This window comes from Stutzerimonas stutzeri (assembly GCF_002890915.1).
GTDB classification, from domain to species: domain Bacteria; phylum Pseudomonadota; class Gammaproteobacteria; order Pseudomonadales; family Pseudomonadaceae; genus Stutzerimonas; species Stutzerimonas stutzeri_AF.
This window is the reverse complement of record NZ_POUT01000009.1, coordinates 1-54,853: the sequence shown is the minus strand read 5'-3', so window position 1 is coordinate 54,853 and position 54,853 is coordinate 1. Positions and strand designations below refer to the sequence as shown.

The 54,853-nt window shown below is 65.6% G+C and carries 54 protein-coding genes and 1 tRNA gene (1 of these 55 cut by a window edge); 33 read left to right on the top strand and 22 right to left on the bottom strand.

Annotated features, from left to right (window positions below; genetic code table 11):
- Together CXK94_RS15950 and mads1 are read right to left on the bottom strand one after the other, a co-directional pair.
- A protein-coding gene (locus CXK94_RS15950) for a DNA cytosine methyltransferase (protein ID WP_102895079.1) crosses the window boundary here: on the bottom strand, window positions 1-947 show its 5' portion. The gene continues 673 nt to the left of window position 1, outside the view; only the first 947 of its 1,620 coding nucleotides appear in the window; its start codon is at window positions 945-947; its stop codon lies beyond the left edge, outside the window.
- A 61-nt stretch (window positions 948-1,008) separates the two neighbouring features.
- Window positions 1,009-1,209: a methylation-associated defense system helix-turn-helix domain-containing protein MAD1 gene (mads1, locus tag CXK94_RS15945; RefSeq protein WP_009397209.1), complete on the bottom strand. Its 201-nt coding sequence runs from the start codon at window positions 1,207-1,209 to the stop codon at window positions 1,009-1,011.
- 224 nt (window positions 1,210-1,433) lie between these two features.
- Between mads1 and CXK94_RS15940 the strand changes: the two genes are divergently transcribed.
- The 19 genes from CXK94_RS15940 to CXK94_RS15850 all read left to right on the top strand — a co-directional run bounded on the left by CXK94_RS15940 (window position 1,434) and on the right by CXK94_RS15850 (window position 19,752).
- Window positions 1,434-1,799, top strand: a complete 366-nt coding sequence (locus tag CXK94_RS15940) for an RAQPRD family integrative conjugative element protein (protein WP_058198323.1) — start codon at window positions 1,434-1,436, stop codon at window positions 1,797-1,799.
- The gene (locus tag CXK94_RS15935; RefSeq protein ID WP_010792128.1) at window positions 1,796-2,035 is read left to right on the top strand and encodes a TIGR03758 family integrating conjugative element protein; all 240 of its coding nucleotides are present in this window, start codon (window positions 1,796-1,798) and stop codon (window positions 2,033-2,035) included. Before CXK94_RS15940 ends, CXK94_RS15935 begins: the two co-directional genes overlap by 4 nt.
- Window positions 2,036-2,057: 22 nt before the next feature.
- Window positions 2,058-2,426, top strand: a complete 369-nt coding sequence (locus CXK94_RS15930; protein WP_031754986.1) for a TIGR03745 family integrating conjugative element membrane protein — start codon at window positions 2,058-2,060, stop codon at window positions 2,424-2,426.
- A gap of 12 nt (window positions 2,427-2,438) precedes the next feature.
- The gene (locus CXK94_RS15925; RefSeq protein ID WP_023109301.1) at window positions 2,439-2,849 is read left to right on the top strand and encodes a TIGR03750 family conjugal transfer protein; all 411 of its coding nucleotides are present in this window, start codon (window positions 2,439-2,441) and stop codon (window positions 2,847-2,849) included.
- The gene (locus CXK94_RS15920; RefSeq protein ID WP_013721889.1) at window positions 2,846-3,538 is read left to right on the top strand and encodes a PFL_4703 family integrating conjugative element protein; all 693 of its coding nucleotides are present in this window, start codon (window positions 2,846-2,848) and stop codon (window positions 3,536-3,538) included. The genes CXK94_RS15925 and CXK94_RS15920 overlap by 4 nt, the downstream gene beginning before the upstream one ends.
- Entirely contained in the window at window positions 3,535-4,449 is a 915-nt protein-coding gene (locus CXK94_RS15915; RefSeq protein ID WP_102895078.1) for a TIGR03749 family integrating conjugative element protein, read from the top strand. Before CXK94_RS15920 ends, CXK94_RS15915 begins: the two co-directional genes overlap by 4 nt.
- Entirely contained in the window at window positions 4,439-5,872 is a 1,434-nt protein-coding gene (locus tag CXK94_RS15910) for a TIGR03752 family integrating conjugative element protein (protein WP_025513343.1), read from the top strand. Before CXK94_RS15915 ends, CXK94_RS15910 begins: the two co-directional genes overlap by 11 nt.
- Window positions 5,853-6,287, top strand: a complete 435-nt coding sequence (locus CXK94_RS15905; RefSeq protein WP_102895077.1) for a TIGR03751 family conjugal transfer lipoprotein — start codon at window positions 5,853-5,855, stop codon at window positions 6,285-6,287. The genes CXK94_RS15910 and CXK94_RS15905 overlap by 20 nt, the downstream gene beginning before the upstream one ends.
- Window positions 6,287-9,175, top strand: a complete 2,889-nt coding sequence (locus CXK94_RS15900) for a conjugative transfer ATPase (RefSeq protein WP_102895076.1) — start codon at window positions 6,287-6,289, stop codon at window positions 9,173-9,175. Before CXK94_RS15905 ends, CXK94_RS15900 begins: the two co-directional genes overlap by 1 nt.
- Before the next feature lie 13 nt (window positions 9,176-9,188).
- A complete protein-coding gene (locus tag CXK94_RS15895) occupies window positions 9,189-9,932 on the top strand; it encodes a thioredoxin domain-containing protein (RefSeq protein ID WP_102895075.1) in 744 nt (247 codons plus the stop codon).
- Window positions 9,933-10,128: 196 nt separating this feature from the next.
- Window positions 10,129-10,623 (top strand): RadC family protein, encoded by a 495-nt coding sequence (radC, locus tag CXK94_RS15890; RefSeq protein WP_102895074.1) that lies wholly within the window; start codon window positions 10,129-10,131, stop codon window positions 10,621-10,623.
- 190 nt (window positions 10,624-10,813) lie between these two features.
- A complete protein-coding gene (locus CXK94_RS15885; protein ID WP_016446149.1) occupies window positions 10,814-11,290 on the top strand; it encodes a MerR family transcriptional regulator in 477 nt (158 codons plus the stop codon).
- Entirely contained in the window at window positions 11,287-14,250 is a 2,964-nt protein-coding gene (locus CXK94_RS15880) for an HsdM family class I SAM-dependent methyltransferase (RefSeq protein WP_102895073.1), read from the top strand. The genes CXK94_RS15885 and CXK94_RS15880 overlap by 4 nt, the downstream gene beginning before the upstream one ends.
- A gap of 149 nt (window positions 14,251-14,399) precedes the next feature.
- On the top strand, window positions 14,400-14,918 hold the full coding sequence (locus CXK94_RS15875) for a hypothetical protein (RefSeq protein WP_017462901.1): 519 nt from the start codon (window positions 14,400-14,402) through the stop codon (window positions 14,916-14,918).
- 143 nt (window positions 14,919-15,061) lie between these two features.
- Window positions 15,062-15,505 (top strand): TIGR03757 family integrating conjugative element protein, encoded by a 444-nt coding sequence (locus CXK94_RS15870; RefSeq protein WP_102895072.1) that lies wholly within the window; start codon window positions 15,062-15,064, stop codon window positions 15,503-15,505.
- Window positions 15,502-16,446 carry a TIGR03756 family integrating conjugative element protein gene (locus CXK94_RS15865; protein WP_102895071.1) on the top strand — a complete coding sequence of 315 codons (945 nt, stop codon included), beginning with the start codon at window positions 15,502-15,504 and terminating at the stop codon, window positions 16,444-16,446. The genes CXK94_RS15870 and CXK94_RS15865 overlap by 4 nt, the downstream gene beginning before the upstream one ends.
- A 10-nt stretch (window positions 16,447-16,456) precedes the next feature.
- Window positions 16,457-17,863: an integrating conjugative element protein gene (locus tag CXK94_RS15860; protein ID WP_102895070.1), complete on the top strand. Its 1,407-nt coding sequence runs from the start codon at window positions 16,457-16,459 to the stop codon at window positions 17,861-17,863.
- Window positions 17,860-18,213, top strand: a complete 354-nt coding sequence (locus tag CXK94_RS15855; RefSeq protein ID WP_102895069.1) for a hypothetical protein — start codon at window positions 17,860-17,862, stop codon at window positions 18,211-18,213. The genes CXK94_RS15860 and CXK94_RS15855 overlap by 4 nt, the downstream gene beginning before the upstream one ends.
- A gap of 15 nt (window positions 18,214-18,228) precedes the next feature.
- Entirely contained in the window at window positions 18,229-19,752 is a 1,524-nt protein-coding gene (locus CXK94_RS15850; protein WP_102895068.1) for a conjugal transfer protein TraG N-terminal domain-containing protein, read from the top strand.
- Between the two features lie 19 nt (window positions 19,753-19,771).
- Here the strand turns inward: CXK94_RS15850 and CXK94_RS15845 are convergent, their stop codons facing one another.
- Complete coding sequence (locus CXK94_RS15845; protein WP_102895067.1) at window positions 19,772-20,146, bottom strand: DUF3742 family protein; 375 nt, start codon at window positions 20,144-20,146, stop codon at window positions 19,772-19,774.
- A gap of 222 nt (window positions 20,147-20,368) precedes the next feature.
- Between CXK94_RS15845 and CXK94_RS15840 the strand changes: the two genes are divergently transcribed.
- The 3 genes from CXK94_RS15840 (at window position 20,369) to mobH (ending at window position 24,087) form a co-directional block, all read left to right on the top strand.
- The gene (locus tag CXK94_RS15840; RefSeq protein WP_102895066.1) at window positions 20,369-21,127 is read left to right on the top strand and encodes a type IV toxin-antitoxin system AbiEi family antitoxin domain-containing protein; all 759 of its coding nucleotides are present in this window, start codon (window positions 20,369-20,371) and stop codon (window positions 21,125-21,127) included.
- The gene (locus CXK94_RS15835) at window positions 21,120-22,040 is read left to right on the top strand and encodes a nucleotidyl transferase AbiEii/AbiGii toxin family protein (RefSeq protein ID WP_003282189.1); all 921 of its coding nucleotides are present in this window, start codon (window positions 21,120-21,122) and stop codon (window positions 22,038-22,040) included. The genes CXK94_RS15840 and CXK94_RS15835 overlap by 8 nt, the downstream gene beginning before the upstream one ends.
- 202 nt (window positions 22,041-22,242) lie before the next feature.
- Complete coding sequence (gene mobH, locus CXK94_RS15830; protein WP_102895065.1) at window positions 22,243-24,087, top strand: MobH family relaxase; 1,845 nt, start codon at window positions 22,243-22,245, stop codon at window positions 24,085-24,087.
- Between the two features lie 26 nt (window positions 24,088-24,113).
- Here the strand turns inward: mobH and CXK94_RS15825 are convergent, their stop codons facing one another.
- A complete protein-coding gene (locus CXK94_RS15825; protein WP_003282197.1) occupies window positions 24,114-24,413 on the bottom strand; it encodes a helix-turn-helix domain-containing protein in 300 nt (99 codons plus the stop codon).
- Between the two features lie 105 nt (window positions 24,414-24,518).
- Between CXK94_RS15825 and CXK94_RS15820 the strand changes: the two genes are divergently transcribed.
- Entirely contained in the window at window positions 24,519-25,145 is a 627-nt protein-coding gene (locus CXK94_RS15820; RefSeq protein WP_102895064.1) for a LysR substrate-binding domain-containing protein, read from the top strand.
- A 47-nt stretch (window positions 25,146-25,192) separates the two neighbouring features.
- Here CXK94_RS15820 and CXK94_RS15815 read toward each other — a convergent pair whose 3' ends face one another.
- The 5 genes from CXK94_RS15815 to metG all read right to left on the bottom strand — a co-directional run bounded on the left by CXK94_RS15815 (window position 25,193) and on the right by metG (window position 30,433).
- Complete coding sequence (locus CXK94_RS15815; protein ID WP_102895063.1) at window positions 25,193-27,046, bottom strand: tyrosine-type recombinase/integrase; 1,854 nt, start codon at window positions 27,044-27,046, stop codon at window positions 25,193-25,195.
- Window positions 27,047-27,284: 238 nt separating this feature from the next.
- Window positions 27,285-27,358: transfer RNA gene (locus CXK94_RS15810), tRNA-Gly, on the bottom strand.
- An 80-nt stretch (window positions 27,359-27,438) separates the two neighbouring features.
- Window positions 27,439-28,131 (bottom strand): pseudouridine synthase, encoded by a 693-nt coding sequence (locus tag CXK94_RS15805; protein ID WP_102895062.1) that lies wholly within the window; start codon window positions 28,129-28,131, stop codon window positions 27,439-27,441.
- On the bottom strand, window positions 28,131-28,337 hold the full coding sequence (locus tag CXK94_RS15800; protein ID WP_102895061.1) for a cysteine-rich CWC family protein: 207 nt from the start codon (window positions 28,335-28,337) through the stop codon (window positions 28,131-28,133). The genes CXK94_RS15805 and CXK94_RS15800 overlap by 1 nt, the downstream gene beginning before the upstream one ends.
- 56 nt (window positions 28,338-28,393) lie before the next feature.
- Window positions 28,394-30,433 carry a methionine--tRNA ligase gene (metG, locus tag CXK94_RS15795; protein WP_102895060.1) on the bottom strand — a complete coding sequence of 680 codons (2,040 nt, stop codon included), beginning with the start codon at window positions 30,431-30,433 and terminating at the stop codon, window positions 28,394-28,396.
- A 171-nt stretch (window positions 30,434-30,604) separates the two neighbouring features.
- Between metG and apbC the strand changes: the two genes are divergently transcribed.
- On the top strand, window positions 30,605-31,699 hold the full coding sequence (apbC, locus tag CXK94_RS15790) for an iron-sulfur cluster carrier protein ApbC (RefSeq protein ID WP_102895059.1): 1,095 nt from the start codon (window positions 30,605-30,607) through the stop codon (window positions 31,697-31,699).
- 279 nt (window positions 31,700-31,978) lie between these two features.
- On the opposite strand, the gene CXK94_RS15785 is transcribed toward apbC, so the two are convergent.
- Window positions 31,979-32,188: a cold-shock protein gene (locus CXK94_RS15785; protein ID WP_037040365.1), complete on the bottom strand. Its 210-nt coding sequence runs from the start codon at window positions 32,186-32,188 to the stop codon at window positions 31,979-31,981.
- 304 nt (window positions 32,189-32,492) lie between these two features.
- On the opposite strand from CXK94_RS15785, the gene dcd reads away from it, so the two are divergent.
- Window positions 32,493-33,059: a dCTP deaminase gene (gene dcd, locus CXK94_RS15780; protein WP_037040367.1), complete on the top strand. Its 567-nt coding sequence runs from the start codon at window positions 32,493-32,495 to the stop codon at window positions 33,057-33,059.
- A 75-nt stretch (window positions 33,060-33,134) separates the two neighbouring features.
- Here the strand turns inward: dcd and CXK94_RS15775 are convergent, their stop codons facing one another.
- From CXK94_RS15775 to CXK94_RS15755, 5 genes are all read right to left on the bottom strand, one after another.
- A complete protein-coding gene (locus CXK94_RS15775) occupies window positions 33,135-33,836 on the bottom strand; it encodes an ABC transporter ATP-binding protein (RefSeq protein WP_102895058.1) in 702 nt (233 codons plus the stop codon).
- Window positions 33,837-33,838: 2 nt separating this feature from the next.
- A complete protein-coding gene (gene livG / locus CXK94_RS15770; protein WP_037040371.1) occupies window positions 33,839-34,606 on the bottom strand; it encodes a high-affinity branched-chain amino acid ABC transporter ATP-binding protein LivG in 768 nt (255 codons plus the stop codon).
- Window positions 34,603-35,859 (bottom strand): high-affinity branched-chain amino acid ABC transporter permease LivM, encoded by a 1,257-nt coding sequence (locus CXK94_RS15765; RefSeq protein WP_102895057.1) that lies wholly within the window; start codon window positions 35,857-35,859, stop codon window positions 34,603-34,605. The genes livG and CXK94_RS15765 overlap by 4 nt, the downstream gene beginning before the upstream one ends.
- Window positions 35,856-36,779, bottom strand: coding sequence for a high-affinity branched-chain amino acid ABC transporter permease LivH (gene livH, locus CXK94_RS15760; protein WP_102895056.1), 924 nt, complete (start codon window positions 36,777-36,779; stop codon window positions 35,856-35,858). The genes CXK94_RS15765 and livH overlap by 4 nt, the downstream gene beginning before the upstream one ends.
- 255 nt (window positions 36,780-37,034) lie before the next feature.
- A complete protein-coding gene (locus CXK94_RS15755) occupies window positions 37,035-38,153 on the bottom strand; it encodes a branched-chain amino acid ABC transporter substrate-binding protein (protein ID WP_102895055.1) in 1,119 nt (372 codons plus the stop codon).
- 198 nt (window positions 38,154-38,351) lie between these two features.
- On the opposite strand from CXK94_RS15755, the gene CXK94_RS15750 reads away from it, so the two are divergent.
- Window positions 38,352-38,669, top strand: coding sequence for a DUF2288 domain-containing protein (locus CXK94_RS15750; RefSeq protein WP_102895054.1), 318 nt, complete (start codon window positions 38,352-38,354; stop codon window positions 38,667-38,669).
- A 42-nt stretch (window positions 38,670-38,711) separates the two neighbouring features.
- On the opposite strand, the gene CXK94_RS15745 is transcribed toward CXK94_RS15750, so the two are convergent.
- The 7 genes from CXK94_RS15745 to CXK94_RS15715 all read right to left on the bottom strand — a co-directional run bounded on the left by CXK94_RS15745 (window position 38,712) and on the right by CXK94_RS15715 (window position 45,589).
- Window positions 38,712-40,256 (bottom strand): M48 family metallopeptidase, encoded by a 1,545-nt coding sequence (locus CXK94_RS15745; RefSeq protein WP_256046058.1) that lies wholly within the window; start codon window positions 40,254-40,256, stop codon window positions 38,712-38,714.
- Window positions 40,257-40,269: 13 nt separating this feature from the next.
- Window positions 40,270-40,635, bottom strand: a complete 366-nt coding sequence (locus CXK94_RS15740; RefSeq protein ID WP_102895194.1) for a hypothetical protein — start codon at window positions 40,633-40,635, stop codon at window positions 40,270-40,272.
- Complete coding sequence (locus CXK94_RS15735) at window positions 40,628-41,938, bottom strand: CHASE2 domain-containing protein (RefSeq protein ID WP_102895052.1); 1,311 nt, start codon at window positions 41,936-41,938, stop codon at window positions 40,628-40,630. The genes CXK94_RS15740 and CXK94_RS15735 overlap by 8 nt, the downstream gene beginning before the upstream one ends.
- 328 nt (window positions 41,939-42,266) lie before the next feature.
- Complete coding sequence (phnE, locus tag CXK94_RS15730; RefSeq protein ID WP_102895051.1) at window positions 42,267-43,037, bottom strand: phosphonate ABC transporter, permease protein PhnE; 771 nt, start codon at window positions 43,035-43,037, stop codon at window positions 42,267-42,269.
- Complete coding sequence (locus tag CXK94_RS15725; protein WP_102895050.1) at window positions 43,034-43,867, bottom strand: PhnE/PtxC family ABC transporter permease; 834 nt, start codon at window positions 43,865-43,867, stop codon at window positions 43,034-43,036. Before CXK94_RS15725 ends, phnE begins: the two co-directional genes overlap by 4 nt.
- On the bottom strand, window positions 43,861-44,718 hold the full coding sequence (locus CXK94_RS15720; RefSeq protein WP_102895049.1) for a phosphonate ABC transporter ATP-binding protein: 858 nt from the start codon (window positions 44,716-44,718) through the stop codon (window positions 43,861-43,863). The genes CXK94_RS15725 and CXK94_RS15720 overlap by 7 nt, the downstream gene beginning before the upstream one ends.
- Window positions 44,719-44,737: 19 nt before the next feature.
- The gene (locus tag CXK94_RS15715) at window positions 44,738-45,589 is read right to left on the bottom strand and encodes a putative selenate ABC transporter substrate-binding protein (RefSeq protein ID WP_102895048.1); all 852 of its coding nucleotides are present in this window, start codon (window positions 45,587-45,589) and stop codon (window positions 44,738-44,740) included.
- 273 nt (window positions 45,590-45,862) lie between these two features.
- Here CXK94_RS15715 and CXK94_RS15710 point away from each other — a divergent pair, with 273 nt between their 5' ends.
- From CXK94_RS15710 to CXK94_RS15680, 7 genes are all read left to right on the top strand, one after another.
- Entirely contained in the window at window positions 45,863-46,063 is a 201-nt protein-coding gene (locus CXK94_RS15710) for a hypothetical protein (protein ID WP_256046057.1), read from the top strand.
- Window positions 46,064-46,149: 86 nt separating this feature from the next.
- Window positions 46,150-47,037, top strand: coding sequence for an NAD(P)-dependent oxidoreductase (locus CXK94_RS15705; RefSeq protein WP_102895046.1), 888 nt, complete (start codon window positions 46,150-46,152; stop codon window positions 47,035-47,037).
- The gene (locus CXK94_RS15700; RefSeq protein ID WP_102895045.1) at window positions 47,034-47,816 is read left to right on the top strand and encodes a hydroxypyruvate isomerase family protein; all 783 of its coding nucleotides are present in this window, start codon (window positions 47,034-47,036) and stop codon (window positions 47,814-47,816) included. The genes CXK94_RS15705 and CXK94_RS15700 overlap by 4 nt, the downstream gene beginning before the upstream one ends.
- A gap of 121 nt (window positions 47,817-47,937) precedes the next feature.
- Entirely contained in the window at window positions 47,938-49,284 is a 1,347-nt protein-coding gene (locus tag CXK94_RS15695) for a spinster family MFS transporter (RefSeq protein ID WP_102895044.1), read from the top strand.
- 337 nt (window positions 49,285-49,621) lie between these two features.
- Window positions 49,622-50,140 carry an Hcp family type VI secretion system effector gene (locus CXK94_RS15690; protein WP_102895043.1) on the top strand — a complete coding sequence of 173 codons (519 nt, stop codon included), beginning with the start codon at window positions 49,622-49,624 and terminating at the stop codon, window positions 50,138-50,140.
- Between the two features lie 191 nt (window positions 50,141-50,331).
- Entirely contained in the window at window positions 50,332-52,518 is a 2,187-nt protein-coding gene (gene tssI, locus CXK94_RS15685; RefSeq protein ID WP_102895042.1) for a type VI secretion system tip protein TssI/VgrG, read from the top strand.
- On the top strand, window positions 52,515-54,737 hold the full coding sequence (locus CXK94_RS15680) for a hypothetical protein (RefSeq protein WP_102895041.1): 2,223 nt from the start codon (window positions 52,515-52,517) through the stop codon (window positions 54,735-54,737). The genes tssI and CXK94_RS15680 overlap by 4 nt, the downstream gene beginning before the upstream one ends.
- The last annotated feature ends 116 nt before the right edge of the window (window positions 54,738-54,853 follow it).

Sequence of the window (54,853 nt, the reverse complement as noted above, 5' to 3'; positions counted from 1 at the left end):
ATTGTCCCGATCATGACGGACTCGTTTTCTGTTCTCCATCCCTTGACGTAAGAGGGGGCAGCCTGAACAGCCTTGCGCCATGCCTCCACTGAATCGCCACGCGACAGCTTGCTGCGGATTCGGGGAAGATCGTCAATGGCCTGTTTGACCGTGACAGGCCTTGCTACTGGTGCCAGCAACTGGTGTTGAGGCATGTCCAGCCCCTTCCTCACTCCGAGCAGAATCACGCGATGCCTGCTTTGCGGGATCCCATGGCGCTCAGAATGGATAAGGTAGTCGGTGGGTTCCAGCGAACTGCCGTCGCCCTTCTTGGTAAAGGATCGGATCTCATATTCGAGCCCATCGGTCGGCATCGAAAGATCCGCAATGATCTTCTCGAACATCGGGTCGCCGGAGTGCTTCGAGGAAAGCAGACCCTTGACATTCTCCATCACGAAGATGGTGGGCGTGTGCACCTGGATGATTCTCAGGTACTCCCTGTAGAGGAAGTGTTTTTCATCCTTGTGAAAGTCCTTGTCGTTGGCGCGTCTGGAGCGCCCCGCCAGCGAATACGCCTGGCAGGGCGGGCCGCCGATCAGCACCCAGGTTTCCTGCCCCTTCAGTGCAGCACGAATTTCCCTGTCGATACTGGCTTCGTCGGACTTGCCAAGCTCCAGGCACCTCGCCTCGGTGGCAGCATGCTCGAAGGCGCTGGCCACGGCAGGGATCCTGCGGAATGCGGCCTCATCGATCTCGCCCCGTATGTAGCTGTAGTAGTGCTTGACGTCCTTGGTGCCACGCAAACGCCTGAACACTGCCCTGAGCGTCAGCGTGCGATGTGCGACAGCATCCTTTTCAATGGAAAGGGCAATCTCGAAGAATGGCTGCCGCTTGTGGCCCTGCAGGGAAGCAAATCCTTCCCCGAGCCCTCCTGGGCCAGCAAAAAGATCAATTATGGGAACTGGCACGCCAGCAATCCTCCCCTTGGTTCCTTCCCGAATGTGATTCGGTTGCCGATTTGGTGCACGCTCACTCTGCCTCCGGCTTCTTCTTGCTGATGCTTTCGGCGATCCACCGATCCAGCTCCGAGCGGCGAAAGCGCCAGGTTCCCCCAAGCTTGAACGCCGGAATCTCTCCTTTCTGGGCAAGGCGATAAACCGTCCGTTTTCCGGCTTTGAGGTAGGCCGCGACCTCCTCAAGTGTGAGGATCTCGCTCTCGACTTCAGTCATCCGGAAACCATCCGATCTGGCCTTTCGTAGATTTCGGTTGCCAAGTTTAGCCAATTCTACCAAGCTGCGGTAGGCGCTGGCCAACTCCGCAATCCCGGGAGCATTGCACGGTTGATCGCCAGCTCGCCCCGGGAATCCGGTCATGCCGTAGTTCCCATTCCCTGCGGCGCAAAGCGAGCGCGCGCCACAGCATCTGGCCATCCGCTTCAACGGGGAATGGCACGATGGGACAGACCAACCGCCGCACATCCGCATGGCCTGCGCTTGCCGTGGTGTTGGCCGTGTCGTTCTCGGCGCTGCAGCCTGCCGCCGCTGCCGACAGCCTCGCCTCGGAGCGTGAGCAGCTCGCCGCGCTCGCCCGCCAACTCGACCTGATCGACCGCCTCGCCGAGCACGCCGCCAGTACCGCTCCGCAGGAACGCGCCCGCTACCACTTCGACCACGCCCGACTGCGCGCGGACCTGAAGCGCGTTCGCGCCGGCCTGCAGGACTACCTCGTGCCCCAGCGCGCCCAGCCGCGCGATCCCGTCCCGCTGGCCGGCGACTACGTCCGCCGCGACCGCACCGACGACGAGGAGCCGTCGCCATGACGCCCTCTGCCGATCAGGTCGCCGCCTTCCAGGCCAACGGCGGCTTTGCGCCTTCGGCCGTCTCTGCCGTGGTGCTGGGCTTCGTGTTCGCCGTGTTGCTGCTGTGGGGCGTGTGGGCCATGCGCACCGCCTACGTCGGCTGGGCCGAGCACCGCATCACTGAACGTCAGTTCCTCGCCGTCGTCGTGCGCTTCGTGGCGATGTACCTGGTGCTGACCTTCTTCCTCCTCTCCTGACCGTCACGAAAGGCCATACACCATGAACACGCCCCCGACATCCCATCGCATTCCGTCCCGCATCGCCGCTCCGCTGCTGCCGCTGGCGCTCGCGGGTCTGCCGCTGTCGGCCTTCGCGCAGGGCCTGCCGACCATGGAAGACCCATCGCGCGGCCAGGGCAGCGGCATCCTGCAGACCTTGCAGAACTACGGCTACGACATCGTGCTGCTGATCGCGCTGCTCGTGGTCGCCTCGATGTTCGTCGGTGTCTGCTATCACGCCTACACACGCTACTCGGAGATCCACACCGGCCGCGCCACCTGGGGCCAGTTCGGCCTGACGGTCGCCGTGGGCGCGATCCTGCTGGTGGTCGGCATCTGGCTGCTCACCAAGGCCACCGGCGTGCTGTGAGGGCGGCAAGCGATGGCCGTCCCCTCGGAGACCCCGCAAGACACGCTGGTGAGCTTCCTGCCGCACCGGCTGAATCGCCAGCCGGTGGTCGTGCGCGGGCTGACCGCCGACGAGTTGTGGATCTGCGCCGGCCTGTCGGCCGCAGCCGGATTCGCACTCGGCCTGCCGCTGGCCTGGCTCACGCACAGCATCGCCATGGTGCCGACGCTGATCGTCGCCGGCATCGCGCTGGGCGTCTTCGTCGGCGGTGGTTTTCTGCGCGCACAGAAGCGCGGCCGGCCCGACACCTGGCTCTACCGACAGCTCCAGTGGCGGCTGGCCCTGCGGCACCCGGCGCTGGCAGCGCTCCTGGGCGGGCAGCGCCTCATCACCCGCTCGGGCTACTGGACGACCCGGCGCAACGCCGATCGAGGTGCGCCATGAGCCGTTTCAAGAACGAGGTTGCGCACCTGCAGGCGCACGTGATGACGTTGCGTCTGGGGGCCGGCGCGTTGTTCGTGGTGGCGCTGCTGCTCGGCTTCGGTTGGTGGAGTGCGCCGAAGAGTCTGACCATCCATGTGCCGCCGGACCTGCGCTCGGGCAGCACGCGCAAGTGGTGGGACGTGCCGCCCGAGAGCGTGTATGCCTTCTCGTTCTACATCTGGCAGCAGGTGCAGCGCTGGCCCACGAACGGCGAAGAAGACTATCCGCGCAACCTGCGCGCGCTGTCGGCCTACCTGACGCCGAGCTGCCGGGCCTTCCTGCAGCAGGACTACGAGTACCGGCGCGCCAGTGGCGAGCTGCGTCAGCGCGTGCGCGGCATCTACGAGATTCCCGGCCGCGGCTACGGCGATGATCCGGCCACGCGCGTCAAGGTGGTCTCCGACCGCGACTGGATCGTCACGCTCGACGTGAGCGCGGACGAATACTACGGCTCCGAGCAGGTCAAGCGCGCCCTGGTGCGCTACCCCATCAAGGTCGTCCGGCTGGACATCGACCCCGAGCGCAACCCCTTCGGCCTGGCGCTGGACTGCTACGCCAGCGCACCCCAGCGCATCGAACCGCCGCCGACGCCGACCCAGGCCGGCGTGCCCGCCAACGCCCCCGGCCACCTGCAGGGAGACTCCCCATGAAGCCCGTTGCCTTGTCGGCCCTGGCCGGCGTCCTGCTGATCCTCGGTGTCGTGCCGGCCAGCCAGGCCGTGGAAATCCTGCGCTGGGAGCGGCTGCCCCTGCCGGTGCCGCTGGTGGTCGGCCAGGAGCGCGTGGTCTTCATCGACCGCAATGTGCGCGTCGGCGTACCGGCCAGCGTCGGCGACCATCTGCGCGTGCAGAGTGCCGGCGGCGCGATCTACCTGCGGGCGAGCGACCCGATTCCGCCCACGCGGCTGCAACTGCAGGACGTGGAATCCGGCGCGCTGATCCTGCTCGACATCGCCGCCGAGCCGGCGAAGGACAGCCAGGCGCCGCTGGAGCCGGTGCGCATCGTGGAAGCGGAAGCCCCCGCGAAGCGCTACGGCGGTAGTGCAGCAAGCGGTGCGGACGAGCGGGCCGATGCTCCCGCAGACAAACCCGTTCCCCGGCGCGAAACGCCGGTACCGGTCGTGCTGACGCGCCATGCCGCACAGAACCTGTACGCGCCGCTGCGCACCGTCGAGCCGGTCGCCGGCATCGGGCGCGTGAACCTGCGCCGCGGCCTCGCGCTGAGCACCTTGCTGCCGACGCTGCCGGTGCACGCGCGGGCACTGGCCGCGTGGCGCCTGGAAGACCAGTGGGTGACGGCCGTGCGACTCACCAATACCTCGGCGCGCTGGCTCGACCTCGACCCGCGCGCCCTGCAGGGGAACTTCGTGGCGGCGACCTTCCAGCATCCGAACCTGGGGCCGGCCGGCACCGCGTCCGACACCACGGTGCTCTACCTGGTCACGCGCGGCCACGGCCTGGCCGAGTCGCTGCTGCCGGCGCTGAGCCCGATCGACGCCAGCGTGAACCTGCCGCCGGCCGCCGCGGCCGGCTCGACCGGAGGAGCGCGCGATGAAGAGTAATCCGCTGCTCAAGTGGCTGCTGATCCCGATGGCGCTGCTGCTGGTGTTCGTCGGCATCAAGCTGTTCTCCGGCGCGCCCGGCGGCCAGCCCGCTCCCAAGGGCGCGGCCAGTACGCTCACGCCCGAGGAGATGAAAGCCCTGGGCATCGCTGGCGACACGCCGCGCGATACCGTCGCCACGCTGGTGGCCCAGGTGAAGCAGTTGCGCACCGAGCTGCAGAGCGCGCTCGGCGACAACAAGCAGCACAAGGCCGAGAACGAGCGCCTGCGTGCCCGGGAAAGCGCGATCGACCAGCGCATCCAGAGCGCGCTGGAAGGCGAGCGCAACCGCCTGGAGCAGGAGCGCACCCAGGTGGCCAGCGACAGGCAGCAGACCCAGGGGCTGCTGCAGGATCTGCAGCGGCAACTGGACGGCCTTTCCGGCAAGGGTGGCCCGTCCGACCTGCCCGTCGGACTGGGGCTCGAAGAGGGTGACGGCCAGCGCTTCAACCGCGGCGCCGGTGGCACGCAGTGGGTCGAGCCCGACGACGCCAAGGTCGACGCCAAGAGCGGCAGCAAGGCGCCGAGCTTTCCTCTGAGCTTCGGGCCGGCCCAGAAAAGCCTGTCGGCCGCAGTGGAATCCGTCGCCGACGTCGGCAGCCGCGCGGTGGGCGCATCCACGAAGGCGGTCTACACCGTGCCGTCGAACTCGACGCTCATGGGGTCGATTGCCATGACGGCGCTGATCGGGCGCGTGCCGATCGATGGAACCGTCAACGACCCGTACCCGTTCAAGGTGCTGATCGGCCCGGACAACCTCACGGCCAACGGCATCGACATTCCTGACGTGGCCGGTGCCGTGGTCAGCGGCACGGCCTCGGGCGACTGGACGCTCTCGTGCGTGCGCGGGCAAATCCGCTCGGTCACGTTCGTGTTCCATGACGGCACCATCCGCACGGTGCCTGAGGACAGTAGCAAGGGTGGCAGCAGCGGCGGCAACTCGGGGCACAACGGCGCCAGCATCCAGGGCGGCCTGGGCTGGATCAGCGACCCTTACGGCATTCCCTGCGTCAGCGGCGAGCGGCGCAGTAACGCCCAGCAGTACCTGGGCAGCCAGGCACTCATCACCGCAGCCGGCGCCGGCGCGGCCTCGCTCATCAAGTCCGACAACGGCAGCGTGGCCGTGGTCGCCAACAGCAACGGTTCGCTGGGCACCGTCGGCATCAGCGGAAACGAAGCGATGGGCCGCATCCTCGCGGGCGGCGTGCGCGACATGGCCGATTGGGTCAACAAGCTCTACGGCCAGGCCTTCGCGGCGGTCTACGTGCAGCCCGGCGCCAAGGTGGCCGTGCATCTGGAGCAACCGCTCGACATCGACTACGACGCCAAGGGGCGTCGGGTCCACCACCGCACCGGAGAAGCCCATGCCTCGGATCTGGATTGACGCGGCCGCCGTGCTGCTGGCGGCCACCCTGCTCGGCGGCTGCGCCACCAGCAAGGAGAAGCTGCTGCCGCACGGCGACAGCACCATGCTCGACATCTGGCATCGGGAGACCGGCGGCAGCGCGGGCGGCGGCCAGGCCGCGCGGCAACTGATCGATGCGCGCCAGGGCCTGCGCCGGCCGCTGGTCGAGGCCGATGTGCAGGCGGCGCCCGGCGTGCAGGCGCGCTACACCCGTACCGCGCAGAACGAGATCTACCGCCAGTTCCACCGCCTGCCGAACCCCGACCTGGTGATGTACGTGTTCCCGCACCTGGCGGGCACCGACCCGGTGCCGGTGCCCGGCTACAGCACGGTGTTCCCGCTCTACCAGCGCGTGCAGTACGCGATGCCGGGCGAGCGCGTGGAGGACTACTGATGGCCTGGGCGCTGTCGTGGTCACGCAAGGGCGACGCATCGCCTGCTGACGCCGTGGATGCGACCGATGATGCCTGGGCACGGCACGTGGCGGCCTTGGCGGCACAGGGTGTCGCCGAGCCGGGCAGCGCGCTCGGCCGGGGCCGGCGCAGGCCGGCCACCCAGGCCGACCACGATGCGCTCTATGGCGTCGCGCCGTCGTTCGCGGACTTGCTGCCCTGGGTCGAGTACCTGCCCGGCAGCAAGTGCATGTTGCTGGAAGATGGCCAGTCGGTGGCGGCCTTCTTCGAGCTGGCGCCGGTCGGCACCGAGGGCCGCGAGATGGCCTGGCTATGGCAGGCGCGCGATGCGCTGGAGAACGCCCTGCAGGACTCCTTCGACGAGTTGGACGACAACCCCTGGGTGGTGCAGCTCTACGCCCAGGACGAGGCCGACTGGGACAACTATCTGCGCTCCCTGGCGAACTATCTGCAGCCGCGTGCGCAGGGCAGTGCGTTCAGCGACTTCTACCTGCGCTTCTTCGCCCATCATCTGCGGGCCATCGCCAAACCGGGGGGCCTGTTCGAAGACACCACGGTGACGCGCCTGCCGTGGCGCGGCCAGGTGCGACGCGTGCGCATGGTGGTCTACCGCCGCACGTCCGCGGCCCCGACCCCACGGCGCGGCCAGTCGCCCGAGCAGGCGCTGACCACGATCTGCGACCGCCTCGTCGGCGGGCTGGCCAATGCCGGCGTGAAGGCTCGACGTCTCGGCGCGACGGACATTCACGCCTGGCTGCTGCGCTGGTTCAACCCGAATCCGACCGTGCTCGGCGCCACTGCCGAAGACCGCGAACGCTTCTACGCGCTGACCCGCTACCCGGAAGAGCGGGAGGAGGGCGAGATCGAACTCGCCAGCGGCACCGACTTCGCGCAGCGCCTGTTCTTCGGCCAGCCCCGTTCGGACGTGCCCAACGGCCTGTGGTTCTTCGACGGCATGCCGCATCGGGTGATCGTGATGGATCGCCTGCGCACGCCACCCGTGACGGGCCATCTGACGGGCGAGACGCGCAAAGGCGGCGATGCCATGAACGCACTGTTCGACCAGATGCCCGAGGACACGGTGATGTGCCTGACGCTGGTCGCCACGCCCCAGGACGTGCTGGAGGCGCACCTCAACCACCTCGCCAGGAAGGCCGTCGGCGAGACCCTGGCCTCGGAGCAGACCCGGCAGGACGTGCAGCAGGCGCGCGGCCTGGTCGGCAGCGCGCACAAGCTCTACCGCGGCGCGCTGGCGTTCTACCTGCGCGGCGGCGACCTGGCCCAGCTCGATGCGCGCGGCCTGCAGCTCGTCAACGTGATGCTCAATGCCGGTCTGCAACCGGTACGCGAAGAGGACGAGGTGGCGCCGCTGAACAGCTATCTGCGCTGGCTGCCGTGCGTGTTCGATCCGGCTGCCGACAAGCGCCAGTGGTACACCCAACTCATGTTCGCGCAACATGCGGCGAACCTGGCGCCGATCTGGGGCCGCAGCCAGGGCACGGGGCATCCGGGCATCACGTTCTTCAACCGCGGCGGCGGCCCGATCACCTTCGATCCGTTGAACCGCCTCGACCGGCAGATGAACGCGCATCTGTTCCTGTTCGGCCCGACGGGTTCGGGCAAGAGCGCGACGCTCAACAACATCCTGAACCAGGTGACGGCGATCTATCGGCCGCGCCTGTTCATCGTCGAGGCCGGCAACAGCTTCGGCTTGTTCGGCGACTTCGCGACACGGTTGGGCCTCACCGTGCATCGGGTGAAGCTCGCGCCCGGCGCGGGCGTCAGCCTGGCTCCGTTCGCCGACGCCTGGCGCCTGGTCGATACGCCGAGCCAGGTACAGACGCTGGACGCCGATGCGCTCGACGAAGACCAGACCGATGCCGGCATGGCCGTGGAAGGCGATGAGCAGCGCGACGTGCTCGGCGAGCTGGAGATCACCGCACGGCTGATGATCACCGGCGGCGAGGACAAGGAAGAAGCGCGCATGACGCGCGCCGACCGCAGCCTGATCCGCCAGTGCATTCTCGATGCGGCCCAGCATTGCGTGGCGGGCAGACGCACGGTGCTCACGCGCGATGTGCGCGACGCGCTGCGCGAGCGCGCCCGCGACGCCACGCTGCCGGAGATGCGGCGCGCACGGCTGCTGGAGATGGCCGACGCGATGGACATGTTCTGCCAAGGCGTGGACGGCGAGATGTTCGACCGGTCCGGCACGCCGTGGCCCGAGGCGGACATCACCATCGTGGACCTCGCCACCTTCGCGCGCGAGGGCTACAACGCCCAACTCTCGATTGCCTACATCTCGCTCATCAACACGGTCAACAATATCGCCGAGCGCGACCAGTTCCTGGGCCGACCGATCATCAACGTGACGGACGAAGGCCACATCATCACCAAGAACCCGCTGCTCGCGCCCTACGTGGTCAAGATCACCAAGATGTGGCGCAAGCTCGGCGCCTGGTTCTGGCTCGCCACGCAGAACCTGGATGACCTGCCGAAGGCGGCCGAGCCCATGCTCAACATGATCGAGTGGTGGATCTGCCTGTCGATGCCGCCCGATGAAGTCGAGAAGATCGCGCGCTTCCGCGAACTCAACGCTTCGCAGAAGGCGCTGATGCTCTCGGCACGCAAGGAGGCCGGCAAGTTCAGCGAGGGCGTCATCCTGTCCAAGTCGATGGAAGTGCTGTTCCGCGCCGTGCCGCCCAGCCTCTACCTGGCGATGGCGATGACCGAGCCCGAGGAGAAGGCCGAACGCTTTCAGTTGATGCAGCAGCACGGCATCAGCGAGCTGGATGCCGCCTTCCGCGTGGCCGAGAAGATCGACCGTGCGCGGGGCATCGAACCCCTGGCGCTGGACACGCTGGCCTGACGGGAGCGACACGATGCGCATGCCTTCATTCGCCCGCCGTCATCCCCGGATCGGTCTGCTGATCGTGGTGACCGTTGCGGTTGCCTCGTGGATGCTGCTGCGCGTGACGCATCCGGCAACCGAGTCCATGCCCCTGGCCGCCGCCGGGTCCGAAGCGCCGAAACCGGCCGGCGCGCCCTGGCTGTATGGCCGTGCCGATGCGCGCTTCACGGTGGTCGGGTACGCCGACCTGGAGTGTCCGTACTGCCGGGCCTACTTCCCCACGCTCAAGCGCTGGATCGACGCCCATCCCGAGGTGAACTGGCAGTGGCACCACCTGCCGCTGTCCATGCACGAGCCCGCTGCGACTGCCGGGGCGCGCCTGGCCGAGTGCGCGGGCGAGACCGGCGGACATGCCACGTTCTGGCAAGCCGTGGCGTGGCTCTACGCGCACACCCGTGGCGACGGCCAGGGCCTGCCGGAGGGCCTGCGCTATCCCGACCTCACGCCAGCCATGCAGGGTTGTCTCGACAGCGATCGCCCCGATGCGGTCATCCGTGCCCAGGCGGCGGAAGCCGCACAGCAGGGCATCGCGGCCACGCCGGCCCTGCAACTGCGCGACCGCGAGTCCGGCAAGACCCTCCTGCTGCACGGTCCCGTCGAAGGCGATGCCTTGCTGTCGGCCATCGACCTGCTCGCCGCCGGCAGCACGACCGTAGCCGAACCCGCCCATTCCCCAGACATGCCCGCCGGCGTTGCCGGTGACATGCCCAGGTAGCCATCGATCTTCAAGGCTGCGGCGCGGCTCGTCCGCGTTGATCGAAACCCGTTCGCATCGCATCCCTTGACGCGAACAGCCACCGCATCCGCGGTGGTGGATGCCCGCTCGTCACCTGTTCCATCCCCATCGTCCCCAGGAGGGTTTGCCCTCCAGGGGGCAGGCGCCCTCCGATCTCATCCATTGGAGGTTCGCCATGTCTCTCGTCATCGCCGACTCCCGCCCGGAGTCGCTCACCCTGATCGCCGCCCAGCACGAAGACTGGATCATCCGGCAGGCCATCACCCTGCTGGAGAACCGCGTGTTCAAGGCCGGTCCAGCGCTGGGCAGTCCCGCCGCCGTGCGCGACTACCTGCGCCTAAAACTGGTCGCGGAGCCGAACGAAATCTTCGCCATCGTGTTTCTCGACAGCCAGCACCAGGTGCTCGCCTTTGAGCCGCTGTTCAAGGGCACGGTCGACCAGACTTCGGTGTATCCGAGGGTGGTGGTCCAACGTGCGCTGGCGCTCAACGCTTCGGCGCTGATCCTGGCGCATCAGCACCCCTCGGGGAACACCGAGCCATCGGCCGCTGATCGTGCGATCACCGAGCGGCTGAAGAGCGCCCTGGCCACCGTCGATGTCCGAGTGCTGGACCACTTCATCGTCGGCAAGGGCAGCCCGTACTCGTTCGCCGAAGCCGGCTTGTTGTAGTCCGCAGGCGCCCCTTCCGGGGGCGCCTTGCGTCTTGCCCCTATCCACACGTTCGCGATGCGCTCTGATGGTCGCGACTTTCGGAAGCTTGGAAGGCTTGTGGGATAGGCGGCTGAACCGGCCTTTACCTGTTGAGAAGCACACCTTTACATGGCAGAATCTGCATATTTTCTAGTTGCCTGCAACGCGAATGTCTGCCGTCACCGCCATCCAGTACACTCAGGACCAGATGCGCACGCTAACCGGCGTGTCCGTCGAAACGGTGCGGCATTGGCGCAAGACCGTGCCCTACTTGGCGTCCAAGACCGGGAAGGCTGCCCGATTCACCTTCGCGGATCTCCTAGGCTTGGCCGTTACCAATGAGTTGGTCAGCTCGTTGGGAGTGCACATCGCCACCGTCAGCGTCGGCGTTGACGCGCTCTTTCGGTTGCTGGGCACGAGTAGCGCATTGGCGCTGAATGGGTCCGTGGCGTTCGTGACGGCCACTTCGGCGACCCTGTGCGATATCGGCCCCGAGGGGATTGGACCGGCGCCGACGCAACCGACTCTCGTCATCCCGCTCGATCCGTTGATCATGCGGCTTCAGCAGCACATGCTGCCGATCGTCCCGACGCCGAGCCAGGCAGCGTTGCCGTTTCCACCCGAAGCTATCCGGAGTAGGGCGTGAACACTGCCACGCTGGAACAGGTGCTCGCCGCAACCGGCTACCTGCCGGACGGGCAACCCGCGCCCGGTCTTCGGTTGGGGGCCGAGGCGCAGTCCTCGCGCCACGGCCGCGTTTTTGTTCCGGACGCATTGTGGCGCAGCGCGTCGTCGTTGACCGTCTACTTCAAGTTTGAGCAAAGCGCGCCTGCAGACGATCTGGTCAGCCAGTGGCGACGAGAGGTCTGGAACGAGGGGTTCGCGCCGTTGCTGTGGGTGATCTCGCCGCAGCGTATCGACCTGTACAACGGTTTCGGCACACCCGCGAAAGAAGGCGATGCCCAGAGACATTTGATTCGGCGTTTCGAGAACATCGAAGCTTCGCTTCATGAACTGGACGAGTTGGCCGGCCGACTGGCGATCGAGACGGGCCAATTCTGGGCCCAGGTGCCGGCCATCGATCGCAAGACCAGCGTCGATCAGAAGCTCCTGTCTGACCTTGGATGTCTCGAACGCGATTTGGTCGCAGGCAATCTCGCGCGCGATGCGGCGCAGGCCTTGATTGGGCGCGTGATCTTCACCCAGTACCTGATTGACCGCGAGATCGTCAGTGCGGCGCGGTTGAAGCGGGTATGCGGCCGCACGGCGTTGCCGGCGATCCTGCGCGACCGGCCAGCGACCAGCAAGCTGTTCGCATGGCTGGCCCAGACCTTCAACGGCGATATGTTTCCGCCCTCGTCGGTGAAAACGACACCAGCAGCTCACCATTTGACGCGGGTTGCGGAGTTCCTGGAGGCTGTCGATCCTGAAAGCGGGCAACTCAGCTTCTTCCCCTACCAGTTCGACGTGATTCCGGTCGAGCTCATCAGCTCGATCTACGAGCAGTTTGCACATGCTGAGCCGCAGACTGGAGGAAAGCGCACAGAAGCGTTGCGAAACGGCGTGCACTACACGCGACTGTCCGTCGTCTCGCTGGTCCTCGATGAGGTCATGGATGGTCTATCTGGACGGGAGTCGGTGCTGGATTTGACGTGCGGCTCCGGTGTCTTCCTGGTCGAAGCGCTGCGGCGCTTGGTTCATCTTCGCTCGCAAGGTCAGCCGCCCACGAGGGAGCTGATCCGCTCGACGCTCTACGGGCAGGTGTATGGCGTAGACATTAGCGAAGCCGCGATTCGCGTCGCTGCGTTCAGCCTGTACCTGGCTGCGCTTGAGCTGGACCCTGACCCGCAACCACCGCAGTCCCTGAAGTTCCAGCCATTGATCGGCAGGACATTGCTCGTCGGTGACGCTCGTACTGTCGAACGTGATGGAGATGGCAAGGCCGTGCTGGCGACGCCGACAGGGCTGAAGCAGTTCGACCTTATCGTGGGCAATCCCCCTTGGAGCTTTAGGGGGCAGACAGGAACCGAAGCGCGGCGCAAGACCAGGGTTGCGGGCGTACCTGCGCAACCGCGCGGTGAAGGCTTGGATTTCGTGTTGCGAGCGGCGGAGTTCTCACATGAGAAGACCCGTTTCGGCATCATTCTTAGCGCGATGCCGTTCTTCAGCCGCAGCGGCACCGGCATGGCAGCAGCTCAGCATGTGATGCGAGCCGTGGCTCCGATCACCTTGGTAAATCTGTCCAATTTGTGCAGTTGGCTCTTCGCGACAGCGGCCATGCCCGCAGTGGTTCTCTTTGCCCGTCATCGACCGAAGCAGCGAACGGATCAGGTCACGGTCGTTCAGATCCCGTGGACGCCCAGCGGTGCAAGGACTCATTCGTTCGAGGTGGCGCCGAGTGACGTCATCACTTTGACACTCGACGAAATCCAAGAACAGCCGTTGAAGCTCAAGGCAGCAGCCGTTGGCCGGCGCCGTGACCTCCTATTGCTGGATGACTTGACTTCGGCCCACAGAAATCTGGGCGAGCAACTCTCATTACTCGACACTACCTTCCAGGTTGGATTGATTCGCGGGGCCCCAGAGAATCAGACGCGCGATGCTCGCCCGCTAAAAGGATTGGATGTACTGCAAGTCAAAGACATGCAGCACTTCAACATTCCCGATGATTTGCCGACTTTCAGCCAATCGAAGGCACAATGGCCACGATCGCGGGAGATATATCAAGCCCCGCTTCTCATCGTGAAGGAAATGCTTCTGGGGAGTCCACGCGTCTTGGCGGCCGTCTCCGAGCGGGATCTCGTCTTCACGAACTCATACTTCGCAGTGTCTCTTCCGAGAGGGCACACGCGGACGGCACATTTGCTTGCCACCGTGTTGAGTTCTGCTTTTGCGACATGGTTCTTCTATCTGACCGCTGCAGAGTTTGGAATCTACAAGAGGAAGCTGCTGGCTCGCGACCTCAGCTTCCTACCGGTGCCTAATTTCACGAGCGCAGTGAAATCTGAGGCTGGCCAGCGCCTGCTGCAGATTGAGAAGAATCTGCGCGCCAACGGCACCGACGAGAGGGGATGGGCTGAACTGGACGAAGCTGTCTTCGATCTGTACGAACTGAACGATGCCGACCGAACTGTCATTCGAGACGGCCTCCTTCGCGCCGGGTGGCAATGGGAAACCGGCCGCGAATCATCCGTGGAGCCATCGGACAGTCGTACTGAGGTCACGGCGTATGCCAAGACGTTCCTGTCCGTTATCGAGGATTGGCTTTCCGTTCGCAATAAGCGGCACATGCGCGCCGAAGTGCTCGACTTGCCAAGCAGTTCGGCCTTGCGCGTCGTGCGCTTTGTCTTGGAAGAGGGGCCGGGTAATGCGAGCGTGAGCGTCGTGGCACCACAAGGCGAATTGGGTGAAGTACTGGCACGTATCGGCAGGCGCCTGAAAGTCAAGATTGCGACCGCGCTCAGTGCAGAGCGGGAATTGCGAGTACACGGACGCAACGAAGTCGTGATCATCAAGCCAGCAGCGCGGCGCTACTGGATGGGCATAGCGGCACTGGAAGATGCCGATGCAGTGGTCGCGGAGAGCTTTTCAGGGGGCAAAGTTTGAGGATCCCCTATGAGGCACCTCCTGCACTGGGCAGAGAGTTCATTGAACTTGAGCCCGAGGTTGTGGCGGTCATTCTGCTGACACTGGCCGCAGGTTGGCAGCGAGCATGCGCAGCCGAGGACGTGAATGCCAACGCTGGAGAGGTAATCATGACCGAGCGCCTGCGGGACGGGATGCGCATTGCGCTGAAGAACTCCCCGTGGAAGCAGATCATGGTGCTGCCTGGCACGGAATCGCGATCCAAAAGCAACGTGATGCTGCCAGACGGACGTACCGACATCCCGCTGGCGTTCGTCGAAATTTTCTTGCGCACGCAGGAGCATGATCCGCACGCGATCATCGAATGCAAACGAATCGCCGGGTCGGACACTCACTTGTGTCGAGAGTACGTCGTCGAGGGCATGGATCGATTCATCCAGGAGAAGTACGGCGAGAACCATGCTATCGGCTTCATGGTGGGGTACGTTCTTGCCGGCGCTCCTTCGGAATCCGCGGATGGCGTCAACGCTTACTTGAGAAGAGTTTCGCGCTCGGTAGATCGCCTCGCCCCGAGCGACATCAGTGACGGGACTTGGCAGAGCCTACATGCACGCTCCAAGCCGTCGATGCCGATTCGCTTACAGCATGCGTTTCTTGGGTTCGCGGGCACCTCAGCGTCCCGCACCTGATCTCCGCCTCCGACAGGAGGCAATCACAACGCTCACAACGGCATAGGGTATGAAACCGGCAGGGGCCGGATGCGGTTTCTTTGTCGCGCTAGATCGGCACTTGAAGTCGACTGTGACTTTGATCGACTCCAAGGACGCCCGATATGCCGGCCCCCGTCTTCAAGGCTTCGCCCCGGCTGCCGACCATCAGCATTGCGCCCGGACTGTGGGCAGTGCTGTTCATGTTTACCCAGACTGCAGCAGCCGACGTGCTCGTCGTCACCGACAGCCGTCATCCGGTGCAGGCTCCAGCCGGCGTGCGGATCATCGAGCTGGACCAGGCCACGCGCATCGAGGTCGAACTCGCCGCGCCCCTACCGGCCGACCCGCAACAGGCTGCAGCCCTGGTGCGGCAGCGGTTGCATGACGGTGGCGAGGCCCTTCAACGCCGCATCGGCCACGCCTACCAAGGTGTCGCGGATGCCTGGGGGCTGGGCATCGCCAAGATTCCCGCCGTGGTGGTCGATCGACGCTACGTGGTCTACGGCGAGCCCGACGTGCCCCGCGCCGTCGCGCGCATCAACGCCTACCGGAGCACGCAGCCATGAGCCTCCTGCTGGCACGCCGGCGCCTGCGCGCCACCGCCGCCTCGCTGCTGTTGGGCACGGCCACGTCGACGTTCGCCCTGGACACCGCCACCATCGTCTCGTCGGCGTTGTCCCCCGACTGCCTCGAATACCGCGTGGTCGGAATCTGCTACTGGCTGTACTGCACGCCCTTCGGCTGCTCGGTGCGCACTTCCGTCAAGGTGCGCCACTACGTCCCCGATGCGGTGGTGTCGAGCTACTCGAACACCGGCGAAAACCCGTGGCTGGAAGTCAGGGCGATGAGCATGCCCAACCCGACCGCCAAGGCTGGCGGTGACGGCACGACCAATCACGACAACGAGAACAACCTCGCCAAGTTCAAGAACGCCGATGTCATCGGCCATCCGGCCGGGATGGTGTTCAGCCAGTTCGCCAGCGCCTCCGGCTACACCTGCGAAGGCGCTGGCACGGCCTTCATGCCGTATCTGCTGAGCACGCTCGACACGATCGCCTGGCGCTACAACATCCCGGAAGCGTTCTACCCCGAAGCGCTCATCCCCGGCCGGCGCGAAATCGGTACGCGCACCGGCCTGAACCTCTGGGGCAACGTGTATCCCCGCGGTGGCTTCCTGCACCAGACCGACGACCACAAGAGCGGCGCCGTGGTCGCGCAGCGCGCGGGCGACATCGTGACGCGCCGCAACCAGATTCATGTGTACCAGCCCCTGCTGGCCAACGCCCGCGACGGCTACTGGCCGGCCGGCGCGCTGATCGAGACCGACGCCTCGACGGGCAAGTGGCAGGAGCTGACGCCCACGCTCTCGAACAGTTGCGTGGTCTTCCCGCACAGCCGCACCCGCGTGCAGGCCCAGCAGGGCGACTACGCCTGGGCCTTGTGGCGGCCGTACTCCTGCTGCCGGCGCCGTGGCCAGGTCTTCCTCGGCAGCGTCGATTTCATGTGAGGAACCCACGATGAACGCCTCCCTCCCTGACTTCCTGCACCGCGCGAAGTCGCCCCTGCGGGCCACGCTGCTCGTGGCGGCCATCACGCTGGTCGTCGGCGTCGCCTGGGCGCAGACCCGCATCGACCCCAATGGCGTGAACGTCAGCGGCAGCGTGATCGGCGACGACGTGCTCTACAGCATCGGCGGCGGCCGGGCGGTGTCGATGGGTGGTGCCGGCAACATGCAGAGCATCGGCGTGGGCGTCGGCTGGAACAGCAACCTGATCTGCGGCGACATGAGCATCACCACGACGCTGCAGAACCAGCTCAACGGCATCACCAACGGCTTCCAGACGATCATGAGCAACGTGATCCAGAACGCCACCAGCGCCGTGGCCTCGCTGCCGGCCCTGATCATCCAGCGCGCCGACCCGGGGCTCTACAACCTGCTGACCAACGGCATCCTCCAGGCACGCATGGACTTCGACCGCTCGAAGATGACCTGCCGGGCCATCGCCAATCGGATGGCGGACATGGCCGGCGGCCAAGCCGGCTGGGACCAGCTCGCCGAGGGGATGGCGCTGCGGGATGCGGTCAGCAGCACCGATGCCGTCTCCGCCATCGAGCAAGCCGAGTCCAACAAAGGGAACAACGGCGTGCCCTGGGTCGGCGGCGGCAACGCGGGCGGCTCCGGCCAGAGTTCGATCAAGGTGGTCGGCGATGTGACGCGAGCGGGCTACAACCTGCTCAACGGGCGCAACGCCACCGATACCTCGTCGATCGCGCGCAGCGCCTGCGGCAACCGCCTGACCTGCCAAACCTGGTCCTCGCCCCAGGCGGCCGCCGACTGGGCGACCCGCGTGTTGGGCGAACGCGAGCAACGCACCTGCGAAAACTGCACGAAGACCCAGACCACGCCTGGCGTCGGGCTGACGCCAGTGATCCAAGAAGAGTACGAGACCAAGCTGCAGGTGCTGCAGGAGCTGGTGACGGGCACCCGGCCGACGACGCCCACCAATCTCGACGCGGCCGGCAGCAGCTCGCTGCCGATCACCCGCGGAGTGATCGAGGCCCTGCGTGACGAACCCGACCAGGACGTGCTGGGCAAGCGCCTGGCGTCGGAGGCGGCGCTGTCCAGCGTGCTGGAGAAGGCCCTGCTGCTGCAACGCACGTTGCTGACCGGCAAGAAGGAGCCGAACGTCGCCGCCAACGAACTGGCCGTGCAGGCGGTCGACCAGGAGAACGGTGCGCTGGAGCAGGAGATCAACAACCTCAAGACCGAGCTGGAGCTGCGCCGCACGCTGGCCGGCAACTCGGCGATGGCGATCATCCAGCGCCACAGCACCCGCGCTGCCGGCTCGCGTGGCGTCTTCGAGGGCGACACCACGCGCGACCGTCTGCGGGAAGTCCAAAAGCCGCGGAGCGGTACGCCATGAGCCGGCTGGCCTGGCTGCGGCTGCCATGGCTGTTGAACCGCCGCGTCGGCGTGGCGCTGCTGTGGACCTTGCTGGTGGTCGCCGCCGCGGTGGCGGTGAACATCGCCGGCATCCACGTGGTCGGCGGCGTCGAGGGCTGGCAGCACTGGCTGCAGGCGCACGCCGGCCACTTCTTCGCGTGGCGGCTGTGCCTCTACGGGGCGACGGCTTACGGCTGGTGGTGGATGCGCCGGCGCCTGTTGCGGCGGGAGCCGTCCCGCGAGACGCATCAGCGCCTGCTGCGCACGGAGATCGCGGCCGTGATCGCCGTGGTCGCGCTGGAAGCCAGCCAACTGTTGCGGCACGGCTGAGACCGGGAGGCAGGCATGACGCTCTACACCACGGACTACCTGGAGTATTACCTGACCCTGGTGGCTTGGGTGGTCAATAACGGCATCTGGAGCATTCTCGTGGCCAGCGGCGTGTTCGCGCTGCCGTTCGTGGCCATCGTGATCCAGGAATGGCTCAAGGCCCGCAGCGAAGGTGCGGACGAAGGCAACAAGGGCGTGCTGTCGTCGATGCGCATCGAGAACCGGGTGTGGGTGGCGATCGTGGTCATCATGTTCGCCGGCATCCCGTTCATCCCGGTGGATCTCGCCACGATCAGGTTCGACACCACGCGCTCCGCGCAATGCCAGGTCAACGTCCCGCTGCCCAACGACACGGGCTGGTCCAACGTCTACACGGCGCTCAACAACCAGAGTGCGCTGGTGCCGGTGTGGTGGTTCTTCATGCACGCCATCTCAAAGGCGGTCACCGGCGCCGCGGTGGCGGCGATTCCCTGCGGCACGGACCTGCGTCAGATTCGTATGGATGTCGATGCCACGCGCATCGACGATCCGGTGCTGGCACAGGAGGTCGCCGACTTCACGCACGACTGCTATGGGCCGTCGCGCGCCAAGCTGTTCATGAACCGGCCGACGCTCTCCGACGAGCAGATGAACGACGTGACCTGGATCGGGTCGAGTTACTTCCTCGACACGCCCGGCTTCTATGACACCTATCGCGCCAAGGCCCCACGCACGGCCTGGCCCTACGACGCGACCCGCGATGCAGGGCTGGCACAGGTGGACAGCGGCGGCGGCTATCCATCCTGCCGGCAGTGGTGGGCCGATGGCGGCCAGGGACTGCGCAGCCGGCTGCTGGCACAGGTCGACCCGGACCTGCTGACCCGCATCGGGCGCTGGGTGGGCTTCCTGTCGCAGAGCGAGGTCAATGACTCGGTGATCCGCGCCGTCGTCTCACCGCGGCAGCAGAAGATGAACCAGGGCGCCGTCTACACCGACTACGGCGGCCAGATCGACAAGACGCTGCCGAACATCGTCACGCGCGGCGCGAGCGATCTGGGGCTGACCGTCGGCTCGCTGGGCTTCTTTCCGGCGATGGACGTGGTGCGCCAGGCGCTGCCGATGGTGCTGACGATGCTCAAGATGGCGCTCGTCATCTGCATCCCGCTGGTGCTGCTGATCGGCACCTACGACCTGAAGACGGTGGTGACGGTGAGCTGCGTCCAGTTCGCGCTGTTCTTCGTGGACTTCTGGTTCCAACTCGCGCGCTGGATCGACAGCACGATCCTGGATGCGCTCTACGGCTGGGGGTTTGGCGCGGACAGGCCGCACGCCAACTTCGATCCGCTGATCGGCTTGAACAACGCCTTTGGCGACATGCTGCTCAACTTCGTCATGGCGATGATGTTCATCGTGCTGCCGGCATTTTGGGTAGCTGCGCTCGCCTGGGTTGGTGTCCGCGTAGGCAACATTTCGCAGATGCTCTCAGCAGCCACCGATGGCGCCAAGTCTGCGGGAGGCAAAGGCGCTGACCTTGCAATCAAAGCAGCGAAGGCAAAGTAGCGCCGAGAGTGGCGATTCGCTACTCGTCGTCCGCGCTGCCGCCGTCGATGCGTACCTCTCCCCGGTAGAGACCGTATCCGTCCACGCCGTTTCGCCACTGAGGCTCGTCATCGTCACTGCTTTCGTCGGCATCAGCGTTGCGTACCACCCAGGCAGCGATCGCCGCAAAGACCAGCAGCAAGCCCAGCCAGAACGCGGAATAGAGCAGCACACCGAGCACGGCGAGCTTGATGATCCAGAGCACCGCCGTCGCCGCGCCCGCGGGCACCCCGCGCGTCACCAGCCAGCCGGCGACACGCTGCTCGCGGCGGAGGTATCCACGCCAGGCACGGCCAGCCCCCCGGCCCAGCCGGTGGCTCCAGCGCCCGTTGTGCGTGTTGGTGGTCATGCTCATGTGCCTCGGCTTCAGTGTTGCCTCACCTCGCGGAGTGGCCGGTCGCGGCTTGCCCTCCAGCATAGACCGCGATCAGGAGGGCGGGTTGCGGCTGGCAGAGCCGGGTCGGCCTGGGTCGCAGGTCGATTAGATTCTGCACTGGAAATCAAATGTTATGCTACTTTCCCTGCGCGTTCTTGCAATAGCTCTAGGATTGATTGGATTCCGTGCTATTTTTATAGCATGGATGGAAATTCTAGGCACCAGGTAATCAAGCGGCTGCAGGCGGGACTCCCCCGCGGGGCGCCGTTCGACCTTGCCACCCTGAACCAGTTCGGGGTGTCGCCCCAGCTCGCCGCCCACTATGCCGACGGCGGGTGGCTCGTGCGCCTGGCCCATGGCGTCTATGCCTTCCCGAACGATGAGTTCGGGGTCTACGGCGCGCTGAAGTTCCTGCAACAGCGCGTGCCCGGCCTGCACGTCGGCGGCAAGAGCGCCCTGGCCCTGCAGGGCGTGCGGCACAACCTGGGCAGCCGGGAGACGCTGGTGCTGTGGGGTGACGGTCGTTTCGCGTTGCCGGCCTGGTTCACCTCGCGCTTTCCGGCCCGCTACGTCCACGCCCGCCTGTTCGACTGGCCGGACACGACGCTGGCCAGCAAGACCCTGACCACGCCGCCTGGCCTGCCCGAGGATCTGCGGGTGGCTGCCTCCGAGCGTGCCGTTCTGGAGCTGCTGTACGAAGCCGGCGTCAAGCAGAGCCTCGAAGAGGCCCGCAACATCTTCGATGGACTGCGTTCCCCCCGCAAGGACTTGCTCGGACAATTGCTGTCCTGCTGCGCCAGCGTGAAGGCCGTGCGCCTGTTCCTCACCTGGGCGCGCGAGACCAGCCTCGTGGATGTCGATGCCCTGCTGGAGCAGTACCCGGTTCGCACCGGCAGCAACACGCGCTGGATGAGCCGGCTCGATGACGGCACCTTGCTGAGCCTGAGACCTCATGGATAAGACCTACGCGGACACCGTTCGCCTGCTGCTGGCCGTCGCGCCCGACGTGTTCGCCAACGACATCTTCGCCATGAAGGGCGGCACGGCCATCAACCTCTTCGTGCGGGACATGCCGCGCCTGTCGGTGGACATCGACGTGGTGTACCTCCCGTGGCAGACGCCGCGCGACGAAGCGCTGCAAGCCATCAACCAGGAGCTGGCCGCCATCGCCGCGCGCGTTGCACCGCTGGGCGTGCAGACACGCCTGGTTCGCGCCAAGGACCTGGGGGACACCAAGCTGATCGTCGAGAACGATGCCAACCAGGTGAAGATCGAGGTCAACGTCGTGTTCCGAGGCAGCGTGCTGCCCGTCGAGCGGCGGCCGCTGAGCGCCAAGACCAGCGATCTGTTCGGCGTCGAGTTCGAGCTGCCGGTTCTGGCACCGGACGAGCTGTACGCCAGCAAGCTGGTGGCCGCGCTGGATCGGCAGCACCCCCGCGACCTGTTCGACGTGTGGCAGCTCTACGAATCGGGCGACATCAGCGACGGCATGGTCGAGTGCTTCGTGATCTATCTGGCGGGCCACAACCGGCCGCCCCACGAAGTGCTGTTCGGCAACGACAAGGACATCGCCGGCGAGTACGAGCGGGCCTTTGTCGGCATGACCGAAGTGGACTGCTCCCTGGAGACACTGCTCGATGCTCGCGCCAGGATGCGGCGCGAGCTGCCACAGCGACTGAGCACCGCGCACAAGCAGTTTCTGAGCGGGCTGGCGCGCGCAGAACCGGACTGGTCGCTGGTGCAGTGCCAGCACGCCGCGCAACTGCCGGCACTGCGCTGGAAGCTCGCCAATCTCGAAACCTTCCGCAAGCGCCGTCCCGACGACTTCGCAGCGCAATCCGCCGCCCTCGACACCGGCTTGGGCCAGAGCTGACGAACATCCCGCAGCGCCCCACTTGCCGGGATTGCCCCATGCCGCATTCATCGTGGCACCCGCGCAGCAGCGGCCCTATACCCAAAGGCTTTCGACAAAGGCCAAAGGGCTGGGAAGGGGCAAAGGAAGGGCGCCAAGGGGAAAGGCCCTATCCTGAAAAGGCCAAAAGGCGCCCCAAGCAGCCCGTCATCCGGGGTTCGCCATGCTCTCGCTGTTCCAGCGCAAAAGGGTGCCACCCACCGCCGGCACGCCGCCCACCTCCGCCATCGAAACTCCGAAAGGGTCGATGCGGCCGGAGTCGGCCGCATCGCTGCTGGCCACGCCGCGCCGGCAGAAACTGCTGGAACACATCTGGCAACGCACATCGCTCTCGCGCCGGCAGTTCGCCACGCTCTACCTCGCCCCACTGGAGCGCTACGCCGAGCTGGTCCAGCAGTTCCCGGCCTCCGAGAACCACCACCACGCCTATCCGGGCGGCATGCTGGACCACGGCCTGGAGATCGTCGCCTATGCGCTGAAGCTGCGGCAGTCATACCTGCTGCCTGCGGGCGTCACGCCAGAGGCGCAGGCGGCCCAGGCCGAAGCCTGGACCGCAGGCACGGCCTACGCGGCCCTGCTGCACGACATCGGCAAGATTGCGGTCGATCTGCACGTCGAACATGCCGACGGCAGCGTCTGGCATCCTTGGCACGGCCCGCTGCGAAAGCCCTACCGCTTCCGTTACCGAATGGAGCGCGAGTACCGCCTGCACAGCGCCGCCACCGGGCTGCTCTACGCGCGCCTTCTCGATCGGGACATCTTCGACTGGCTCAGCGGCTATCCCGACCTCTGGGCCGCGCTGCTGTACGTGCTGGCCGGCCAGTACGAGCACGCCGGCACGCTCGGCGAACTGGTCGTGCAGGCCGACCAGGCATCGGTCGCCCAGGAACTCGGCGGCGATCCCAGCAAGGCGCTGGCGGCGCCCAAGCATGCGCTGCAACGCAAATTGCTCGACGGCTTGCGCTACCTGCTCAAGGAAGAATTCAAGTTGAACCAGGCCGGTCCGGCGGACGGCTGGCTGACCCAAGACGCTCTGTGGCTGGTGAGCAAGACCGTCTCCGACAAGCTGCGCGCCCATCTGCTGTCGCAGGGCATCGACGGCATCCCGGCGAGCAACACGGCGGTGTTCAACGTGCTGCAGGATCACGGCATCGTGCAACCGACGCCGGATGGCAAGGCGATCTGGAAGGCTACCGTCACCAGCGACGCCGGCTGGTCGCACGCCTTCACCTTCCTGAAACTCTCGCCGGCGATGATTTGGGATGCCGCTGACCGGCCGGCGCCGTTCGCAGGCCGTGTGCAGGTCGAGGAGGAACAGGCGGAGCCGCAGGCGCCGGCGGTGGCCGATGGGCCGCGCGCCGAAGGCATCGAAGCTGCATCCGCGAGCGCGGCGCCGATCGCATCCACAGCCACGGATGCCGGCGTGGCCGCGCTGCTCGACCTGCTGGGCGACACCGCTCCACCCGCGACACCGGAGATCCCGAGTTCCCCTGTTGCCGAGCCCGAGCCGGCCCCTTCGACCATGCCCCCGCCGCAGATGAGCCTCGCGTCTTCCCAGGATCGCGCGGAGCCCTCCGGGGCGCACTTCGTGGCCTGGCTGCGTCAGAGCATCCAGACGCGCAAGCTCATCATCAACGACGCCAAGGCCCTGGTGCATACCGTCGCCGGTACGACCTACCTCGTCAGCCCCGGCGTGTTCCAGCGCTACGCGCAGGAGTACCTTCAAGTCGCCGCGCTGGCCAAGCAGGAGAAGCTGGAGGGGTGGCAGTGGGTGCAGAAGCGCTTCGAGAAGCTGGGACAGCACCGCAAGCAGCCGAGCGGGCTGAACATCTGGACCTGCGAAGTCACGGGGCCGCGCAAGTCGCGCCGGCTGCACGGCTACCTGCTCGTCAGCCCGGATGCGCTGTTCCAGGAGACGCCGCCAGACAACCCATACCTGCGGCTCCTCAACGAGGCCGCAAAGCGCGAAGATTCAGCCCTTGGGGCCAAGGACGACGATCAGGCGTAGGCATGCGACCGCTGTGCGGGCCGGCTTCAATCTGCGGATGGGGCCGACTCCGCCAGCTTGGCTTCGGTCAGAGTCATCAAGTGGGCGGAACTGCATTTCAGCGCACGGGCAATCTTGAGGATGAGAGGGAGCGTGGGGACATGCTCGCCGCGCTCGATCTTGCCCATGTGCGACCGTTCGATGCCGGCCATGTGGGCCAGCGTTTCCTGAGCGATGCCCTGGTTGGTTCTTTCTTCCCGCACGGCAGCCCCAAACGCGATGGCTGGTTCCGCTTCGTAGGTAGTGGTGCCGGTGGGGCGGCCCCTTTGGATCGAACGCTTTGGCATTGCCAAGAGCGTCGAACACGGTCACGATTTAAACCACGTTAAACTTAACTCATCCAACGGCTTCGAGATCCGTTGCCACGAGTTCACCGCCTGGGGGAGCTGGACGTGGAATCGAGTGACATCACCGCCGAAATTCGCATGGCCGTCCTCGGCGAATGGGTGCCTCCCCAGCTCGCCGACGTGCTCGCCCTGCAGCGTGCCGAAGAGCCGGAGACCCATGCCGTCCTGGCCGGCTGGACAGATCCCGGTCGAGGCGCAGAGCTGCCGGACGACGGCTTCGACTTCGCCTTGTCTGCGGTTGCCCGGCAGTGGCCTGGCTGGGTATGCGAACCGCTGTGGCATGACACGCTGGCGGTCGCCGTGGCCAAGCGCTCCCACCTGCTGGCCTACCGTGAAGTGCCGTGCGGGGAAGTGCTCAAGCAGCCCTTGATCTGCTCGCAGTCCACGACCGATGAACCATGGCGCATGACCGTGCAGCGTGTGTTCGAAAACGCGCTGCAAGAGCGAGAGCAAACGGTGGAGACATTCGATGTGGCGATGACGCTGGTTGCCGCCGGGTACGGGATCGCCATTGCACCTGCCGCGAGACTGGCGAGCTACCTACGCCGAGGCATCGCCGTGCGGCCGCTGGCCGGCGCACCAACGATCGTGATGGCCTTCCTCCTGCGCCGCAACGCTTCCATGTCGGACACCCAGGCAAGATTCGCCCGCCGCGCGCGCTTGGTGTCCTGACAGACGCGCGGGGATCGCGGTTTCGCCACGATCCCGTACTCCTGCTGCTAGGCGACTCCGACTCGCAGCGGGGTCCATTCGCTTTCCTTCACGGCTGTGCTCACTGCCATGACGAGCTTGTCGAGATTGCCGGCCGTCACGCCCTCCAGTGCCGAATGCCCCCGCAGCATCGAGCGCGGTTGCAGCAGTGCATGGTAGATCTGCCAAGGGTCCGCACCCCTGGTCAGCTTCAGGACGGACTGGATCAGCTCGTGCTTGAGTGGGTCGAGGTGCCAGTCCGGCACGCGCTGGCCGCGGTTGCCCACGTTCAACGCCAGCAAGTTGCCCGCCTTGATCTCGTAGCTGATCCACCTGCGGGACTTGCCCGCCATCTTGGCAAACGCCGCAACGGGAAGGTTGTGCGGCGCTTCGAAGACATCGAACAGTTCCATCCTCTCGCGCTGAATGTCCGAAGGCACCAGCGGCGCTGCCGATCGAGGGGGCGGAACCGCCGGCAGCCGATGTGCGGCGGCAGAAACCAACGGCATGGCGTCACCCGGCTTCGTCACGAGCAGGATTGGCGAAGCGGCAACCGGCGTGGAGGGTACGCTTGCGGTTTGCTCATTCGGGAACGCGGGCACGCCTTCCAGATGCACGGTGAGCGGCATGCTGGCCGCCTCGACCTGGTTCTGCTCGAAGAGGTCGAGCCGATCGGCCCAGTCCTGCATCATGCGGCGACGCTGCTCCACGTACTCGGCATGGTTGTAGGTCGCGCTGACCTTGTTGGGATCGACATGCGAGAGCTGTGCATCCACCCAGACCTTCGGGTAGCCGATCTCGTTGAGCGCAGTGGACATCGTGCCGCGGATGCCGTGCCCCGTCAGGCGTTCCTGATAGCCCATGCGCTTGAGGGCACCATTGAGCGTGTTCTCGCTGATGCGCTTCTTCAAGTCGCTGTCGTGCCGGAACAGGTGGCGCTGGGCCGGCTTGAACTCATCCAGCAGGTGCCGGACGATCTCCATGGCCTGAATCGACAGCGGCACGATGTAGGGCGGGATGTCCTTCGGCTGCTGCCGCTTCTTGCGCATATCCAACTGGAGTTGCTTCACGACGTCGGGCGGGATGATCCACAGCCCGCGGTCCAGATCGAATTGATCCGGCGTCGCCTGTCGCAGCTCGCCGGTTCGCACGCCGGTCAGCAGCAATAGCCGCAGCCCGAGCTGGGTCTGCCGCCTGCCGCGATAGCTGCGCAGCCGCTGCAACAGCTTCGGCAGTTCGGCCATGCGCAGGAATGGGTTGTGGTTGACGGGTGGCAGCGGCAGCGCCACCACATCGAGATCGGAGGCGGGGTTCTGCTCCAGGCCCGGCACGATCACCAGCGCGTAGCGGAACAGTTGGTTGAACCACGTCCTGACTTTCTCGGCAACGGAGAGCGCCTTGCGCTTCTCGATCTTGGCGATCACCTCCAAGAGGTCGGGACGCTTGATCTCATAGACCGACCGCTTGCCCAAGGTCGGCAGCACATCCTTGTCGAAGATGCGCGGAAGGATCGAGAGGGTCGTCTGCCGGCCTTCCTTGAGGCTGAGCCCGCGATGCTTGAGCCACTTGCGATACACCGCCTCGAAGGTGTTTTCGTCGGCGAGCCGGACAGCGGTGCGCTTCTGCTTGCGGTGAACGCGAGGATTGGTGCCTTTGGCCAGCAGGGCGCGCGCTTCGTCGCGCAGGCTGCGGGCCTCGCGAAGCGTCACCTCCGGGTAGGTGCCGAGCGACATCCGCTTCTGCTTGCCCGCCCAGTAGTAGCGGAAGTGCCAAGTCCTGCCCCCTGCAGCCGTGACGGCCAAGGAGAGGCCATCCAAGTCAGGGAGGGTGTATGCCTTGCCAGTTGCCTTGGCCTGTCGAACGGCCAGGTCTGAGAGTGCCATGCTCTTGCTCCTGAACATGAGTCAGGAACCAGATGCTGGTCACGTCGACCTCGCCCCTCCATCAACAATCCGGAATCAGCCGCGCCCGCAAAAATGGACTTGTTTGTGGACTTAAAAGTCCCGGCTGTAGATGGATCGCAGTGGACTGCGGCAGAACGTCAAAGAGAGGAAAAGTCCTTGTGTGGCAACGACTTGCAGACTCTCTTGGACTTCTGCGGAAGTCCGCAGAATGATGCAGTGGAGCGGGCGAAGGGAATCGAACCCTCGTCATGAGCTTGGGAAGCTCAGGTAATGCCATTATACGACGCCCGCTCAGGGGTGCCTTTTTACCAGAAGCCAAGGGCGAAATGAAGAGTGGCGCCGGCTTTTTCCGCGGGGATGGTCGAAGCGACTCAGATTCGGGCGATTTCGTGGGGTGTCAGCGGGCGGTATTCGCCTGGGACGAGTGCCGTGTCCAGTTGCAAGGGACCGATGCTTTCGCGGTGCAGGGCAGTGACCCTGTTGCCGAAGCGGCCGAACATGCGCTTGACCTGGTGGTAGCGGCCTTCGTGCAGGGTCAGGCGGGCGCGGCGCGGGGCGAGCAGTTCCAGTCGGGCGGGCAGGGTGGTGAGGTTCTCGAAGCGAAAGTACAGGCCTTCGGCGAAGGCTCCGACGCAGCCCGGGTCGATCTCGTCTTCGGTTTCGACCAGGTAGACCTTGCCCTGCAGGCTGCTCGGCTGGGTCAGGCGGCGCGACCACAGGCCATCGTTGGTGAGCAGCATCAGACCGGTGGTGTTGAAGTCGAGGCGGCCGGCGATGTGCAGCTCGTCCCGGTCCGGCGTGTCGATAAGGTCGAGCACGGTGCGGTGCCGGGCGTCCCGGGTCGCGCTCACGCAGCCGGCCGGTTTGTGCAGCATGAGGTAACGTGCGGCCTTTCCCGCCTGCAGCAGTTCGCCATCCAGTTCGACGCGGTTGAATACCCTGATTTCATGGTCAACTGCCCGCGTAACCTGCCCATCTACGTGCACGCGACCTGCGGCCAGCAGGTGACGGACGTCCTGGCGACTGAAGCGGGGCAGGTTGGCGAGGAAGCGATCGAGGCGCATCAGTGTTCGGGGTTGGTATTGCCGCTGGCGCAGCGGGCGCAGATACAGGCCTTGTTGCGCGCGGCGTCCGGGATGCTTTCACGGACTTCGGCTGGCACGTGGGTCGAGAAGCACCAGCAGGGCTGGGCCGCGCCGGGGTCGCACTGGGCACATTGATTGGGCTGGCCGCAGAGCGGGCAGCGGGAAGAATCAAGCGGGTCGCTCATGCGTATTTCCGTGGAAAAGGGCGCGCCGGGCCAGGGGACCCGGCACGCGGAGCGGGTTACATGACGCGTTGGCCCGGCCGGGCGCCGTTGTCGGGGCTGAGCAGGTAGATTTCGCTGCCGCCGGGGCCGGCGGCCAGGACCATGCCTTCGGACAGGCCGAACTTCATCTTGCGCGGCGCCAGGTTGGCGACATAGAGGGTCAGGCGGCCTTCCAGCTTGCCCGGGTCCGGGTAGGCGCTCTTGATGCCGGAGAAGACGTTGCGCTTGGCATCGCCGATGTCCAGGGTCAGGCGCAGCAGCTTGTCGGCGCCCTCGACGAACTCGGCTCTCTCGATCAGGGCGATACGCAGGTCCACCGCGGCGAAGGCATCGAAGTTGATTTCCGCGGCCAGCGGCTCCTTCGCCAGTTCGCCGTTGCCCGCCGGGGCGGCGGTTTCACTGGCGGCCAGGTCTTCCTTGGAGGCTTCGACCATGGCTTCGATCTTCGCCGGCTCGATGCGGGTCAGCAGAGGGCTGAAGGGGTTGAGCGGGTGGTTGGCCAGCAGTGTCTGGTGGTCGTTCCAGCGCAGCGGTGCGACGTTGAGGAACTGCTCGGCCGCGGCGGCGAGGTTCGGCAGTACCGGCTTGAGGAAGATCACCAACTGGCGGAACAGGTTGATGCCCAGCGTGCAGATTTCCTGCACTTCGGCCTGCTTGCCCTCGACCTTGTTCAGCGCCCAGGGTGCCTTGTCGGCGATCCAGGCGTTGGCGCGGTCGGCCAGGGCCATGATTTCCCGCATGGCGCGGGCGAAGTCGCGTGCCTCGTAGGCTTCGGCGATCGACGGTGCGGCGGCACGGAAGGCGTCGGTCAGTTCCGGTGCGGCGTTGGTTGCGACCATCACCCCGGCGTTGCCCTTGTGGATGAAGCCGGCGCAGCGGCTGGCGATGTTGACCACCTTGCCGACCAGATCGGAGTTGACCTTCTGTACGAAGTCCTCGAGGTTGAGGTCGAGGTCGTCGACGCCGCGGCCGAGCTTGGAGGCGTAGTAGTAGCGCAGGTATTCGGGATTCAGGTGCTCGAGGTAGGTGCGGGCCTTGATGAAGGTGCCGCGCGACTTGGACATCTTCTGCCCGTTCACCGTCAGGTAGCCGTGCACGTTGACCGCGGTCGGCTTGCGGAAGCCCGCGCCTTCGAGCATGGCCGGCCAGAACAGGGTGTGGAAGTTGATGATGTCCTTGCCGATGAAGTGGTACAGCTCGGCCTTGGAATCCGGCCCCCAGAACGTGTCGAAATCCAGCTCGGGACGGCGTTTGCAGAGGTTCTTGAAACTGGCCATGTAGCCGATCGGCGCGTCGAGCCAGACGTAGAAGTATTTGCCCGGCTCACCGGGAATCTCGAAGCCGAAGTAGGGCGCATCGCGGGAGATGTCCCATTCCTGCAGGCCGCCATCGAGCCACTCGGCGATCTTGTTGGCCACCGACTCCTGCAGCGCGCCGCCGCGGGTCCACTCCTTGAGCATCGCCTCGAAGTCCGGCAGCTTGAAGAAAAAGTGCTTGGAGTCCTTGAGCACCGGGGTGGCGCCGGAGATGGCCGAGCGCGGGTCCTTCAGTTCGGTGGGCTCGTAGGTGGCGCCGCATTTTTCGCAGTTGTCGCCGTACTGGTCCTCGGCCGCGCATTTCGGGCAGGTACCCTTGATGAAGCGGTCGGCGAGGAACATGCCCTTTTCGGGGTCGAAGTACTGGGTCACCGAGCGGGTGGCGATGTGCCCGGCGTCGTGCAGGCGGGTGTAGATCAGTTCGGCCAGTCCGCGGTTTTCCTCGGAGTGGGTCGAGTGGAAGTTGTCGAAGTTCACCAGGAAGTCGTCGAAGTCGGCGCTGTGCTCGGCCTGCACGCCGTCGATCAGCTGTTCCGGGGTGATGCCTTCCTTCTCGGCGCGCAGCATGATCGCCGAGCCGTGGGCGTCGTCGGCGCAGACGTAGATGCACTGGTTGCCGCGCAGCTTCTGGAAGCGCACCCACATGTCGGTCTGGATGTACTCGAGCATGTGGCCGAGGTGGATCGAACCGTTGGCGTAGGGCAGGGCGCTGGTAACGAGAATCTGGCGAGCTTCGGACATGGGGGATCTGCGGTCGGAATTGCGAAAGAAAGTCTGCAACTATAAAGGGGTAGCGCGTTTTTTTCACCAGCGCCGCCGGGATGTGCCGGCTGGTTCAGGCATCGGTGGGCTCGGGGGCGCCCGCGGGGTAAGATGCCCGTCTGATTTGCTCGGCCTTTCTTGGGAGTAGCCATGTCCGTCACCCGTGAAGCTGTGGAAACCGTACTGCGCCAGTACACCGATCCCCATTTGAACCAGGACCCGGTCAGCGCCGGTTGCGTGCGTTCGATCGATATCCAGGGGGAGCGCGTCGGCGTCCAGCTCGAACTGGGTTATGCCGCGGGGTTGTTCCGCAGCGGCTGGGCGCAGATGCTGGCCATGGCCATCGAAAACCTGGAGGGCGTCAGCCGTGCCGACGTGCAGGTCGATTGCGTGATCCGTTCGCACAAGGCCCAGGACCAGGTGCCGGCTCTCGGCAACGTGAAGAACATCATCGCCGTGGCGTCCGGCAAGGGCGGTGTCGGCAAGTCCACCACCGCCGCCAATCTGGCGCTGGCGCTGGCGCGCGAAGGTGCACGGGTCGGCGTGCTGGATGCGGATATCTACGGGCCGAGCCAGGGCATCATGTTCGGCATCGCCGAAGGCACGCGGCCGCAGATTCGCGATGGCAAGGCGTTCATTCCGCTGGAAGCCCACGGCGTGCAGGTGATGTCGATGGCCTTCCTCGCCGACGACAAGACGCCGATGGTCTGGCGCGGGCCGATGGTCTCCGGTGCGCTGTTGCAATTGATCACCCAGACCGCCTGGAACGACCTCGATTACTTGGTGGTGGACATGCCGCCGGGCACCGGCGATATCCAGCTGACCCTGGCGCAGAAGGTGCCGGTGACGGGGGCGGTGATCGTCACCACCCCGCAGGACCTGGCGTTGCTCGATGCGAAGAAGGGCGTGGAGATGTTCCGCAAGGTCAACATCCCGGTGCTGGGCGTGGTGGAGAACATGGCCACCCATATCTGCTCCAACTGCGGCCATGCCGAACACCTGTTCGGCGAGGGGGGCGGTGAGAAGCTGGCGGCGCAGTACAATGTCGACCTGCTGGCGTCGCTGCCGTTGTCGATGGCGATCCGCAGCCAGGCCGATGCCGGCAAGCCGACGGTGATCGCCGATCCGGAAAGCCAGATCGCGATGATCTACCAGCAGGTGGCGCGTACCGTCGGTGCCCGCATCGCCCAGAGCGGGCAGATCATCGCCCAGTCGATGCCGAATATCGTCGTTTCGGATGATTGAGGCCGCAGGCCTGGCTTGAAGCTTGAAAAGCATCGCCCCGAGGTCGGGCAATCCACAGGGATGTGATGAATGCCGCAGGCCCGCCGGGAGCGGGCGCGGCCTCCCACAAAGGCAGCGAATCCTGCCGAACCCTGTAGGAGCCGGCTTGCCGGCGATCCCAGGTGCAGGCAAAAGCATCGCCCGCAAGCGGGCTCCTACGCCAGATACAGGCAACCACAACAATTAACGCAGCCACAAAAAAGCCCCGCCGAAGCGGGGCTTTTTCAGAGAAGCCTCAGGTTAGATAACCTGAACTTCCTCAGCTTGCATGCCTTTCTGGCCGCGGGTAGCGACGAAGGAGACCTGCTGGCCTTCCTTCAGGCTCTTGAAGCCTTCACCCTGAATGGCACGGAAGTGTACGAAGAGGTCGTCACCGGATTGCGGAGTGATGAAGCCGAAGCCTTTCTCATCGTTGAACCACTTGACGGTACCGGTTTGGCGATTGGACATTTGATGTCTCCTTGAACCAAGTTTTGAAGAATAAAGTGCGGGCTAAATGGCCCGTACATCACTGTGTGCAAGGAGATAGGAGTCGTATCGATATTTGGATCGAGATCTAAACATGTAGCGATTCACGGTGACACATGCAGCAGCAGCCCAGTAACAATACCGGTTTTCTGGAGCAAAGCGAGCTTTATTTTGGATTTCTTCGCCGAGCGGCCATCCATACCGCGGCAGGCTTTGAACCGGCGTGCGAGGCTCGGTAAGATGCGCACCTTCTACCGCCCATTTCAACCGGATCAGGACGCCAGCCATGAGCATCAAATCGGACAAGTGGATTCGCCGCATGGCCCAGGAGCACGGCATGATCGAGCCTTTCGTCGAGCGCCAGGTGCGCACTGAAGGCAACGACCGGCTGATCTCCTATGGCGTCTCCAGCTACGGCTACGACGTGCGCTGCGCCGATGAATTCAAGGTGTTCACCAACATCAATTCGGCGACCGTCGACCCGAAGAACTTCGACGAAAAGAGCTTCGTCGACGTCAAGAGCGATGTCTGCATCATTCCGCCGAACTCCTTTGCCCTGGCCCGTACCGTCGAGTACTTCCGGATTCCGCGCAACGTACTGACCATCTGCCTGGGCAAAAGCACCTATGCGCGTTGCGGGATCATCGTCAACGTCACGCCGCTGGAGCCGGAGTGGGAAGGCCACGTGACCCTGGAGTTCTCCAACACCACCACGCTGCCGGCGAAGATCTACGCCAACGAGGGCGTGGCGCAGATGCTGTTCCTCGAATCCGACGAGGAGTGCGAAGTCTCCTACCGCGACCGTGGCGGCAAGTACCAGGGCCAGCGAGGCGTGACTCTGCCCAAGGCCTGAGTACCCGCGGATAGCCGCGCGCAGTAACGAAAAAAGCCGGGCGAATGCCCGGCTTTTTGCTGGCCGACGATTCGCTCAGCCGCCCAGGTAGGCGTCGCGCACCTTCGGATCGGTGAGCAGGTCCTCGCCGCTGCCTTGCATGACGATGTGGCCGTTTTCCAGCACATAGCCGCGATCAGCCAGCTTGAGCGCCTGGTTGGCGTTCTGCTCGACCAGGAACACCGTCACGCCATCCTCGCGCAGTTGTTCGATGATCTCGAAGATCTGCTGGATGATGATCGGCGCCAGCCCCAGCGACGGCTCGTCGAGCAGCAACAACTTGGGCTTGCTCATCAGCGCGCGGGCGATGGCGAGCATCTGCTGCTCGCCGCCGGACATGGTGCCGCCGCGCTGCTGGTAGCGTTCCTTCAGGCGCGGGAAGAGGTCGAGGACCCTGTCCAGCTGTTCCTGGAAGTCCGCCTTGCCAGTGAAAAAGCCGCCCATGGAGAGGTTTTCCTCCACCGTCAGGCGGGCGAAGATCCGCCGCCCTTCGGGCACCACGGCGATCGCCTTGCGCATGATGTCGCAGGTCTGTTGTCCGACCAGTTCCTCGCCCTGGAAGCGGATGCTGCCGCTGGCCGCCCGTGGCGAGCCGCAAAGCGTCATCAACAGGGTCGACTTGCCGGCACCGTTGGCGCCGATCAGCGTGACGATTTCACCCTTTTCCACATGCATGCTGATGCCATGCAGGGCCTGGATCTTGCCGTAGAAGGTCGAGACGTTTTCGAAAGTCAGCATGCTCACGCCTCTCCCAGATAGGCTTTGATCACATCCGGATTGTTGCGGATCTGTTCGGGCGCACCGTCGGCCAGGGGGGTGCCCTGGTTGATCACGTAGATGTGGTCGGAAATGCTCATCACCAGCTTCATGTCGTGTTCGATCAGCAGTACGGTGACGCCGTGCTCGTCGCGTAGCATCGCGATCAGCGCCTTGAGGTCCTCGGTTTCCCTCGGGTTGAGACCGGCCGCCGGCTCGTCGAGCATGAGGATGCGCGGGCGCGTCATCATGCAGCGGGCGATCTCCAGGCGGCGCTGCTGGCCATAGGCGAGGGTGCCGGCTGGACGGTTGGCGATATCGGTCAGGTTCACCTGCTCCAGCCAGTGCGCGGCGAAGTCCATGGCCTCGCGCTCGCTCTGGCGGAACGCCGGGGTCTTCAACAGGCCGGCGAGGAAGTTGGTGTTCAGGTGCCGGTGCTGCGCCACCAGCAGGTTCTCCACCGCCGTCATGTCCTTGAACAGGCGCACGTTCTGGAAGGTGCGCACCACGCCCTGGCGGGCGATCTTGTGCCCGGGCAGGCCATGGATCGGCGCGCCGTCGAGGAGGATCTCCCCGGCGGTCGGCTGGTAGAAGCCGGTCAGGCAGTTGAATACGGTGGTCTTGCCGGCACCGTTGGGGCCGATCATCGAGACCACTTGCTTGTCGTGTACGGTCAGGCCTACCTGGTTGACGGCCAGCAGGCCGCCAAAGCGCATCGTCAGGCCGCGTACTTCGAGAATCGGGCGGCTCATTGCTTCAACTCCAGGTGGGGGCGTTGCATGGGCAGCAGGCCCTGCGGACGCCAGATCATCATCAGCACCATCAGGGCGCCGAACATCAACATGCGGTATTCGCTGAACTCGCGCATCAGCTCGGGCAGCAGGATCATCACGATGGCCGCGAGGATCACGCCCAGCTGCGAGCCCATGCCGCCCAGCACGACGATGGCGAGGATGATCGCCGATTCGATGAAGGTGAAGGATTCCGGCGACACCAGCCCCTGGCGCGCAGCGAAGAAGCTGCCGGCGAAACCGGCGAAGGACGCGCCGAGGGTGAAGGCCGAGAGCTTGATCACCGTGGGGTTCATGCCCAGCGCGCGACAGGCGATCTCGTCTTCGCGCAGCGCTTCCCAGGCACGGCCGATGGGCATGCGCAGCAGGCGGTTGATCACGAACAGGGTCAACAGCACCAGCAGCAGGGCGATCAGGTAGAGGAAGATCACCTTGTTCACCGAGTTGTAGGCGACGCCGAAGTACTCGTGGAAGGTCTGCATGCCTTCGGCCGCGCGGCGATCGAAGGACAGGCCGAACAGCGTCGGCTTGTCGATGCCGCTGATGCCGTTGGGGCCGCCGGTGATCTCGGTCATGTTGCGCAGCAGGATGCGGATGATCTCGCCGAAGCCGAGGGTCACGATGGCCAGGTAGTCGCCGCGCAGGCGCAGCACCGGGAAGCCGAGCAGGAAACCGAACAGCGCAGCCATCGCCCCGGCGATCGGCAGTGCGGTCCAGAAACCGACACCGTAGTAGTGCGACAGCAGCGCGTAGGTGTAGGCGCCCACGGCGTAGAAGCCGACGTAGCCCAGGTCCAGCAGGCCGGCGAGGCCGACGACGATGTTCAGGCCGAGGCCGAGCATCACGTAGATCAGGATCAGCGTGGCGATGTCCACCGCGCCACGCGAGCCGTAGAACGGCCAGGCCAGGGCGATCAGGACCAAGGCCAGGATGACCCAGCGCTGGGTCGACGGCAGGGTGAGGAAGCTGCCGGCGCCGGCCGGAATGCTCGGCAGGCTCGGACTGGCGGCCCAGCCGGCGGCCAGGCGGGTGCGGAACAACTGCCAGAAGAACATGGCCACGGCGCCCGCGGCGATGATCCAGAAGGTATTGGCGTCGGCGCCGTGGACTTCCACGCGGATGCCGACGGTGGTGAGCTTCAGGCCGAACACCGGCACCGCGACGGCGATGACCAGCAGGGCGCTGAAGAAGGCGGTACGCAGGTGCAGGGTCATACCTTTTCCACCTCCGGACGGCCGAGGATGCCGGTGGGGCGGAACAGCAGCACCAGCACCAGCAGGCTGAAGGCCACCACGTCCTTGTACTGGTCGCCGAAGATGTCGGCGCCGAAGGCTTCGGCCACGCCCAGCACCAGGCCGCCGAGCATGGCGCCGGGAATGCTGCCGATACCGCCGAGCACCGCCGCGGTGAACGCCTTGATGCCGGCGAGGAAGCCGATGTGCGGGTTGATCACGCCGTACTGCATGCTGATCAGCACCGCCGCCACGGCGGCCAGCGCGGCGCCGATGACGAAGGTCAGGGCGATGATGCTGTTGGTGTTGATGCCCAGCAGGTTGGCCATCTTCAGGTCTTCGGCGCAGGCGCGGCAGGCACGGCCCAGGCGCGAACGCGAGATGAACAGGGTCAGGCCGTACATGGCGGCGAAGGTGACCACGAAGATCAGGATCTGCATGTAGGAAATGGTCACCCCGTTCATGGTGCTCTCGCCGATGACCAGGTTGCCCGGCATCAGGTTGGGGATGGCCTTGTCCTTGGAGTCCTGGGCCAGCAGCACGACGTTCTGCAGGAAGATCGACATGCCGATCGCCGAGATCAGCGGGATCAGCCGGTTGCTGCCGCGCAGCGGGCGATAGGCGACCCGCTCGATGCTGTAGCCATAAGCACTGGTGACGATCATGGCGGCGACGAAGGCGCCGATCATCAGGACCGGCAGCGCGTCGAGGCCCATCATGGACAGGCCGACGATGGCGATGAAGGCGACATACGAGCCGATCATGTACACCTCGCCGTGGGCGAAGTTGATCATGCCGATGATGCCGTACACCATCGTGTAGCCGATGGCGATCAGCGCATAGGTGCTGCCAACGGTGAGCCCGTTGATCAGCTGTTGTAGGTAGTGGTAAAGCTCAGGCATCACTGCTCTCCGAAGTCCTGCAATTCCAATTCCGGTCGGCTGCACTGCCCACTTCGAACGCACCGCACACCCTGGCGCGGCGCCACTGCGGTACGGCGCCCTGCGGATCGCGCACGGCTCCGGTTCGAGGCGGGCCCGCTGTTCAGGCCGCTCGTCAAGGTTACAGGTATGGCAAGGCGGCCCGGTGCTTGTGGCAGGGCCGCCCGCTAAAACAAAGCCCACAAGCGAGTGTGGGCTTCGTCAGGCTGATGGAAATTACTTGGCTTCGGTCTTGGTGCCGTCCTGGTGCCATTCGTAGACGACGAAGTTGAAGTCCTTCAGGTCGCCTTTCTCGTCGAATGCCAGCACGCCGGTGGGGGTGTCGAAGGTGTTGCTGCGCAGCGCTTCGGCCACCTTGTCGGTGTCGGTGCTGCCGGCTTTCTCGATGCCTTCGGCGATCACCTGGACGGCGGCGTAGGCCGGGAACACGAACGGACCGCTCGGGTCCTGCTTCTTCGCCTTGAAGCCCTCGACCAGCTCCTTGTTGCGCGGGTCCTGGTCGAAGGATTTCGGCAGGGTCACATACAGGCCTTCGGAGGCCGGGCCGGCGATGGCGGAGATTTCCGAGTTGCCGACGCCTTCCGGGCCCATGAAGCGTACGTTCAGGCCTTTCTCTTTCGACTGGCGCAGCAGCAGGCCCAGTTCCGGGTGGTAGCCGCCGTAGTAGATGAAGTCCACGCCTTCGCGCTTGAGGCGTGCGATCAGCGAGGAGAAGTCCTTGTCGCCGGCGTTGATGCCTTCGAACATGCCGACCTTGATGCCCTTGCCTTCCAGGGTCTGCTTGACGGCAGTGGCGATGCCTTCGCCATACTGCTGCTTGTCGTGGATCACGGCGACATTCTTCGGCTTGATGTGGTCGGCGATGAAGTTGCCGGCGGTCGGGCCCTGCAGGCTGTCGAGGCCGATGGTGCGGAAGATCAGCTCATAGCCGCGCGAGGTGATGTCCGGGCTGGTGGACGCCGCGGTAATCATCAGGATGCCTTCATCCTCGTAGATGTCGGATGCCGGCTGAGTGGAGCTGGAGCAGAGGTGGCCGACCACGAATTTGACGTCATCGTTGACGATCTTGTTGGCCACCGCCACGGCCTGCTTCGGATCGCAGGCGTCGTCATAGCGAATGCCCTGCAATTGTGCGCCGTTCACCCCGCCGGCCTTGTTGATCTGCTCGATGGCCATTTCGGCCCCGATGAATTGCATGTCCCCATATTGCGCGACCGGCCCGGTCACCGGGCCTGCCAATCCGATACGGATGGTGTCGGCGGCCAGGGTGTAGCTGGCGGCACCGGTCAGAGCCATGGCCAGGAAGATTTTCGACAGACGCTGCTTGGTCTTCATAAGTGCTCCACTTGCATCGTTATTGTTTGAATCCTGCGGGCCGGAGTGCCGTTAAGAAGCGAACCTCCCCGAAACGCTCCGGCAACTGTACCGGCACAGTGTAGAAGTGTCTTGTCCGTTTGCACAGCCAGCAGATTCAACCGTTTGATGGGATCCGGGGCGCGGGTATCATGGCGCCCTTTAGTTCTGGTGAGTCCCATGACCGACGACGCAAGCACTCTTTATGCCAAGCTGCTGGGCGAAACCGCGGCGATAACCTGGCAGGAATTGCAGCCTTTCTTCGCGCGTGGCGCGCTGTTGCAGGTGGCCGATGATTTCGACCTGATCGAAGTGGCGCTTGCGGTAGCCGAGGACGATCGGGCGAAAGTCGCTGCCTGGCTGGCCGGCGGGCAGTTGTCGAAGATGGACGTCGAACGGGCCCAGGACTGGCAGGCCCGCGACCCGGACCTGTGGGCCGTGGTGGTCGCGCCCTGGGTGCTGGTGCAGGAGCGCGGCGCGAAGCCGGCTCTGCACTGAAACGGGGCGTTTGGCTACGGCCGGCCGTTTCGCCCACGGCGCTCATGCCACTTTTTTGCACACGTCCTTGCGATTGGGCATTTCCTTGCATTTCTCGCCGAGCGCACGGAATTCGTTTTCGTTGCGCTTCAGCTTGTTGGCCAGCATCTTCTCGACGATGAACAGCTCCTCCGAGCCCAGGTGGCGTTCGGCCTGCTCGATGGCGGCGAGCGCCGCGTCCGCATTGCCGCTGCCCAGGTGGTAGCCGATCAGTTGTTCGTAGACGCCGGGGCCGGCCAGCGACCAGTCGCCGATGGCTTTCAACTGGGCCAATGCCTGGCTTTTCTCACCGGCGGCCATGTACATGTTAAACAGGCTGCGGCGTATGCCGGGCTGGTTCGCCACCGGTGAGCGAAGCGCGCGCTGGGCGAGCGTCCTGGCATCCTTCAGGTTCTTCTGGCCCAGGGCCTCGTTGGCGCCGTAGGCGTTGCGGTAGGCTTCCAGCGAGGCCTTCACCGTCGGGTTGTCGCGGACCTTGCGCCAGCTGCGTTTGTCGACCCGGCTGTAGCGCTGCTCGTCGTACTCGCGCTGCAGGTACTGGCGCAGATCGGTATCACGGCGCTGCGCGGACATGTGCGAGCGCGTCAGGTGCTCGCCTACGGCGCTGACCGTGGTCGCCAGCCCTTGATTGACGAACGTGTTGATCTCCTGCGTGAAGCTGTTGAGGTCGAGCTGCTTCAGCGAGTCCTGCATGGCGCCCTTGCGGGCCTGGAGGAAGCTGTTGAGGATCGGCTTCTGCTTGCCCTGGAAGTCCTCGAGCCGCTGCAGGCTGTGGCTCGCGCCCCGTGGCGCGTAGTTGGCCTTGACCAGCAGGTCGGTGCCGAGCAGGTCGGCCTGGTCTTCCTGGACTCGGCCCCAGGCGGTGTTCCAGACATTGTCCGAGAAGGTATTGGCCAGGGTGGTGTAGAGCACCGTGTCGCCGATGATCTTCTGGGTCGCCAGCGGGTCCTTGCTGATCAGCGTCCACTGCGAGGCACCACGCTGCAGTCGCGTGTCGGCCACCGTCGCGGCGATCACGGTGGTGGTGGCGATATTGGTGAGCAGTTCGCGTTGCTGGTCGAAGGCCAGCCGCCGGTCATGATGGCGCAGCAGCACGTGGCTCATTTCATGGGCCAGCATGGCGGCGATCTCGTCTTCGCTCTCAACGCCTTCGAGCATGCCCAGGGGCACGAACAGGTTGCCGTAGGGGTCGGCCGAAGGCCCGAAGGTGTAGCTGTCGATCACTTTCACCTGCAAGGTTGGCAGTTCGCCGGGCCAGCCCTTGCCGAGCCGCACGACGATGCCCTGCAAATAGCTTTGCAGGGCGGGAATCATCACCAGGTTCTGCTGGCGGATCTCATTGGCCGGCAGGCCGCGCCCGTCGTAGCTCAGGCGCAGGTCCTGGCCCTGCTGGCGATCGAGCGTGAAGTGCTGGCGCACGTCCTCCTGTTCCAGGTACTTGCCCTGGAAGTTGCTCTGGGTGCTTTTGCCGGCGAGGTTGATGAGTGCTTCCGGGGCGCCCTGCAGCGTGGCGCAACCGGGCAGTGCGAACACCAGCATGGCCAGCATGAAGGTCTTTACGTCAGGGTTTCTCACAGCCGGCTCCATACCCGATGGTGGACAGGTTGGTGGCGCTTTCGGCCTTGCCCCTGGGCAGCCTGGCGCACGGCATGGGGACGGTCTTGCCCTCGTTCAGCCGAACGTCGACGCCGTCGAGCCAGACGCGCTGGCCGCCGATCTCGACCTGTACCAGTTCCAGCTCCTCGTTCCACTGCAGCGCCGCCAGTGGCGGGGGCGGTAGCTCGGCGCGCGGCTGCTTGTGCAGAAGCCGGCCGGTTTCGTCCAGCAGGGCGACCGGATCGCTGACGTATTGCACCACGGCCAATTCGGCCGCATGGCCGATGCCGCTGAACAACAGCCCACAGAGCAGGACGAAGGGTTTATGCATGGGGGACTCCTTTCACGAGGGAATTGGGGGCCGGGGCGGCGCGATGGCTGGCCTGCCGCTGCCGGGGCAGCAGCAGGCCGGTCAGCAACAGAAGGCCGAGCACGTTCACGGGGGTGATGCGCAGCGTGTAGAGCAGCCAACTGAGCGCGAGCAGGAACACGACCGCGCAGAGGGGAATGGTGATGCGCTGCTGCCGGGCGTACTTATCCGTGCGGTGCGATTCGAACCAGAGGACGAAGAGCACGAACGCCATCTCGAACAGGTCGAGCACGTCGATCTCGGTGCCGAAGACTTCGGGCGGCGCACTGAAGTAATCCAGTCCGTACTGGATCAGGTTGTCCAGCGCCATGGCATGGCTATAGACGCCCGGCAACTGGCCGTGGACGGGAGAGAGGGCGAGGTCCTCGGCCGATTCGATGGCCGCGCCAACCAGCACCAGGCGGTCGGCCAGCAGTTCGCGCAGCATCGCCCGTTCTTCCGGCACGGTCGTGGCCAGGGTGCTGGCGGTGATGGTCAGGTGATAGGGGCACAGCGTTTCGGCGGGGCTACTGATTCGCCAGAAAATGGCCCGCAGCACCAGCTCCAGGGTCTGGCGCCAGGGGCCTGGTTGCGCCGGACATTGGCTGATGTCACTCACGTGGCGCTGTTCCTGCGCCGGGCCACGACCCCATTGCAGCGCGATCGGCGGTTCCGTGGCGGCCAGCCGCGGCGTGTCCGGCAGCGGGGGGCAAGAATGCTGGCTGCAATGGACGCGGTACAGCGCGAAGGCGGCGGTGTCCAGCCAACCTTCGGCCGTTTCCGCAGCCAACGGGTACTGGTCCTGGTAGCCGCTCCAGCTCACCAGGGCGGGGCGGCTGGCGGCGCTGAGCTCGGGCAGGGTACTGGCTTGCGCCGCTCCCGTGCTGGCCAGGTACAGGGGAATCCCCGCGGCCCGGTAGCGCTCGAAGACGTTGCCCAGCAACTGGCTGCTGTCGTTGTTGCGACCACGCGAATGGTCGTAGCTGTACATCAGGTCCACCATCACTGCGGCGGGGCGGTAGGCCAGCAGCTGGCGAAAGAGCTTGCTCTGCTCGGCATAGGGCAGCGGCCAGTGGCTGTCGCGTTGGCGCAGGTAGTCATCGTCGATGAGGACCACGGCGATCCGCTGCCTGGCGCTGGTTTCGTAGCCGTTGGCCAGGAGCTGGTTCAGCAGGCGGGCGGACGCGGCGTCGGTCGCGCTGGTGAGGCCGAAGGGATCGAGAAGGATGACGAACAACCCGCCGAAGCTGGCCAGCGCGGAGAACTTGCGAAAGAAGGCTGGCACGCGATCGATCCCTGATGATTTCAAAGTGACATCAATGGATGTTCGGTGAACTGTTTCACAAAAGTCAACGCTCGCGAACCGCTCGGGCCGCGGGTCGGCTGCATGCCCATTGCCGAGGTTGTTCTGTCAGCCATGGCGTTGGTAGGCGCGGCGGGGAACCGGCACTGCACTGAAGAGGGACGGCGACGTATGGTCGCAGCGGCGCCATTCGGGCAGCGGCCAGCTGCTAAATGCAGGGGCGTGCTTTGCTCGATGAGGTGAGCGCCTCGTGCGGCGAAGTTGGCGGTGCCTGCGCGACAGCCGCCTTGGCGAGGCGGTGCAGCACCTTTTATCGGCTGCGCACCCAGCGCATCCGGGCCCAGCCGCTGAACGCATCCACCGCCAGCACCATCGCCAGCATGGCGAGGATCACCGTCGAGGCCTGGGCTTCCTGGAACAGGCTGAGGCTCATGTAGAGCATCTGCCCCAGCCCGCCGGCGCCGACGAAGCCGAGCACGCTGGCCATGCGGATATTGTTCTCCCAGCGATACAGCGTATAGGCCACCAGCTGCGGCCAGAGCGTCGGCAGGGTACCGTAGCAGAAGGCGGCGCCGCGCCCGCTGCCGCTCAGGCGCAGTGCCTCGCCGGGTGCGGGCGGGGTGTTTTCCAGCGCCTCGGCGAACAGCCGGCCGAGCACGCCGGCGGTATGCAGGGCCAGCGCCAGGGTACCGGCGTTCGGCCCCAGCCCGGCGGCCAGCACCATCAGCGCCGCCCAGACCAACTCCGGAATCGCCCGCAGCGCATTGAGCAGCAGCCGCGAGGCCACCTGCAGGATCACGCCGAAGCGCCCGGCGGCGGGCAGCGCCAGCAGCAGGCCGAGCAATGCCGCCAGCAGCGTGCCGATGGCCGACATGGCGAGGGTTTCCAGCGCGCCGTAAGCGATGGCGTGCAGATGCGCCAGCGACAGGTCGGGCGCGAGGAAGCCCGCGGCATAGCTGGCCATCTGCCCGAGGCCTTCGCGGCTGAGCAGGGCACTGGTCTCCAGTTGCAGGAAGGCGAAGGCGGCGATGACCGCCGCCAGCAGCGCGCCGGGGATCAGCAGGCGCGACAGCAGCTTCATGCGAACCTCCAGCGCAGCAGCCGGCTGAGCAGGTCGGCCAGCAGCACCAGCAGCAGGAAGGTCAGCAGCATGCTGGCGACTTCGCCGCCGGCGAACATGCGCATCGACAGGTCCATCTGCTGGCCGAGCCCGCCGGCACCGACGAAGCCCATCACCACCGAGGCGCGGATCGCGCATTCCCAGCGATAGACCGTGTAGGAGAGCATTTCGGCGGTCGCCTGCGGCAGCACGCCGTAGAAGAATGCCTGCAGGCGCGACGCGCCGGCACCGAGCAGGGCACGGGCGGGCAGCGGGTCGACCGACTCGAAGATCTCCGCGTAGACCTTGCCGAGCATGCCGGCATAGGTGATGGCGATGGCCAGCACGCCGGCGGTCGGCCCCAGGCCCACGGCGCGGACGAACAGCAGCGCCCAGACGATTTCCGGAATGCTGCGCAAGACGATCAGCAGCCCGCGCACCGGCCAGCGCAGCGTCTGCGCCCACCAGGCCGGCCGGCCGCCACGGCTGAGCGCCGAGAGCGATAGCGCACGGGTGGCCAGCAGCGCGCAGGGCATGGCGACGGCCAGGGCCAGGGTCATGCCGGCGGTGGCGATGGCCAGGGTTTCCAGCGTCGCTTGCCAGAGCAGGGCGAGGAACTCGCCGCCATGTTCCGGCGGCCAGAAGCCGGCGAGGAACGCTGCCATGGTGTCGGCGTTGCTGCCGTCGAACAGCACGCCCAGGTCCAGCTCGCTCAGGCCCAGGCCCGGCCATAGCAGTGCCACGGCCAGCAATGTCAGCAGCAGGCGTGAAGTGGCGGCAGGGTCGCGCTGGACGAGAGCGGGGTTCAGCATCGTGGAATGTTCAGCTGCTGCATGAGCGCCGGTTGTACCGGCTCGCGTTCGAGCTGCTCGTTGACATACAGCGCAGCGAGTTCGTCAGGGCTGACTTGTGCGGTGGGCTTGTCGAACAGGATGCGGCCGTTGCGCACGCCGACGATCCGTGGGAAATGCTCCAGCGCGAGTTCCACCGCATGCAGGCTGGCCAGCAGCGTGGCGTTGCGACGTTGCGTCTCGCGGTTGAGCACGTCGAGCGTATAGGCGGCGAGCACCGGGTCCATGGCCGAAACCGGCTCGTCGGCGAGGATCAGCTCTGGCGCCTGGTAGAGCATGCGGGCGATGCCGACGCGCTGCAGCTGGCCACCGGAAAGCTGGTCGCAGCGCATGTACAGCTTGTCGGCCAGGTCCAGCCGGCCGAGCGCTTCGGCGGCGCCCTGGCGGTCCAGCGGATAGACCAGGCTGAGCAGGCTTTGGGGCAGCGACCACTGGCCGAGGCGGCCGGCCAGCACCGCGGTGATCACCCGTTGCCGCGGCGGCAGCGGCGGCGCCTGGTGGATCAGGCCGATACGTGTGCGCAACCGCTGGCGGGCGCCGGCGGAAAGCCTCCAGGGCTGCTGGCCGAGCAGCTCCAGCTGGCCCTGGTCGGGCTTGAGGCTGGTGGCCAGCAGGCGCAGCAGGGTGGTCTTGCCGGCGCCGGAGGGGCCGATGATGGCGACCCGTTCGCCCTGCATGATCTGCAGGTCGATCCCGTGCAGCGCCGGCGGGCCGCCAGCGTGGCTGTGCCCCACGGCGGACAGCCTCAGCGCCGGCCAGGACCCGGCGACGCGATGGCCTTGCGCCGTGGGGACGGCTTCCAGGGTATTCATGTGCGGCGAGGACCGGACGTCACTTGAGCAGGCCGGCGGCGCGCGCGGCCTGCTCGATGCCTTGGTAGTTCTCCGGCTTGGTCTCGATGAAGCGGCTGGCAGCCTGCAGGTCGAGGATCGCCTTGTGCTCGGGGTTGGCCGGATCGAGCGCAAGGAACGCCGCCTTGAGCTTCTCGACCAGTTCCGGGTCGAGATTGCCGCGCACGGTCCAGTTGTAGTCGTAGTAGGGCGGCGTGGTGGAAATCACACGGACCTTGTCGGTGTCGACCTTGCCAGCGGCGACCAGTTTGTCCCACACCGAGGCGTTGAGCACGCCGGCGTCGGCCTTGCCGGCCTCGACCCAGGCGGCCGTGGCGTCATGGGCGCCGGAGTAGGCGATGCGCTTGAAGAACTTCTCCGGCTCGATGCCATCCTTGAGCATGAAGTAGCGCGGCATCAGGCTGCCGGAGGTGGAGGATACCGAGCCGAAGGCGAAGGTCTTGCCCTTCAGGTCCGCCAGCGACTGCACGTCGGGATCGGCGGTGATGAACTTGCTGGTGAACTGCTCGTCCTGCTCGCGCTGCACCAGCGGGATGGCATCGCCGGTCTTCAGGCGGGTCTGTACGAAGGTGAAACCGCCCAGCCAGGCCAGGTCGAGACGATCGGAGGCCAGGGACTCGACCACGGCGGCGTAGTCGGAAACCGGGGTGAACTTCACCGGCATGCCCAGTTCTCGTTCCAGGTACTCGCCCAGGGGCTTGAACTTGCGGATCAGTTCGGTGGGCGCTTCGTCGGGGATGGCGGAAACCCGCAGCGTTTCGGCTGCTTGGGTGGTGGCAACGGACAGGGATACGGCAAGGCCGGCAACGGCTGCCAGGGTGCGCTTCAGCATTGAGGGTTCTCCGGTTCAATAGCGGAAAAAGCGCACGAATTATAGTGGGTGTTGGCCAGGCCGCGGCAAGCGCCGCGCCATTGTCGTGCCAGTGGGTTGTCTGCAAGGCGCGTTTGCCCATGATCGTCCGCGCACAGGCTCGTGCAGATGCCCGAACGAGCCCCGCCCGATGACCGGAACTTTTTTTCGCGCCTACACCTAAGCACTCTGTAATGGCCGGATATTGTCAAAGTGCCATTTCTTATGGACATCCCCAGTGGAAAGGACGCGAACGTGAAGGACATCGTATCGGGCCGGGCGGCCATCGTGTGGGCGGACGGCTATTCGTTCAGGGAAGTCGAAATACTGTGCGCCGAGCCTGTCGAGGTCGAGGAGCATGCGTCGGTGCTGCCCCTGGCAGAAAAGGTACTCACCGAAGCCCGGTTGGCCACCTTTCTGCTAGGGCCGTTGCTGGTCGACCTGCCCCAGGGCTGACGCGTTACGAATGAGCGCCACCGGCTTGGCCGAGCCGGCCCCGGCAGGGCTAGAATCAGCGCCTTCGTTCGCAAAGGAGCCGCCCCATGTCCGACCTGCCCACTCTCGCTTTCGCCGGCATCGGCCTGATGGGCCTGCCGATGTGCCGCCGCCTGCTGGCGGCGGGGTATCGCCTGGCGGTGTGGAACCGCTCGCCCGGCAAATGCCGGCCGCTGGCCGAACTCGGTGCCCGGGTGGTGGCGACGCCGGCCGAACTCTGTGCCGAGGCGGATATCGTGCTGCTGTGCCTGGCCGACACCGCGGCGGTGCGCGAGGTACTGTTCGGCAAGGCGGGCATCGCCGAGGGTGGCAGGGCCGGCAAGCTGCTGGTCGATCATTCCAGCCTGGAGCCGACCGCGACCCGCGACATGGCCGCCGAGCTGGAATTTCGCTGCGGCATGCGCTGGGTGGATGCGCCGGTGTCCGGCGGCACCGCGGGCGCCGAGGCCGGCACGCTGGCGATCATGGCCGGCGGCCGGGTCGAGGACATCGAGCGGGTGCGCCCGGTGCTGATGCACCTGGGCCAGCGCCTGACCCGCATGGGCGATGTCGGCGCCGGGCAGGTGAGCAAGGTCTGCAACCAGATGATCGTCGCTTGCAACGCCCTGGTGATCGCCGAAGTGGTGGCCCTGGCCGAGCGCGCCGGGGTCGACGCCAGCCTGCTGGCGCCGGCACTGGCCGGTGGTTTCGCCGATTCCAGGCCGCTGCAGATCCTCGCCCCGCAGATGGCGGCGAGCGAGTTCGAACCGGTGAAATGGCACGTGCGCACCCTGCTCAAGGACCTGGATACGGCGGTGAAGCTGTCCCGCGAACAGGGCTCGGCAACCCCGCTGAGCGGGCTGGCGGCGCAACTGATGCGCCTGCACGGCAGCCAGGGCAACCTGGAGCGCGATCCGGCGACGCTGGTGCAACTGTATCGGGAGGGCAGCCTGTGAAGATCGCCGCCAATCTGTCGCTGCTGTTCAGCGAACTGCCGCTCGCCGAGCGTATTCTCGCCGCCCGCACGGCCGGTTTCGATGGCGTGGAAATCCAGTTCCCCTACGAGCTGCCGGCCATCCGCCTGAAGGAGCTGCTCGAGCGTGCCGGCCTGCCGCTGGTGCTGATCAACCTGCCGGCCGGCGACCTGATGCAGGGCGGGCCGGGGCTGGCGGCCGTACCCCAGCGCCAGGAGACGTTCGACGCCGCGCTGCAGGAGGCGCTGAGCTATGCGCTGATGGCCCGCCCGGCTTGTGTCAACGTGCTGCCGGGGCGGCTGGCCGAGGGCATCGGGCGCGAAGAAGCGCTGACCACCCTCGAACGCAATCTGTGGAAGGCCGCGGAGGCCTTCGAGATGCTCGGCATCCGTGTGCTCTGCGAGGCGATCAACCCGCTGGACATGCCCGGCTTCCTGATCAACAGCGCCGCGGATCTCGCGGCGCTGCTGGAGCGGGTCGATCATCCCAACTGTCTGGCGCAGCTGGATTTCTACCACATGGCCCGCCAGGGGCTGGATATCCCGGCCTGCATCGAGCGCTTGAGTGGGCGTATCGGCCACGTGCAGTTCGCCGATTGTCCGGGACGCGGCGAACCGGGTAGCGGCGAGCTGGATTTCGCGGCAGCGCTGCAGGCCTTGCAGGCGAGCGGCTACCAGGGCTGGCTGGGCGCCGAATACCGGCCAGGCGATGCGGGCACCCAGGCCAGCCTAGGCTGGCTGCCGGCATGGCAGGCGCGCTGAGAGCCATCGCGCGGCATAAGCCAGGTTGATATTCGCAGACGGCGGGCAGCGCTGGTTCTAGAGTTCAGGCGAGTCCCGGCTGGTCTGCGGCCGGCATATAAGAACAATCGAGACCGACGTCATGCAGCCTTCCACCCAAGCCCCGAACGCCTGGCGCGTGCTGTTCCTGCTGTTTCTGGCCAACCTGTTCAACTTCTTCGACCGTACCATCCCGGCGATCATCGCCGAGCCGATTCGCCTGGAGTGGCGGCTCAACGACTTCCAGCTGGGGCTGATCGGCACCGCGTTCACCATCGTCTACGCCCTGGCCGGGGTGCCGCTGGGACGCATGGCCGACCTCGGTTCGCGGCGCAGGATCATGGGCTGGGGCCTGACCGCCTGGAGTGGCCTGACCGCGATCAACGGGCTGGCCTGGAATTTCTGGAGCTTCTTGCTGGTGCGCATGGGCATCGGTATCGGCGAGGCCAGCTACGCGCCGGCGGCCAACTCGCTGATCGGCGACCTGTTCCCGGCGCACAAGCGCGCCCGGGCGATGGGCATCTTCATGCTGGGCCTGCCGCTGGGCCTGTTGCTGGCATTCTTCACCATCGGCTCGATGGTCGAGGCATTCGGCAGCTGGCGTGCGCCGTTCTTCATTGCGGCGGTACCGGGGCTGGTGCTGGCGCTGTTCATCTTCCTGGTCAGGGAACCGCGGCGCGGCGCCGCCGAGACGGTCAAGGTGTCCCAGGAACCGGTCCGCCAGCCGGTGCGCAAGGTTCTGGCGATCCGCACCTTCTGGTGGCTGGTGCTGGCCGGGCTGGCCTTCAACTTCGCCACCTACGCCTGCAATGCCTTCATGGTGCCCCTGCTGATGCGCTATCACGCGGTGCCGCTGGTGGAGGCCTCGGTGGCCACCGGGGTGATCGTCGGGCTCACCGGGCTGGTCGGGCTGACGCTGGGCGGCTGGGTGGCCGACCGGATTCATCAGCGTTTCGCCCGCGGCCGGCTGGTGTTCGCCGCGGCGAGCATGCTGATCGCCACGCTCGCCACCGGTTATGCGCTGCTGGCGGGGCGTATCGAGGTCGGCATATTCGTCGCGGTGTTCAGCATCGGCTGGCTGTTCTCGTACAACTTCTACACCTGCGTCTACACCGCGATCCAGGACGTGGTCGAGCCGCGCCTGCGGGCCACGGCCATGGCGCTGTTCTTCGCCGGGCTGTACCTGCTCGGCGGCGGCATGGGCACGGTGGTGGTGGGGCTGCTCTCGGACCATTTCGCCGAGGCGGCGATGCTCGCGGCCGGCGCCGGCGAGATGAGCGAAGCCTTCCGCGCCGAGGGGCTGCATGGCGCGATGTACCTGATCCCGGCGTCGTTGCTGCTGACCATGGTGTTCCTGTTCCAGGCATCGCGGACGTTCTGCCGGGATTCGCAGCGGATGACCGCCGGCATGGCGGCGGATGCTCCAGCGGCGGAGGCGGTGCCGGCCTGATCGAGTGGCACGGGCCGGAGCGGCCCGTTTGAATGGCGAAACCCGGGTATCCCGTCATGCCAAACTGCGCAACATCTTGCACACCCAAAATGTGGATAACCTTGTGGATGAATGCATACAGGCCAGGCAATACGGAGCCTGTAGGCCATTGCGCAACTTTTTGCACAGGGGTGCGCAAGATGTTGCGCAACTTTCTGTGCGCTGGATCACAAATGGCTTTGGCAGGAATCTGGCTGATTACGCAATCTATTGATTAATCAGTGTTTTCTGATCCTGGCACGGCACTTGTACTGAGAAGCTCGCCATTCGGCATTCATTCCAGACAAGGAGAGCACCCATGCCAACACCCGCGTACCTGTCCCTCGAAGGCACCAAGCAAGGCCTGATCACCGCCGGCACCTTCACCGAGGACTCTGTGGGTAACATCTTCCAGGAAGGCCACGAAGACCAGATCCTGGTCCAGGCCTTCCAGCACCAGGTCATCATCCCGCGCGACCCGCAGTCCGGCCAGCCGACCGGCCAGCGCGTGCACAAGCCGCTGATGGTCACCAAGGTGTTCGACAAGTCCTCGCCGCTGATCTTCAACGCCCTGACCTCCGGCGAGCGCCTGAACAAATGCCGCCTGGAGTGGTACCGCACCTCGTCCACCGGGACCCAGGAGCACTACTTCACCATCGAGCTGGAAGATGCGGTGATCGTCGACGTGCAGTCGCGCATGCCCAACTGCCAGGACCCGAACATGTCCCACTTCACCCACCTGGAAGACGTCTACTTCACCTACCGCAAGATCGTCTGGACCCACGAGGTCTCCGGTACGTCCGGTTCCGACGACTGGCGCACCCCGATCGCCGGCTGATCCGCTGCGGTCCGCTTCGGCCGGGCGTTGCCTGGCCGAAGGCTTATTGCGATGCACTAGACAGAACACCAACCTGCCGCTGCGCAATGCGAACCCAGCGCATTGCACAGCGGCCGGCACGTGGTAAATCGGGACCCCGAAGCGCCTGGGCGTCCCGCCATGGGCGAAAACGGAAAACAGGAGGAACACGGATGTTCGCCGCAGCCAACCAGCCCCATTTCTCGCTGAGCATCGAAGGGTTCGAGCACGACCTGCAGGTGCTGGCCTTCGACGGCCACGAAGCCATCGCCCAGCCCTACCGCTTCGACCTCGAACTGGTCAGCGAACGCCCCGACCTGGACCTCGAAGCCCTGCTGCACCGGCCGGCATTTTTAACCCTCGATGCCGATGGCACCGGCATCCATGGCCTGATCCAGCGCGCCGCCCAGGGCGAATCCGGCAAGCGCCTGGCCCGCTACAGCCTGACCCTGGTGCCGCAACTGGCCTACCTCGCCCACCGCAGCAACCAGCGCATCTTCCAGCAGCTCAGCGTGCCGCAGATCATCGCCCGGATCCTCGAGGCGCACGGCATCCTCGCCGGTACCGGCCACCGCTTCCAGCTCGGCCCGGTGCTCTATCCGGCGCGCGACTACTGCGTGCAGTACGACGAGAGCGACCTGCACTTCCTCCAGCGCCTGTGCGAGGAAGAAGGCATCCACTACCACTTCGAGCACGACCGCCAGGGCCATGTGCTGGTCTTCGGCGACGACCAGACGGTGTTTCCGATGCTCGCGCCGGTGGCCTACCAGCAGGATTCCGGGCTGGTGGCCGACGAACCGGTGGTCAAGCGCTTCGGCCTGCGCCTGGAAACCCGCACCAGCCGCGTCAGCCGCCGCGACTACGACTTCGAGCAACCGCGCCTGCAACTGGAGAGTACCGTCTCCGGTGAGCTCGTCCCGGACCTGGAAGACTATGACTACCCCGGCCGCTTCACCGAGCGCAGCCGTGGCAGGCACCTGGCGCAACGCGCTCTGGAGCGCCACCGCCACGACTACCAGCAGGCCGAGGGCACGAGCGACCAGCCACGCTTGCTCAGCGGCCATTTCCTCGAACTGACCGATCATCCGCGTGCCGACTGGAACCAGCTCTGGCTACTGAGCGAAATCCACCACCAGGGCCGCCAGCCGCAGGTGCTGGAAGAGTCGATTGGCGACGCGGGCATGCACGGCCCGAGCCTTTCTCCCTTCGCCGGGAACGACCCTTGGAATGCCGGTGCCCGAGCGAAGCCGGATGCCTGGGCCGAAGGCTGGGACGAGAACGACGACTTCCGCCAGGGCTACCGCAACCGCTTCCTCGCCACACCCTGGGACATCCCCTTCCGCCCGGCCCTGAAACACCCGAAACCGAAAATCCTCGGCAGCCAGACCGCCGTGGTCACCGGCCCGGCCGGCGAGGAGATCCACTGCGACCCGTACGGCCGCGTGAAGGTCCAATTCCACTGGGATCGCGAAGGCGCACGCGACGACAAGAGCAGCTGCTGGCTGCGCGTCTCCAGCAGCTGGGCCGGCGACCGCTACGGCGGCGTCGCCATCCCGCGGGTGGGCATGGAAGTGCTGGTCACCTTCCTCGAAGGCGACCCCGACCAGCCACTGGTCACCGGCTGCCTCTACCACGCCGAGCACGTCGCGCCCTATGAGCTGCCGGCGCACAAGACCCGATCGGTGTTCAAGACCCTCAGCTCGCCGGGCGGCGATGGCTACAACGAGCTGCGCATCGAGGACCGCAAAGGCGCCGAGCAGATCTACCTCCATGCCCAGCGCGACTGGGACCAGAACATCGAGCACGACCAGAAGATCCGCGTTGGCCACGAACGCCACGACCGCGTGGAAGCCAACAGCTACAGCGAATTTCAGGCCGAAGAGCACCGCACCACCCATGGTGACCGCAAAACGGAAGTCAGGGCCAGCGACCACCTGACGGTGGGCCGCGACCAGCACATCCGGATCGGCAACGGGCAGTTCGTCGAGGCGGGCCAGGAAATCCACCTGTCCAGCGGCCTGAAAGTGGTGCTCGAAGCCGGTAGCGAACTCACCTTCAAGGCCGCCGGCAGCTTCGTCAAGCTCGACGCCGGCGGCATCACCCTCAGCGGCCCCAGCGTCAGGCTCAATTCGGGCGGCAGCCCGGGCAAGGGCTCGGGGGCGAAGCCGGCCTTGCCAGAAGCGCCCAACCCGGCCGACACCGCGCCCACTGGCGAACGAACGAACCGGGGGCAGGGCAGCCCGTTGCCACCGCCGGCAAGTGTCGCCGAACAGTGCCCGCGGAAACTGATCATCGATATCTGGGGCGACCCGGCCGTGGGTGGCCAGGTGCAACTGCTCGACCCGGAGGGTGACGTATGAGCGAGCTGAAGGACCAGTCCATCGAACAGGGCACCCGCAAGCGTGCGGACTACAACAACGCGCGCCGCGCACGATTGGCGCTGAGTATCGATCGCAGCGATGGTGGCCAGTTGCAGATCGTTGTCGAAACGGATATGCGCAGCCATGAGGAAGAGCCGGAGATCCAGCAGAACACCTTCCTCGCCGTCGTCCCCCTGGCTCGGCTGCCCGGTCATGATCGGTACGATGAGGCGCCGAAAGGCGCACTGCCCCGTCCCGGACGCATCTACATATTCCAGAACGGAAGGCTATGGAGAGAGCTGGCCTGCGATGGCAAAGGCGATCTATCCGACGTGGACGTAGCCCATTGGCGCCACATCGCGGCGCAAGGCGAACCGGCTGATGATCGGCCCCCGGTCGGCAAGCCGCTGGCGCTGACGCTGGTGCCCATGCTGTTGCAAGGCCGTTTCGTCGGCGACCAATACCGCATGGCCTACAGCGAAATGGCCTGGACCTGGGAATACATCGCCTGGCTGGAAGCCGACAGCAGCCGGGTCGGAAACCGTTGCCAGAGTGTCGCACCGGCCTGGTCTGCTGCAATCGTCGGCGGCGAGCGCTGGAAGCCGACCCAGGCGATGCCGGTCGTGGTCATCGACCGGCAGGCCGAGGGGCTGCGCGCACGCGACTTCAATGTGGAAAGCACCCTGGCCGACCCGGCCGTCTTCACCCCCTCCTTCACCGCCTTCGCCGAAACGGAATGGGTCATCAAGCTGCAGTGTGCACAAGAGCAGTTGGCCGCTTTTCAGCAAGGCGAACGACCGCACCCCCTGCCCGAACTGGAAGCCGGGCCGGATATGCTGGTCGAAAAGAAGCTGCGCGGGTATCCCAAGCTGGTCGGTTTCATGCTTGAAGACCCTCAGTTCGCCTTGCGCCATGCCACTGCCCAGGCGCGCCTGGCCGAGGCCTATCTGTTGTCGCTCAATGCCCTGGTCGCGCACCGTCCGAACGGCCGTTATGCCCAGGTCGTCTACAGCACGGTCATGCGTTCCGGCGATAACCCCTTGGCGAAATTCAGGGACCTGATCGACCAGCCGGCTCTGCTCGAAGCCGTGTTCGAGGACGAAAGGAAGGCCGCACGCGAGCACCTCGAACGCACCCTCGAACGACTGCTGGCCCTGTTCGAACGCCGCCTGGAAAGCGTCGCGGCGGATTGGCTGTTCAGCCACGATGAACGCCTGCTGGAACCTTACGCCTGGCTGACCGAAGCCCTGGATGCGCTCAATAAAACCCCATCGCAGTGCGATGCCCTGTGCCACACACCGACCAGCCGTGAGCTCGAGGCCCGTATCGACCGACTGGTGCAGAGCCTGTTGCAAGCCACGCATCCGCTGACCCGCCGAATGCTGGTCGGCGTTGACGGCGAACTGCCCGAAGCCGTCGAGCGCTTGCAGGCGCTGTCGGTACAAACGCGTGAACCCGACCCTGCGCGCATGGGCCTGAGCACGCTGTTGCAGGCGGCCAGCCTCGATACGCCGGCCACCGATGCGCTCGGCGTTTCCAAGAACATGACGGCACTGGTCGGCGACTTCATGGACCTCTTCGCCACCGCCGTGGGCACCCAGCTCAACCGCGTTGGCGCAAGCCTGGTCAATATCGAATTGCACCGCCTGTTCGCGCCGGCCTTCGGCGTGTTCGAACGGCTCTCGCCATCGTGGAAGGGCCTTACGCTCGTTTCGCGCGCCGATGCCAATACCCAGGGCCTGGTGATACTGGGCGTCGAGGGCGCGGGCCTGAGCCATGGCCTGACGGCCGAGGAACGCCGCACCCTGACCCGCAGGAACTACCGCTACGCCACCCTGCACGACAAGGCGGGCAACCCGATCGGTTCCACCAGCCCCCGGCATGCGCAGCGGCAACTGCCCAATCTTGGCCGGATCACCGTGATCGCCGCCCCGGCGGATCATCCCCAGGTGCACAAGCTCAGCGCCTGGAAGCTGCAGGCCAACCGCACCATCCAGGCGACGCTGGAAACGCCGGCGGTGCCTCTGGTGGCGGTGGTTTGTGCGTTGTTCAATCTGCACGCACAGAGGATTGGGATGAAGGAACTTAAAACTGAAGGTTCAGAAGGAATTTTTCGCTATCACGCTGGAGAGCTCAGTGCGGGCACTGAGCTTATCGTGGCATTGGGCAATCTGAGCAAACCGATACTGGGCGCTGAAAATGGCCTAGCAGGCCGTTGAAAAAAGCCAGAGCCCGCGTGGCTCTGGCAAAATGGCGGCCATCCTCTTCTGCCGAAGCCAGCCCAAGCCGATGCGTGGACTCGACCTCAAACAAAACGAGCTGTTCAGTTATACGA

What these genes read in the sequence shown, in the direction of transcription:
- CXK94_RS15805 (WP_102895062.1), bottom strand. Translation starts at nt 28,131, where the DNA reads ATGCGCCTCGATCGCTTCCTCGCCAACCTGCCCCGCTTCAGTCGCCAG.
- CXK94_RS15715 (WP_102895048.1), bottom strand. Translation starts at nt 45,589, where the DNA reads ATGCTGAAGCGCACCCTGGCAGCCGTTGCCGGCCTTGCCGTATCCCTG.
- metG (WP_102895060.1), bottom strand. Translation starts at nt 30,433, where the DNA reads ATGTCCGAAGCTCGCCAGATTCTCGTTACCAGCGCCCTGCCCTACGCC.
- CXK94_RS15845 (WP_102895067.1), bottom strand. Translation starts at nt 20,146, where the DNA reads ATGAGCATGACCACCAACACGCACAACGGGCGCTGGAGCCACCGGCTG.
- livG (WP_037040371.1), bottom strand. Translation starts at nt 34,606, where the DNA reads ATGAGCCGCCCGATTCTCGAAGTACGCGGCCTGACGATGCGCTTTGGC.
- CXK94_RS15920 (WP_013721889.1), top strand. Translation starts at nt 2,846, where the DNA reads ATGAGCCGTTTCAAGAACGAGGTTGCGCACCTGCAGGCGCACGTGATG.
- CXK94_RS15680 (WP_102895041.1), top strand. Translation starts at nt 52,515, where the DNA reads ATGAGCGAGCTGAAGGACCAGTCCATCGAACAGGGCACCCGCAAGCGT.
- CXK94_RS15750 (WP_102895054.1), top strand. Translation starts at nt 38,352, where the DNA reads ATGACCGACGACGCAAGCACTCTTTATGCCAAGCTGCTGGGCGAAACC.
- CXK94_RS15720 (WP_102895049.1), bottom strand. Translation starts at nt 44,718, where the DNA reads ATGAATACCCTGGAAGCCGTCCCCACGGCGCAAGGCCATCGCGTCGCC.
- CXK94_RS15870 (WP_102895072.1), top strand. Translation starts at nt 15,062, where the DNA reads ATGCCGGCCCCCGTCTTCAAGGCTTCGCCCCGGCTGCCGACCATCAGC.
- CXK94_RS15895 (WP_102895075.1), top strand. Translation starts at nt 9,189, where the DNA reads ATGCGCATGCCTTCATTCGCCCGCCGTCATCCCCGGATCGGTCTGCTG.
- CXK94_RS15925 (WP_023109301.1), top strand. Translation starts at nt 2,439, where the DNA reads ATGGCCGTCCCCTCGGAGACCCCGCAAGACACGCTGGTGAGCTTCCTG.
- CXK94_RS15755 (WP_102895055.1), bottom strand. Translation starts at nt 38,153, where the DNA reads ATGAAGACCAAGCAGCGTCTGTCGAAAATCTTCCTGGCCATGGCTCTG.
- CXK94_RS15905 (WP_102895077.1), top strand. Translation starts at nt 5,853, where the DNA reads ATGCCTCGGATCTGGATTGACGCGGCCGCCGTGCTGCTGGCGGCCACC.
- CXK94_RS15740 (WP_102895194.1), bottom strand. Translation starts at nt 40,635, where the DNA reads ATGCATAAACCCTTCGTCCTGCTCTGTGGGCTGTTGTTCAGCGGCATC.
- mobH (WP_102895065.1), top strand. Translation starts at nt 22,243, where the DNA reads ATGCTCTCGCTGTTCCAGCGCAAAAGGGTGCCACCCACCGCCGGCACG.
- CXK94_RS15765 (WP_102895057.1), bottom strand. Translation starts at nt 35,859, where the DNA reads ATGACCCTGCACCTGCGTACCGCCTTCTTCAGCGCCCTGCTGGTCATC.
- CXK94_RS15745 (WP_256046058.1), bottom strand. Translation starts at nt 40,256, where the DNA reads ATGCTGGCCATGCTGGTGTTCGCACTGCCCGGTTGCGCCACGCTGCAG.
- CXK94_RS15855 (WP_102895069.1), top strand. Translation starts at nt 17,860, where the DNA reads ATGAGCCGGCTGGCCTGGCTGCGGCTGCCATGGCTGTTGAACCGCCGC.
- CXK94_RS15850 (WP_102895068.1), top strand. Translation starts at nt 18,229, where the DNA reads ATGACGCTCTACACCACGGACTACCTGGAGTATTACCTGACCCTGGTG.
- CXK94_RS15800 (WP_102895061.1), bottom strand. Translation starts at nt 28,337, where the DNA reads ATGAGCGACCCGCTTGATTCTTCCCGCTGCCCGCTCTGCGGCCAGCCC.
- CXK94_RS15695 (WP_102895044.1), top strand. Translation starts at nt 47,938, where the DNA reads ATGCAGCCTTCCACCCAAGCCCCGAACGCCTGGCGCGTGCTGTTCCTG.
- mads1 (WP_009397209.1), bottom strand. Translation starts at nt 1,209, where the DNA reads ATGACTGAAGTCGAGAGCGAGATCCTCACACTTGAGGAGGTCGCGGCC.
- CXK94_RS15785 (WP_037040365.1), bottom strand. Translation starts at nt 32,188, where the DNA reads ATGTCCAATCGCCAAACCGGTACCGTCAAGTGGTTCAACGATGAGAAA.
- CXK94_RS15885 (WP_016446149.1), top strand. Translation starts at nt 10,814, where the DNA reads ATGTCTGCCGTCACCGCCATCCAGTACACTCAGGACCAGATGCGCACG.
- CXK94_RS15940 (WP_058198323.1), top strand. Translation starts at nt 1,434, where the DNA reads ATGGGACAGACCAACCGCCGCACATCCGCATGGCCTGCGCTTGCCGTG.
- CXK94_RS15690 (WP_102895043.1), top strand. Translation starts at nt 49,622, where the DNA reads ATGCCAACACCCGCGTACCTGTCCCTCGAAGGCACCAAGCAAGGCCTG.
- CXK94_RS15910 (WP_025513343.1), top strand. Translation starts at nt 4,439, where the DNA reads ATGAAGAGTAATCCGCTGCTCAAGTGGCTGCTGATCCCGATGGCGCTG.
- CXK94_RS15815 (WP_102895063.1), bottom strand. Translation starts at nt 27,046, where the DNA reads ATGGCACTCTCAGACCTGGCCGTTCGACAGGCCAAGGCAACTGGCAAG.
- tssI (WP_102895042.1), top strand. Translation starts at nt 50,332, where the DNA reads ATGTTCGCCGCAGCCAACCAGCCCCATTTCTCGCTGAGCATCGAAGGG.
- dcd (WP_037040367.1), top strand. Translation starts at nt 32,493, where the DNA reads ATGAGCATCAAATCGGACAAGTGGATTCGCCGCATGGCCCAGGAGCAC.
- CXK94_RS15875 (WP_017462901.1), top strand. Translation starts at nt 14,400, where the DNA reads ATGACCGAGCGCCTGCGGGACGGGATGCGCATTGCGCTGAAGAACTCC.
- CXK94_RS15900 (WP_102895076.1), top strand. Translation starts at nt 6,287, where the DNA reads ATGGCCTGGGCGCTGTCGTGGTCACGCAAGGGCGACGCATCGCCTGCT.
- apbC (WP_102895059.1), top strand. Translation starts at nt 30,605, where the DNA reads ATGTCCGTCACCCGTGAAGCTGTGGAAACCGTACTGCGCCAGTACACC.
- radC (WP_102895074.1), top strand. Translation starts at nt 10,129, where the DNA reads ATGTCTCTCGTCATCGCCGACTCCCGCCCGGAGTCGCTCACCCTGATC.
- CXK94_RS15835 (WP_003282189.1), top strand. Translation starts at nt 21,120, where the DNA reads ATGGATAAGACCTACGCGGACACCGTTCGCCTGCTGCTGGCCGTCGCG.
- CXK94_RS15825 (WP_003282197.1), bottom strand. Translation starts at nt 24,413, where the DNA reads ATGCCAAAGCGTTCGATCCAAAGGGGCCGCCCCACCGGCACCACTACC.
- CXK94_RS15705 (WP_102895046.1), top strand. Translation starts at nt 46,150, where the DNA reads ATGTCCGACCTGCCCACTCTCGCTTTCGCCGGCATCGGCCTGATGGGC.
- phnE (WP_102895051.1), bottom strand. Translation starts at nt 43,037, where the DNA reads ATGAAGCTGCTGTCGCGCCTGCTGATCCCCGGCGCGCTGCTGGCGGCG.
- CXK94_RS15935 (WP_010792128.1), top strand. Translation starts at nt 1,796, where the DNA reads ATGACGCCCTCTGCCGATCAGGTCGCCGCCTTCCAGGCCAACGGCGGC.
- CXK94_RS15915 (WP_102895078.1), top strand. Translation starts at nt 3,535, where the DNA reads ATGAAGCCCGTTGCCTTGTCGGCCCTGGCCGGCGTCCTGCTGATCCTC.
- CXK94_RS15860 (WP_102895070.1), top strand. Translation starts at nt 16,457, where the DNA reads ATGAACGCCTCCCTCCCTGACTTCCTGCACCGCGCGAAGTCGCCCCTG.
- CXK94_RS15725 (WP_102895050.1), bottom strand. Translation starts at nt 43,867, where the DNA reads ATGCTGAACCCCGCTCTCGTCCAGCGCGACCCTGCCGCCACTTCACGC.
- livH (WP_102895056.1), bottom strand. Translation starts at nt 36,779, where the DNA reads ATGCCTGAGCTTTACCACTACCTACAACAGCTGATCAACGGGCTCACC.
- CXK94_RS15930 (WP_031754986.1), top strand. Translation starts at nt 2,058, where the DNA reads ATGAACACGCCCCCGACATCCCATCGCATTCCGTCCCGCATCGCCGCT.
- CXK94_RS15840 (WP_102895066.1), top strand. Translation starts at nt 20,369, where the DNA reads ATGGATGGAAATTCTAGGCACCAGGTAATCAAGCGGCTGCAGGCGGGA.
- CXK94_RS15775 (WP_102895058.1), bottom strand. Translation starts at nt 33,836, where the DNA reads ATGCTGACTTTCGAAAACGTCTCGACCTTCTACGGCAAGATCCAGGCC.
- CXK94_RS15865 (WP_102895071.1), top strand. Translation starts at nt 15,502, where the DNA reads ATGAGCCTCCTGCTGGCACGCCGGCGCCTGCGCGCCACCGCCGCCTCG.